58 protein-coding genes and 7 tRNA genes (1 of these 65 running past the window's edge) are annotated in these 56,723 nt (G+C 37.4%); 37 read left to right on the top strand and 28 right to left on the bottom strand.

What is annotated here, in order from left to right:
- The 4 genes in view from CYP43_RS00360 to CYP43_RS00345 are tightly spaced (at most 4 nt apart) and all read left to right on the top strand, a layout consistent with a single transcriptional unit that may run on beyond the window.
- Positions 1 to 877: the 3' portion of an acyltransferase family protein gene (locus CYP43_RS00360; protein ID WP_180998614.1), read on the top strand. The gene continues 59 nt to the left of window position 1, outside the view; 877 of the gene's 936 nt are visible here — the last part of the coding sequence; its start codon lies off the left edge, out of view; its stop codon occupies positions 875 to 877.
- A 4-nt stretch (positions 878 to 881) separates the two neighbouring features.
- Positions 882 to 1,895 (top strand): glycosyltransferase family 4 protein, encoded by a 1,014-nt coding sequence (locus tag CYP43_RS00355; RefSeq protein WP_219808126.1) that lies wholly within the window; start codon positions 882 to 884, stop codon positions 1,893 to 1,895.
- Positions 1,892 to 3,043 (top strand): glycosyltransferase family 4 protein, encoded by a 1,152-nt coding sequence (locus CYP43_RS00350; RefSeq protein WP_103582078.1) that lies wholly within the window; start codon positions 1,892 to 1,894, stop codon positions 3,041 to 3,043. The genes CYP43_RS00355 and CYP43_RS00350 overlap by 4 nt, the downstream gene beginning before the upstream one ends.
- Entirely contained in the window at positions 3,040 to 3,795 is a 756-nt protein-coding gene (locus tag CYP43_RS00345; RefSeq protein WP_103582077.1) for a glycosyltransferase family 2 protein, read from the top strand. Before CYP43_RS00350 ends, CYP43_RS00345 begins: the two co-directional genes overlap by 4 nt.
- A gap of 252 nt (positions 3,796 to 4,047) precedes the next feature.
- Here the strand turns inward: CYP43_RS00345 and CYP43_RS00340 are convergent, their stop codons facing one another.
- Positions 4,048 to 4,236: a hypothetical protein gene (locus tag CYP43_RS00340; RefSeq protein ID WP_141081840.1), complete on the bottom strand. Its 189-nt coding sequence runs from the start codon at positions 4,234 to 4,236 to the stop codon at positions 4,048 to 4,050.
- A gap of 227 nt (positions 4,237 to 4,463) precedes the next feature.
- Between CYP43_RS00340 and CYP43_RS00335 the strand changes: the two genes are divergently transcribed.
- A tRNA-Val gene (locus CYP43_RS00335) sits at positions 4,464 to 4,539 on the top strand.
- 74 nt (positions 4,540 to 4,613) lie between these two features.
- Here CYP43_RS00335 and CYP43_RS00330 read toward each other — a convergent pair.
- The 3 genes from CYP43_RS00330 to CYP43_RS00315 form a co-directional block, all read right to left on the bottom strand.
- A complete protein-coding gene (locus CYP43_RS00330) occupies positions 4,614 to 6,032 on the bottom strand; it encodes an alanine/glycine:cation symporter family protein (protein ID WP_103582076.1) in 1,419 nt (472 codons plus the stop codon).
- Positions 6,033 to 6,660: 628 nt separating this feature from the next.
- Positions 6,661 to 7,827: a replication-associated recombination protein A gene (locus CYP43_RS00320; RefSeq protein ID WP_258032120.1), complete on the bottom strand. Its 1,167-nt coding sequence runs from the start codon at positions 7,825 to 7,827 to the stop codon at positions 6,661 to 6,663.
- A 28-nt stretch (positions 7,828 to 7,855) separates the two neighbouring features.
- Positions 7,856 to 8,383, bottom strand: a complete 528-nt coding sequence (locus CYP43_RS00315) for a pyridoxamine 5'-phosphate oxidase family protein (protein WP_103582074.1) — start codon at positions 8,381 to 8,383, stop codon at positions 7,856 to 7,858.
- Between the two features lie 80 nt (positions 8,384 to 8,463).
- Here CYP43_RS00315 and CYP43_RS00310 point away from each other — a divergent pair, with 80 nt between their 5' ends.
- Entirely contained in the window at positions 8,464 to 8,757 is a 294-nt protein-coding gene (locus tag CYP43_RS00310; RefSeq protein ID WP_103582073.1) for a hypothetical protein, read from the top strand.
- 1 nt (position 8,758) lies between these two features.
- Here the strand turns inward: CYP43_RS00310 and ung are convergent, their stop codons facing one another.
- Positions 8,759 to 9,451 (bottom strand): uracil-DNA glycosylase, encoded by a 693-nt coding sequence (ung, locus tag CYP43_RS00305; RefSeq protein WP_103582072.1) that lies wholly within the window; start codon positions 9,449 to 9,451, stop codon positions 8,759 to 8,761.
- 63 nt (positions 9,452 to 9,514) lie between these two features.
- Between ung and CYP43_RS00300 the strand changes: the two genes are divergently transcribed.
- The 3 genes from CYP43_RS00300 to infC all read left to right on the top strand — a co-directional run bounded on the left by CYP43_RS00300 (position 9,515) and on the right by infC (position 12,766).
- Positions 9,515 to 10,081, top strand: coding sequence for a YbaK/EbsC family protein (locus tag CYP43_RS00300; protein ID WP_103582071.1), 567 nt, complete (start codon positions 9,515 to 9,517; stop codon positions 10,079 to 10,081).
- 349 nt (positions 10,082 to 10,430) lie between these two features.
- Positions 10,431 to 12,251, top strand: a complete 1,821-nt coding sequence (gene thrS, locus CYP43_RS00295) for a threonine--tRNA ligase (protein WP_103582070.1) — start codon at positions 10,431 to 10,433, stop codon at positions 12,249 to 12,251.
- A complete protein-coding gene (gene infC, locus CYP43_RS00290) occupies positions 12,248 to 12,766 on the top strand; it encodes a translation initiation factor IF-3 (RefSeq protein ID WP_054195973.1) in 519 nt (172 codons plus the stop codon). The genes thrS and infC overlap by 4 nt, the downstream gene beginning before the upstream one ends.
- Before the next feature lie 699 nt (positions 12,767 to 13,465).
- Here infC and CYP43_RS09605 read toward each other — a convergent pair.
- From CYP43_RS09605 to CYP43_RS00280, 3 genes are all read right to left on the bottom strand, one after another.
- Positions 13,466 to 13,594 (bottom strand): hypothetical protein, encoded by a 129-nt coding sequence (locus CYP43_RS09605; protein ID WP_258032100.1) that lies wholly within the window; start codon positions 13,592 to 13,594, stop codon positions 13,466 to 13,468.
- 459 nt (positions 13,595 to 14,053) lie between these two features.
- The gene (gene gdhA / locus CYP43_RS00285) at positions 14,054 to 15,412 is read right to left on the bottom strand and encodes an NADP-specific glutamate dehydrogenase (RefSeq protein WP_103582069.1); all 1,359 of its coding nucleotides are present in this window, start codon (positions 15,410 to 15,412) and stop codon (positions 14,054 to 14,056) included.
- Positions 15,413 to 15,609: 197 nt separating this feature from the next.
- Positions 15,610 to 16,194 carry an SMI1/KNR4 family protein gene (locus tag CYP43_RS00280; RefSeq protein WP_103582068.1) on the bottom strand — a complete coding sequence of 195 codons (585 nt, stop codon included), beginning with the start codon at positions 16,192 to 16,194 and terminating at the stop codon, positions 15,610 to 15,612.
- 270 nt (positions 16,195 to 16,464) lie between these two features.
- Between CYP43_RS00280 and CYP43_RS09600 the strand changes: the two genes are divergently transcribed.
- Entirely contained in the window at positions 16,465 to 16,761 is a 297-nt protein-coding gene (locus CYP43_RS09600) for a PQQ-binding-like beta-propeller repeat protein (protein WP_103582067.1), read from the top strand.
- A gap of 227 nt (positions 16,762 to 16,988) precedes the next feature.
- Here the strand turns inward: CYP43_RS09600 and CYP43_RS00270 are convergent, their stop codons facing one another.
- From CYP43_RS00270 to glmM, 6 genes are all read right to left on the bottom strand, one after another.
- A complete protein-coding gene (locus CYP43_RS00270) occupies positions 16,989 to 18,428 on the bottom strand; it encodes an acetyl-CoA carboxylase subunit A (RefSeq protein ID WP_087586724.1) in 1,440 nt (479 codons plus the stop codon).
- 117 nt (positions 18,429 to 18,545) lie between these two features.
- Entirely contained in the window at positions 18,546 to 19,091 is a 546-nt protein-coding gene (locus CYP43_RS00265) for a hypothetical protein (RefSeq protein ID WP_103582066.1), read from the bottom strand.
- Positions 19,092 to 19,100: 9 nt separating this feature from the next.
- Entirely contained in the window at positions 19,101 to 19,535 is a 435-nt protein-coding gene (locus tag CYP43_RS00260; protein WP_004317437.1) for a CopD family protein, read from the bottom strand.
- Positions 19,536 to 19,544: 9 nt separating this feature from the next.
- Positions 19,545 to 19,907, bottom strand: a complete 363-nt coding sequence (locus CYP43_RS00255; RefSeq protein WP_072594039.1) for an NINE protein — start codon at positions 19,905 to 19,907, stop codon at positions 19,545 to 19,547.
- Positions 19,897 to 20,349 (bottom strand): signal peptidase II, encoded by a 453-nt coding sequence (lspA, locus tag CYP43_RS00250; RefSeq protein WP_103582065.1) that lies wholly within the window; start codon positions 20,347 to 20,349, stop codon positions 19,897 to 19,899. The genes CYP43_RS00255 and lspA overlap by 11 nt, the downstream gene beginning before the upstream one ends.
- On the bottom strand, positions 20,342 to 21,682 hold the full coding sequence (glmM, locus tag CYP43_RS00245; protein WP_103582064.1) for a phosphoglucosamine mutase: 1,341 nt from the start codon (positions 21,680 to 21,682) through the stop codon (positions 20,342 to 20,344). Before glmM ends, lspA begins: the two co-directional genes overlap by 8 nt.
- Positions 21,683 to 21,840: 158 nt before the next feature.
- Here glmM and rpsT point away from each other — a divergent pair, with 158 nt between their 5' ends.
- The 3 genes from rpsT to CYP43_RS00230 all read left to right on the top strand — a co-directional run bounded on the left by rpsT (position 21,841) and on the right by CYP43_RS00230 (position 23,956).
- Positions 21,841 to 22,110, top strand: coding sequence for a 30S ribosomal protein S20 (gene rpsT, locus CYP43_RS00240; protein WP_103582063.1), 270 nt, complete (start codon positions 21,841 to 21,843; stop codon positions 22,108 to 22,110).
- A 13-nt stretch (positions 22,111 to 22,123) separates the two neighbouring features.
- On the top strand, positions 22,124 to 23,191 hold the full coding sequence (gene prfA / locus CYP43_RS00235) for a peptide chain release factor 1 (RefSeq protein ID WP_103582062.1): 1,068 nt from the start codon (positions 22,124 to 22,126) through the stop codon (positions 23,189 to 23,191).
- Positions 23,192 to 23,536: 345 nt separating this feature from the next.
- A complete protein-coding gene (locus CYP43_RS00230; RefSeq protein ID WP_103582061.1) occupies positions 23,537 to 23,956 on the top strand; it encodes a TOBE domain-containing protein in 420 nt (139 codons plus the stop codon).
- Between the two features lie 413 nt (positions 23,957 to 24,369).
- On the opposite strand, the gene CYP43_RS00220 is transcribed toward CYP43_RS00230, so the two are convergent.
- Positions 24,370 to 24,597: a replication/maintenance protein RepL gene (locus CYP43_RS00220; protein WP_103582060.1), complete on the bottom strand. Its 228-nt coding sequence runs from the start codon at positions 24,595 to 24,597 to the stop codon at positions 24,370 to 24,372.
- Between the two features lies 1 nt (position 24,598).
- The gene (locus CYP43_RS00215) at positions 24,599 to 24,964 is read right to left on the bottom strand and encodes a diacylglycerol kinase (RefSeq protein WP_103582059.1); all 366 of its coding nucleotides are present in this window, start codon (positions 24,962 to 24,964) and stop codon (positions 24,599 to 24,601) included.
- Positions 24,965 to 25,017: 53 nt separating this feature from the next.
- Here CYP43_RS00215 and CYP43_RS00210 point away from each other — a divergent pair, with 53 nt between their 5' ends.
- Positions 25,018 to 25,776 (top strand): exodeoxyribonuclease III, encoded by a 759-nt coding sequence (locus CYP43_RS00210; RefSeq protein ID WP_054195986.1) that lies wholly within the window; start codon positions 25,018 to 25,020, stop codon positions 25,774 to 25,776.
- 3 nt (positions 25,777 to 25,779) lie between these two features.
- Here the strand turns inward: CYP43_RS00210 and CYP43_RS00205 are convergent, their stop codons facing one another.
- Positions 25,780 to 28,200 carry a bifunctional diguanylate cyclase/phosphodiesterase gene (locus tag CYP43_RS00205; protein ID WP_103582058.1) on the bottom strand — a complete coding sequence of 807 codons (2,421 nt, stop codon included), beginning with the start codon at positions 28,198 to 28,200 and terminating at the stop codon, positions 25,780 to 25,782.
- A complete protein-coding gene (locus CYP43_RS00200) occupies positions 28,190 to 29,062 on the bottom strand; it encodes a cytochrome-c peroxidase (protein WP_072594031.1) in 873 nt (290 codons plus the stop codon). Before CYP43_RS00200 ends, CYP43_RS00205 begins: the two co-directional genes overlap by 11 nt.
- Positions 29,063 to 29,204: 142 nt before the next feature.
- Between CYP43_RS00200 and CYP43_RS00195 the strand changes: the two genes are divergently transcribed.
- Positions 29,205 to 29,636 carry a type II secretion system protein gene (locus CYP43_RS00195; protein WP_103582057.1) on the top strand — a complete coding sequence of 144 codons (432 nt, stop codon included), beginning with the start codon at positions 29,205 to 29,207 and terminating at the stop codon, positions 29,634 to 29,636.
- Between the two features lie 252 nt (positions 29,637 to 29,888).
- Entirely contained in the window at positions 29,889 to 31,220 is a 1,332-nt protein-coding gene (locus tag CYP43_RS00190) for an MATE family efflux transporter (protein ID WP_103582056.1), read from the top strand.
- Here the strand turns inward: CYP43_RS00190 and CYP43_RS00185 are convergent.
- Genes CYP43_RS00185 through CYP43_RS00170 form a run of 4 tightly spaced genes read right to left on the bottom strand, consistent with a single transcriptional unit; the run spans position 31,201 to position 35,244 of the window.
- On the bottom strand, positions 31,201 to 32,007 hold the full coding sequence (locus CYP43_RS00185) for a metal ABC transporter permease (protein WP_087585089.1): 807 nt from the start codon (positions 32,005 to 32,007) through the stop codon (positions 31,201 to 31,203). The genes CYP43_RS00190 and CYP43_RS00185 overlap by 20 nt on opposite strands.
- A gap of 1 nt (position 32,008) precedes the next feature.
- The gene (locus CYP43_RS00180; protein ID WP_021090339.1) at positions 32,009 to 32,794 is read right to left on the bottom strand and encodes a metal ABC transporter ATP-binding protein; all 786 of its coding nucleotides are present in this window, start codon (positions 32,792 to 32,794) and stop codon (positions 32,009 to 32,011) included.
- Positions 32,791 to 34,296, bottom strand: a complete 1,506-nt coding sequence (locus CYP43_RS00175) for a nickel/cobalt transporter (RefSeq protein ID WP_103582055.1) — start codon at positions 34,294 to 34,296, stop codon at positions 32,791 to 32,793. The genes CYP43_RS00180 and CYP43_RS00175 overlap by 4 nt, the downstream gene beginning before the upstream one ends.
- Positions 34,297 to 34,299: 3 nt before the next feature.
- The gene (locus CYP43_RS00170) at positions 34,300 to 35,244 is read right to left on the bottom strand and encodes a metal ABC transporter solute-binding protein, Zn/Mn family (RefSeq protein ID WP_103582054.1); all 945 of its coding nucleotides are present in this window, start codon (positions 35,242 to 35,244) and stop codon (positions 34,300 to 34,302) included.
- A 147-nt stretch (positions 35,245 to 35,391) separates the two neighbouring features.
- Here CYP43_RS00170 and CYP43_RS00165 point away from each other — a divergent pair, with 147 nt between their 5' ends.
- Positions 35,392 to 35,751, top strand: coding sequence for a Fur family transcriptional regulator (locus CYP43_RS00165; RefSeq protein ID WP_084109795.1), 360 nt, complete (start codon positions 35,392 to 35,394; stop codon positions 35,749 to 35,751).
- On the opposite strand, the gene CYP43_RS00160 is transcribed toward CYP43_RS00165, so the two are convergent.
- Positions 35,742 to 36,134, bottom strand: a complete 393-nt coding sequence (locus tag CYP43_RS00160) for an acyl-CoA thioesterase (protein ID WP_103582053.1) — start codon at positions 36,132 to 36,134, stop codon at positions 35,742 to 35,744. The genes CYP43_RS00165 and CYP43_RS00160 overlap by 10 nt on opposite strands.
- Positions 36,135 to 36,180: 46 nt before the next feature.
- Here CYP43_RS00160 and CYP43_RS00155 point away from each other — a divergent pair, with 46 nt between their 5' ends.
- Positions 36,181 to 36,906 (top strand): class I SAM-dependent methyltransferase, encoded by a 726-nt coding sequence (locus tag CYP43_RS00155; protein WP_103582052.1) that lies wholly within the window; start codon positions 36,181 to 36,183, stop codon positions 36,904 to 36,906.
- On the opposite strand, the gene CYP43_RS00150 is transcribed toward CYP43_RS00155, so the two are convergent.
- Positions 36,903 to 37,784, bottom strand: a complete 882-nt coding sequence (locus tag CYP43_RS00150; RefSeq protein WP_103582051.1) for a DMT family transporter — start codon at positions 37,782 to 37,784, stop codon at positions 36,903 to 36,905. The two genes, CYP43_RS00155 and CYP43_RS00150, sit on opposite strands and share 4 nt — an antisense overlap.
- Positions 37,781 to 38,530 carry a DUF4197 domain-containing protein gene (locus CYP43_RS00145; RefSeq protein WP_103582050.1) on the bottom strand — a complete coding sequence of 250 codons (750 nt, stop codon included), beginning with the start codon at positions 38,528 to 38,530 and terminating at the stop codon, positions 37,781 to 37,783. The genes CYP43_RS00150 and CYP43_RS00145 overlap by 4 nt, the downstream gene beginning before the upstream one ends.
- Before the next feature lie 108 nt (positions 38,531 to 38,638).
- Between CYP43_RS00145 and CYP43_RS00140 the strand changes: the two genes are divergently transcribed.
- Positions 38,639 to 39,199, top strand: a complete 561-nt coding sequence (locus CYP43_RS00140; protein WP_103582049.1) for a manganese efflux pump MntP family protein — start codon at positions 38,639 to 38,641, stop codon at positions 39,197 to 39,199.
- A gap of 82 nt (positions 39,200 to 39,281) precedes the next feature.
- On the opposite strand, the gene CYP43_RS00135 is transcribed toward CYP43_RS00140, so the two are convergent.
- A tRNA-Glu gene (locus CYP43_RS00135) sits at positions 39,282 to 39,356 on the bottom strand.
- Positions 39,357 to 39,424: 68 nt separating this feature from the next.
- On the opposite strand from CYP43_RS00135, the gene CYP43_RS00130 reads away from it, so the two are divergent.
- The 5 genes from CYP43_RS00130 to CYP43_RS00110 are packed head-to-tail and all read left to right on the top strand — an operon-like array spanning position 39,425 to position 45,388.
- Entirely contained in the window at positions 39,425 to 39,895 is a 471-nt protein-coding gene (locus CYP43_RS00130) for a hypothetical protein (RefSeq protein ID WP_103582048.1), read from the top strand.
- Positions 39,892 to 40,743, top strand: coding sequence for a deoxyribonuclease IV (gene nfo, locus CYP43_RS00125; protein WP_103582047.1), 852 nt, complete (start codon positions 39,892 to 39,894; stop codon positions 40,741 to 40,743). The genes CYP43_RS00130 and nfo overlap by 4 nt, the downstream gene beginning before the upstream one ends.
- Positions 40,740 to 41,966, top strand: a complete 1,227-nt coding sequence (locus CYP43_RS00120) for an OmpP1/FadL family transporter (protein WP_103582046.1) — start codon at positions 40,740 to 40,742, stop codon at positions 41,964 to 41,966. Before nfo ends, CYP43_RS00120 begins: the two co-directional genes overlap by 4 nt.
- A gap of 12 nt (positions 41,967 to 41,978) precedes the next feature.
- Positions 41,979 to 43,655 (top strand): fatty acid--CoA ligase, encoded by a 1,677-nt coding sequence (locus tag CYP43_RS00115; protein ID WP_103582045.1) that lies wholly within the window; start codon positions 41,979 to 41,981, stop codon positions 43,653 to 43,655.
- Positions 43,655 to 45,388 carry an AAA family ATPase gene (locus CYP43_RS00110; protein WP_103582044.1) on the top strand — a complete coding sequence of 578 codons (1,734 nt, stop codon included), beginning with the start codon at positions 43,655 to 43,657 and terminating at the stop codon, positions 45,386 to 45,388. Before CYP43_RS00115 ends, CYP43_RS00110 begins: the two co-directional genes overlap by 1 nt.
- A 582-nt stretch (positions 45,389 to 45,970) precedes the next feature.
- Here the strand turns inward: CYP43_RS00110 and fliI are convergent.
- Both fliI and folE read right to left on the bottom strand, forming a co-directional pair.
- Positions 45,971 to 47,263: a flagellar protein export ATPase FliI gene (gene fliI, locus CYP43_RS00105; RefSeq protein WP_413784189.1), complete on the bottom strand. Its 1,293-nt coding sequence runs from the start codon at positions 47,261 to 47,263 to the stop codon at positions 45,971 to 45,973.
- 11 nt (positions 47,264 to 47,274) lie between these two features.
- Positions 47,275 to 47,847 carry a GTP cyclohydrolase I FolE gene (gene folE / locus CYP43_RS00100; protein WP_087579435.1) on the bottom strand — a complete coding sequence of 191 codons (573 nt, stop codon included), beginning with the start codon at positions 47,845 to 47,847 and terminating at the stop codon, positions 47,275 to 47,277.
- Positions 47,848 to 47,984: 137 nt separating this feature from the next.
- Between folE and tig the strand changes: the two genes are divergently transcribed.
- The 13 genes from tig to CYP43_RS00035 all read left to right on the top strand — a co-directional run bounded on the left by tig (position 47,985) and on the right by CYP43_RS00035 (position 56,525).
- Positions 47,985 to 49,316 (top strand): trigger factor, encoded by a 1,332-nt coding sequence (gene tig, locus CYP43_RS00095; RefSeq protein ID WP_103582042.1) that lies wholly within the window; start codon positions 47,985 to 47,987, stop codon positions 49,314 to 49,316.
- Positions 49,316 to 49,906 (top strand): ATP-dependent Clp endopeptidase proteolytic subunit ClpP, encoded by a 591-nt coding sequence (gene clpP / locus CYP43_RS00090; RefSeq protein WP_054196008.1) that lies wholly within the window; start codon positions 49,316 to 49,318, stop codon positions 49,904 to 49,906. Before tig ends, clpP begins: the two co-directional genes overlap by 1 nt.
- Positions 49,907 to 49,914: 8 nt before the next feature.
- Positions 49,915 to 50,937 (top strand): GGDEF domain-containing protein, encoded by a 1,023-nt coding sequence (locus CYP43_RS00085; RefSeq protein WP_085657935.1) that lies wholly within the window; start codon positions 49,915 to 49,917, stop codon positions 50,935 to 50,937.
- A 14-nt stretch (positions 50,938 to 50,951) separates the two neighbouring features.
- Positions 50,952 to 51,470, top strand: a complete 519-nt coding sequence (gene def / locus CYP43_RS00080; RefSeq protein ID WP_103582041.1) for a peptide deformylase — start codon at positions 50,952 to 50,954, stop codon at positions 51,468 to 51,470.
- Entirely contained in the window at positions 51,467 to 52,972 is a 1,506-nt protein-coding gene (locus tag CYP43_RS00075) for a YifB family Mg chelatase-like AAA ATPase (protein ID WP_103582040.1), read from the top strand. Before def ends, CYP43_RS00075 begins: the two co-directional genes overlap by 4 nt.
- Before the next feature lies 1 nt (position 52,973).
- Positions 52,974 to 54,377, top strand: a complete 1,404-nt coding sequence (locus CYP43_RS00070) for an NAD(P)H-hydrate dehydratase (protein ID WP_103582039.1) — start codon at positions 52,974 to 52,976, stop codon at positions 54,375 to 54,377.
- Positions 54,359 to 54,946, top strand: a complete 588-nt coding sequence (gene purN, locus CYP43_RS00065) for a phosphoribosylglycinamide formyltransferase (RefSeq protein ID WP_103582038.1) — start codon at positions 54,359 to 54,361, stop codon at positions 54,944 to 54,946. Before CYP43_RS00070 ends, purN begins: the two co-directional genes overlap by 19 nt.
- Positions 54,939 to 55,661: a TerC family protein gene (locus CYP43_RS00060; RefSeq protein WP_103559938.1), complete on the top strand. Its 723-nt coding sequence runs from the start codon at positions 54,939 to 54,941 to the stop codon at positions 55,659 to 55,661. Before purN ends, CYP43_RS00060 begins: the two co-directional genes overlap by 8 nt.
- A 425-nt stretch (positions 55,662 to 56,086) precedes the next feature.
- Positions 56,087 to 56,164, top strand: a tRNA-Pro gene (locus CYP43_RS00055).
- 9 nt (positions 56,165 to 56,173) lie between these two features.
- Positions 56,174 to 56,250, top strand: a tRNA-His gene (locus CYP43_RS00050).
- A 6-nt stretch (positions 56,251 to 56,256) separates the two neighbouring features.
- Positions 56,257 to 56,333, top strand: a tRNA-Arg gene (locus CYP43_RS00045).
- Positions 56,334 to 56,348: 15 nt separating this feature from the next.
- Positions 56,349 to 56,425: transfer RNA gene (locus tag CYP43_RS00040), tRNA-Arg, on the top strand.
- 15 nt (positions 56,426 to 56,440) lie between these two features.
- Positions 56,441 to 56,525 (top strand) — tRNA-Leu (locus CYP43_RS00035).
- The last annotated feature ends 198 nt before the right edge of the window (positions 56,526 to 56,723 follow it).

Below are 56,723 nucleotides of genomic sequence, written 5' to 3'. Positions count from 1 at the left end.
ATTAGGTCATATAAATTTCCCACTAAATGGCTTCATATATACTTGGCATATGCCGCTGTTTTTTATGGTCTCTGGCTTTTTTATAAAATTTGAAACCCATTTTAAAGATTTTGTAGTTAAAAATTTTAAAAGATTAATGATCCCATACTTTATTTTTTCTATTGTTGGTCTTTTTATAGAGATACTAAAAAGATATCTGCTACATAGAGAGGCTCTAGATTATACACATGAGATCAAGGGAATTTTTATAGATATGGATTTCGCTGGACTTTGCAACACCTATGCTTTCGTGCTATGGTTTTTGCCAGCACTATTTTTTTCAAGAGTATTTTTATATTTGATAAAAAATAAAATACCTAGCTTGCTCTTACAATCACTTGTAGTTGTGTTTTTATTTATGGCTAGCTTTTATATCGATCTCCCATTTGGGATTGATAATGCCCTTAACTCATTTATGTTTGTCTATGTGGGGAATATTATTTTTGAAAAAAGATTGCCTAATATATTGGTTTTGCTGTCTTTTACAGTGCTTGTGGCGATCTATCTTTTTGGATTTAACTTAAATTTGGACATGGCAAGTAAGGTTTATTCTAACAAATTTTTAAATGTGATTTGGACTGTCTCTTTCGTCTATGGGCTTATTTTTTGCATAAAAAATATAAGATTAAATAGTAAATTTATCAAAATATGGGGCAGCAACACCATGCTACTTTTTATACTGCACCCATATACTAACAATATCGCTCACATAGTTGTTCAAAAGGCTTTACAATCTGATTACTGGTTGTTTAAATTTATTATTTCTATAGTGTTACTATCTCTTGTAATTTTTATTAAAGAGAAAAATAAAAATTGGTTGGTTTTTAAATATGTATGATTATTTGATAATTACACATATACCAGCTTTTTACAAAGTAAATTTATATAATGAACTGGCAAAAAGATTAAAGATATTTGTGATATTTATCTCATCGGATACTTCAGAAAAACGCTCAAATAATTTTTCTAGCGTAAATGATGTATTGTTTGATTATGAGGTTTTATATCAAGGAAATTTTCAAACAAGAAAAATTTTTAAAAATATACTGGCTATTCAAACCATACTCAGCAGAGTAAAATTTAAGAAGATTTTGGTTAGCGGATGGGATTTGCCAGAATTTTGGTATATAGCTTTTATGAGCAAAAAAGGCAAAAATTGCCTGGCTCTTGAGTCAACTATCTTTGAAAGTAGTTATAAGGGATTAAAGGGTTTTATAAAAAAGATCTTTTTGTCAAGGATTTCTACTGTTTTTGCCTCTGGTAGCTTGCATTATGATTTGCTAAAAGCATTAAAATTTCAAGGAGAAGTAAAAGTCACAAATGGTGTTGGCATTATAAACAAACCAGAATTTATAAAAACTCAAAAGAAATTTAGTGGTAGATTTTTATATATTGGCAGGATTGTGGATATCAAAAATTTAAAATTTATAGTAGAGATTTTTAATGCTATGCCAAATTTTACCCTCACTATTATCGGTGTTGGGGAGCAGCAGGAGTTTTTGCAGTCTATTTCAAATAAAAATATAATCTTTAGAGGAGCTGTAGAAAATAAATTTATGGGTGACGAATTTGCCAAAAACGATGTTTTCATTTTGCCTAGTTTGATCGAACCTTGGGGGTTGGTGGTAGAGGAGGCGTTGTATTTTGGACTACCGGTTTTGGTAAGCGATCGTTGCGGATCTTCTGAATTAATCAAAAATGGTATAAATGGCTTTGTGTTTGATCCTGCTAACAAAAATAGTCTTACGCAAATAATAAGAAATTTTGACGATACATTATTGCAAAATTTATGTAGCAATGCTGATAGCTATGATATTAATGCCAAAGATATACAGCAAATAAGCTCATACTTATGAAAATTCTAATAATCCACAATAAATACCAATCAAAGAATATTGGCGGTGAGGATATTGTTTATAAAAATGAGCTAAACGCCTTGCGCAAAAAGCTGGGATGTGAAAATGTTTTTTACTATGAAGTCTCAAATGATGATATAAATAAATTTAAGCTTTTTTTTGAGATATGGTTTTCAAAAAAATATTACAAAGAGGTTAGAGAAATAATAAAAAAAAATGGTATTGAAATTGTTCATGTTCACAACTTTTTTCCGCTTCTTACGCCTGCTGTTTTTAAGGCAGCTAAAGATAGTAAAACAAAAGTGATCCATACTCTACATAATTATAGATTGTGGTGCATATCTGGGATCTTATATAGAGATGGTTTTGGTATTTGTGAAATTTGCATGCATAAAAAATTTTCTTTGTCTGGCATTTTAAATAGATGTTATAGAAAGTCGCTTTTGCAAAGTTTTGTGGCACAGCTAGCTTTTTGGTTTTATAAATTATCTGGGGTTTTTAAAAACATTGATTACTTTTTTGTTTTAACAAATTTTCAAAAAGATAAGATTAAAAGTCTTGGAGTAGACGGGGACAAGCTTATTTTAAAGCCAAATAGCTTACAAATGAGCTTTAATACGGAGACACAAAAATATGGCTATGTATATGTAGGGCGGATAGAAGAGTCAAAGGGAATTTTGAGGCTTTTAGAAATTTGGGATCAGCTGGACGAAAAGTATATTTTAACCATTGTTGGTGGCGGAGATATTGAAGCGCAGCTTAGACAAAAATATAAAAAGCCAAACATAATATTTAAAGGAAAGTGCTCAAGGGAAGAGACTATGACTATCGTCTCACATTCAAAGTATTTGTTGCAGCCATCACTTTTGTACGAGACTTTTGGTTTAACTATTATCGAAGCTATGAGTATAGGAGTGCCTGTTATAGGATATGATATAGGAACTCGTCAAGATTTTATAGAAGACGGCATAAATGGATTTTTAAGTAGGCCTGATGAGCTAAAAAGCGTGATAGAAAGATCATATGACTTTGAGAGCTACGATAGACTTTCAACGGCTGCAAAAGAGAGTGTAAAGCAATATGAAAATGAGTATGTTATTGAAAAGCAGATTGAAATTTATAAAAATATTCTGGAGAACAAAAATTGAAAATATCAATCATAACGGTAGTATGGAACAATGCAAAAACTATAAGAGATGCTATAAATTCTGTTTTAAATCAAAGCTATAAAGATGTAGAGTATATCGTTGTAGACGGAGCTAGTACTGACGGTACTATTGAGATAGTTCAAAGCTATGGCGATAAGATCAAATTTATTAGCGAAAAGGACAATGGTCTATACGATGCTATGAATAAAGGCATTAGGATGGCTACTGGGGATATTGTGGGTATATTAAATAGTGATGATTTTTATGCCAGTGATAAAATTTTGCAAATAGTGGCTGATGAGTTTTTAAATAGCAATACCGATAGTGTATATGCAAATCTTGAATACGTAGATGCAAATAATCCAAAAAAAGTTGTAAGATATTGGAAGTCAAAAAAATATCAAGATGGTCTTTTTAGGTCTGGTTGGCACCCTGCACATCCTACTTTTTTTGTTAAAAGTGAAATTTATAAAAAATATGGAATGTTTGATCTTGGATTTAGAATTGCTGCTGACTATGAGCTTATGTTAAGATTTTTTGAAAAATGCAAGATCACAAGTAGTTATGTTGATGAGGTTTTTGTCAAAATGAGGATGGGTGGTGAAAGCAACAAAAGTATTAAAAATATTATAAAAGCAAATATTGAGTCATATAGAGCGTGGCAGGCCAATGGGCTTTATATAAATCCATTAATGTTTCTTCTAAAACCTTTTTCAAAGATAGTTCAGTTTATAAATAAATCATATGGGTAAAAGTATTTCTGCTCTAATGCTTGTCAAATATCGCTAGAATACCTTAAAACAAAAAGCTTATACAGATTTCTTAAATTTTAAAAACTAAAATTTATTATTTTATCTTTAGTATTTCTATAAATTTTGCCAATTTAGATTTATCTATATCTTTATAATAAAATTTGTATTAAAAAGCTTTACGTAAGAGATAAAATTAGGCAAGATTAAAGTACTTACCTGATTTACTGGAAAGTTTAAACTCCGCCCCGCTAACTATGTATTATTCCTATCAGCCTTTTGCTTTAAAAATTCATCTTCCTCTTTTGTAGGGTTATAATCATCTCTCAAAATTTTTTTCTTAGTATCAATCTTTTGCTCCAACATCTTATTTTCATAAATTTTTATATATTGGCTTCCAGTATTCAAGGTAATTTCCAAAGCTAGTGCTATGTCCTGCATCATAGTGGCAGCTTGCACATTTTAGCTCTTTATCGCTATCAAGGAGTTTTATGACGGTGTGTGAGTTTGTCGATATTGACCGCCGGGTAGTTTTCATCTTTACCGATAACTGCGAAGCAAGCGTTAGCTAATTCTAAATTTATCCATTGCATTTACTGCTTATAAATAAATTTAATTACTAAAGAATTAAGCTAAATAAAATAGAAAATAAAATATAATCCTAAATCTTTGGTCCCGTAGCTCAGTTGGTAGAGCACTACCTTGACATGGTAGTGGTCGATGGTTCGAGTCCATTCGGGGCCACCACTTCTAATAAAATATCCTAAACAAGAGATTTAAAAATTAATTATTAGTAAATTTTCTAAAGATGCTGTAAAGATTTATTTCAAATAATCTTTCACATCATACTCTTTACCAGCATCGTGATCTTTTAAAAGCTTTGCCACGATAGGGCTTAAAATGATGATAGCAATTAAATTTGGTACGACCATCAAGCCATTAAACATATCTGCTAGACTCCATACAAAATCAACCTTTTGCAAGCTTCCCAAAAATACAAAAACGACTACCAAAATTTGAAACGCCCTGACCGCCTTTGCGCCAAAAAGGTAGCGCACATTGATCTCAGCAAAGTAGTACCATCCAAGTATGGTCGTAAATGCGAAGAAAAATAGGCAGATCGCTACAAAGCTATAACCGCCAACCTTGCCAAAGATATGCGATGAGAAGGCCTCTTGTACTAAGGTTATGCCTGTAAAGACTGCCTTGCCATTTTCAAAGCTAATAACATTTGCAGTGAGCACTACAAAAACGGTTATATTTAAAACAATAAAAGTATCTACAAATACACTCATTATGCCAAGTACTGCTTGATCGACCGGGTGTTTGACATTAGCTGCGGCGTGTGCGTGCGGAGTTGAGCCCATGCCGGCTTCATTACTAAAAAGACCCCTTGCTATGCCGTATCTCATCGCAGCTGCTATGCTAGCTCCAGTAGCTCCACCCCACGCAGCTGAAGGATCAAATGCTGCTTTATAGATAAGTAAAACTGCATCTGGAATTTCGTGAAAATTTAAAGCGATAATGATCAGTCCAACACCTACATAAAGTAAGGCCATCAAAGGCACGATCTTTTCAGCTACTCTTGCGATCGCCCTTACGCCACCTATAAAGATGACCGCGCAGACGATTGCTAAAAAAGCTCCAGTTATCCACTGAGGTATACCAAAGGCACCTTTAAAGCCGTCTGAGATTGAGTTTGCTTGCACCATATTGCCGATAAAGCCAAGTGCGATAATGATAGCGATAGCGAAAAAGCCAGCTAAAATTTTTGCCCATTTTCCCTTTAATCCACGACTTATATAAAATGCTGGACCGCCTATCGTGTGCCCGCTATCGTCTTTTGTGCGGTAAATTTGAGCTAAGCAAATTTCAGCAAAATTTGTAGCCATACCTAAAAATGCAGCGCACCACATCCAAAATATCGCTCCAGGACCACCCATGATAAGAGCTGTTGTCGCACCTACTAGATTTCCAGTGCCAACTTGTGCGGCGATCGCAGTTGCAACTGCTTGAAACTGGCTCATACCGGCCTTGCCAGCAGCTTCGCCGTGAAGCGAGAAATTCCCAAAAAGTTCTCTTAGCCCCATTTTAAACTTAAAAATTTGAACAAACCTAAGCCTAATAGTAAAAAATAGTCCAGTGCCGCAAAGTAGGGCGATAAGGAAGTATGGACCCCAAAGAAATGAATTTATACTTTCAACACAATTATTTAAAATTTCAGCAAAATTTGTAGGCATTTTCTTGACTTTCATTGGTGTAGTTTAGAGAGCGAGTATATTTAAAAAAATATAAAATTAGAATAAATAAGAAAAATTTTTTAGCTTGGCTTAAAATTTCGTGCTAGTTTTCGGCTTACTCGCGGTGAACTTGCTTTTACTAGCAAGATTTTACGACCAATATTTTTACGCTCTAAGGCGTTTTTTGATTGATAATTTTTAAAATTATGTTTTTGCATGTTTTAGATGACTTTTTTGAGAAATTCGCAATCTTTATTGCGCGGATATAACTTAGTAAAACGTATTTGGCTATTGGTTTTGTTGAAAATTTTATCAAAGGCGTTTAAAAGGCTTTGGCGTTAAATTTTGCTTCATTGTTGTTTGCTCGATTTGCCATATTTTGTCCGCTGTTTGACTTGCTGGTAGCCAAACTTTGCGTCAAATTTTTCTTGCCGATCGCTGCCTAAAGTTGTTTAAAAATTTCTGGAAACTCGCTTACTCTGCCGTAAGCCGTCGTTAATCTACTCCAAGGCACGTCTTCTATCTTTAAATTTGTGATGTATGCTAAATTTTGCTCATTCATCTACATACCTTTAAAATTTACTCTTATGCTTGCCATAAATAAATCTGACAGAGTAAAGCCCAAAAATTAGTCCTTAGATTTTATTTTATCTAGCCATTCATTTAGCGTTTTTTCAAAGCCTATGCCCTTGCTTTTGTAAAAAACGAGCGGTTTTTCTAGATATTTTTGCTCGACCCAGCCGCCAAAATCATGCGGATAAAGGTAGTCTTTGCTCTCTTTTGTGTGGTTTTTTAGATATGGCGGGATCTTTAAAATTTCTTCTGTCTGCACGTATCTTAGGGCAGCATTTATCGCGTTGTAGCTCGAGTTTGACTTTGGCGAGCTGGCTAGATAGACGGCGCACTGAGCCAGTATGATCCTAGCTTCTGGAAAGCCTATCTCTTTTACCACGCTAAGCGTGCTGGCGGCTAAATTTAGTGCATTTGGGTTTGCATTGCCGATGTCTTCGCTGGCAAATATCGACATCCTTCTAGCGATAAAGTCTGCGCTTTCACCAGCATCGATGAGTCTTGCTAGGTAGTAGATGACGGCGTTTTCGTCGCTTCCCCGCAAGCTTTTTATAAAGGCACTTGCTAGCTCATAATGCGTGTTGTCCTCTTTTGCCCCCTCTTTTAGAGCGTTTTGGCGAAGTGTTTTTAAATTTTCTAGGCTTACATTTTCGTCAAGCGTGACGGCAAATTCGAGTAAATTTAGCATGGCTCTTGCGTCGCCACCACTACTTTTAAAGAGATACTCTTTGGCTTCATCATCTATGCTAAATAAAATTTGCTCCCTTATCTTGGCCAAAAGCTCTTCAAAGTCGCTGCTGCTAAGTGACCTAAACTCAAAGAGCATCGAGCGACTTCTGATGCCTGAGCTTAGGGTGAAAAAAGGATTTTCTGTGCTAGCGCCTATAACTAGGGCTTTGTAGTTTTCCATGGGGATCAAAAGCGCCTCTTGCTGGGTTTTGCTAAGGCGGTGGATCTCGTCTATGAAAAAGAGCGGCTTATTTAAGGCATTTTCGTAGTTTTTTAAAATTTTGCGAAAGTCATCTATCTTTAAATTTCCGCCGTCAAACTCGTAAAAGTCGTAGTTTGCTCCGCTTGCAACGGCTCTTGCAAAGCTCGTCTTACCACAACCTGCTGGACCATAAAAGATGGAGTGCGGGATCTTGCCGGTGGCTATAAATTTTAAAAAGGCCGCTTTAACTGCCTTTTGGCCACAAATTTCATCTAAATTTTTTGGTCTAAACATAAGTGCTAACGAGCTCAAATTTATCCTTTTACTTTGCAGTTTTTGGCAAAATTTTAGCCTTTGCACTAAGGCTTTCTATCTTTAGCTCATAAATTTTTATGATTTTTAGCCCATATTCCGCAGCCACATCGAATGTACTCATCGCGTAGGCGGTGTATTTTTGGCTAAGAATTTTTAAAATTTCATACTTTTTGGTCTCATCCTCGACCTCGTAGGCTCTTGTTTTTGCGATTGCACTTTTATATTCAGTTGTAAAGACCTTACCACCAAGTGCTTTGCCATCGTTCTTTATCTCTTCAAGCTCACTTTCGTTTAGATGTGGGACTTTGTTAAAACTAATGCAGACAAACTCCACTTTTCGTCCATCTTGAAGTAGTTTTGCTTTACAGCCAGCGGTAGCTCCGTGTATAAAAATGCTTTCACCAACTCTAACAGGCGAGATCGGTACGCTAAAAATTTCTCCCTCATCATCCACGCATGAAATTACCGCATATTCGCATTCATCTATGATTTTTAAGCCATCTTCACGGCTTAGCTCTCTATCTTTTCGTCTCATTTTTTATCCTTTTTTTGAAAGAGCATTTTAAAATTTAAGTGCTTAAAGGCTAGTATAACGCAAAAATTTCAAGGAAAAACATGAAAAAAATAGCCATTTTTGCCATTTTACTTAGCGTAAATTTAGTCCATGCAAACGATGTTTGCAATGAATATATCAAACAAAGTAGACTCTATCTTGACGAGCTCTATGCCAAAGAGAGCAAACGACTTGCAAATGATGAAAAGGCGTTAAGGCTTTTTGAGCTTAAATTTGATGAGTTTAAGCAAAGACAAAGCGGTCAAGAGGCGATGATAATGCAAAATAATGACGAGAAATTTTGCAAAAGCGAGCTTGAAAAGGTAAATAAACTTCTTAGTGAGCTTAAAAAATAGCTCAAATTTGAGCGTTTAAGTCCCACTCGATGGGCGTTTTGCCGTGGTTTGCTAGGTAGATATTTGCCTTTGAAAAGTGCCTGCAGCCAAAAAATGCCCCACGAGCTAGCGGACTTGGGTGGGCTGCTTCTAAGATGAGGTGCTTGCTAGCGTCTATAAGCGGTGCTTTTGCCTTGGCTGGGTTGCCCCAGAGCATAAAAACTACGTTTTGTAAATTTTGGCTAATCTTTCTTATAACTGCGTCTGTAAAGCCCTGCCAGCCAAAGCTAGCGTGAGAATTTGCAAGCCCAGCACTAACGCTAAGGGTAGAGTTTAGAAGCAGCACGCCTTGCTTTGCCCACTTTGTAAGATCGCCGCTATTTGGCTCTTTTATGCCAAGATCGGCGTAAATTTCTTTGTAAATATTCACAAGGCTTGGCGGCACTCTCACGCCACTAGGCACTGAAAAGCTTAGCCCCATGGCTTGATTTGCGCCGTGATATGGGTCTTGGCCTAGGATGACGACCTTTACGGTGTGAAACGGCGTTAGATTAAATGCGTTAAAAATGAGCCCGCTTGGTGGATAGACGACGCCAGCGCTCTTTGCTTTTAAGAAATTCTCTTTGATGCGTGCAAAATTTTCGCTCAAAAACTCATCTTTTAGCACCTCTTTCCAGCTTGGCTCGATCTTTACGTCATCTAAATTTATCTGCATTTTCCTGCCCTTTTTTGGTTTTAGCGGTATAATTTTAACTAAATTTATCCAAAGGAAAGAGCGGTGTCAGAGCAAATTTTTAATAAAATCCACGATCTTCTTAGCAAAAATGGGGCTAAATTTAGAGTGATAGAGCATGAGAGCGCGAGGACTTCAGAGGAGGTTGCGAAGATAAGAGGCACTAAAATGAGTCAGGGTGCAAAGGCGCTGGTCTGCTCTATAAAAGGTATTGATGAAGCGAAATTTAGAGAAATTTTTAAAGATGAAAATGTGCTAAATGATTATTTGCTAAGCGATGAAAAGCCAGCGATGAAGGCTGGTAAAGCTTATATCTTGGCTATTTTGCCAGCCGATATGCAAGCAAATCTTGATAGCTTGACACAAAAATTTGACGGCAAAAGGGCAAGCCTAGCTAGTCCAGATGAAGTTTTGGCATTGACAGATTGTGTTTTTGGTTCGGTGCCACCATTTAGCTTTCATAAAAATTTACACATTGTAGTTGATGAAAGGTTGCTACAAAGAAACGATGAGATCGCATTTAATGCTGGACTACTTGATAGATCGATCATTTTAAATACAAAAGATTATACGAAGATAGTACGACCAACGCTAATAAATTTTGCAGAATAAAAAAGTGCTAGGCTAACCACTTCCTAGCACTAAATTAGTCGGGAGAAAAATGAATTTAAGTAATGCAAAGACGAGAAATTGCTAAATTCATTTCAAGAACAAATATTATCAGGGATAATCTTAAAATATAATAAATTATATAAATAAAAAGCTTTAAATTCAGGGATTTACACATTTAAATATAAATATATATATTTTATAAATAAATTTATAGATTAAAGCTTGTGGATTTAAAAAGAATTTATAAAAATTTGCTTAGTAAATATTAAGTTTAGCTTAAAGCCCATTTAGATAAAATCCTTAATCGTTCTTTTATCGTAAAAAAGACAATTTGATATAAGGAAAAACAATGAGCGATATCATCGCATACAAACTAAATGGCGAAATAGTCGATACTCAAAGTATCGCAGGGCGTGAAAGTGGTGCCGAGCCTATCTATTTTGACAACTCAAAAGAAGCACTACACGTTATCAGACACTCCTGTGCACACCTCATGGCACAAGCTATCAAATCACTCTATCCAAAGGCGAAATTTTTTGTCGGACCAAACGTAGAAGATGGATTTTATTATGATTTTAGAGTTGATGATGAGGGCACGAAGCTAGGCGAAAGCGATCTAGCAGCGATCGAAGATAAGATGAAAGAGCTTGCTGAGAAGAAAATTGACATCGTCAAAACTTGCTCAACCAAAGCTAATATGAGTGAAAAATTTAAAGATGACGACCTAAAGCAAGAGGTCTTAAAAAGAATCCCAGACGGTGAAGTTAGCAGCTACTCACAAGGTGATTTTGAGGATCTTTGCCGCGGACCACACGTACCAAATACCAAATTTTTAAAATTTTTCAAGCTTACACGAGTGGCTGGAGCTTATCTTGGCGGCGATGAGAGTCGTGAGATGCTAACTAGAATTTACGGCACAGCATATGCTGACAAAGAGAGTTTAAAAGAGCACATCCGCATCATCGAAGAGGCCAAAAAGCGTGACCATAGAAAACTTGGTACCGAGATGAAGCTGTTTACTTTTGATGAAGAAGTGGGTGGCGGCTTGCCGATATGGCTACCAAATGGTGGACGCTTGCGCTCGAAGTTAGAGCAAATTTTATACAAAGCCCATCGCGACCGTGGCTACGAGCCAGTGCGTGGGCCAGAGCTTTTAAAGGCTGATGTGTGGAGAAGAAGCGGTCACTACGCAAACTATAAAGAAAATATGTACTTTACGACGATCGATGAGGCAGAATACGGCATCAAGCCGATGAACTGCGTTGGTCACATCAAAGTCTATCAAAGTGACATCCGCTCTTACCGTGACTTGCCGCTTAAATTTTTCGAGTATGGCGTCGTGCACCGCCATGAAAAAAGCGGCGTGCTTCACGGACTTTTCAGAGTTCGCGAATTTGCCCAGGATGACTCACATATCTTTTGTATGCCAAGCCAGATCAAAGAAAATATCCTAGAAATTTTAAAATTTGCTGGCACGATAATGGAAAATTTTGGCTTCCACTATGAGATGGAGATTTCAACCAAGCCAGCCAAAGCGATCGGTGGCGATGAAATTTGGGATACAGCTACAAAAGCGCTAAAAGAAGCTCTTGATGAAAATGGCTTTAAATACGGCATCGACGAGGGCGGCGGCGCATTTTATGGACCAAAGATCGACATTAAGATCACCGATGCGCTAAAGCGAAAATGGCAGTGTGGCACGATCCAGGTCGATTTTAACTTGCCTGAGCGCTTTGATCTAGGCTACATTGATGCAAACAACGAAAGACAACGCCCCGTAATGCTCCACAGAGCACTGCTTGGCAGTTTTGAGAGATTTATAGGAATTTTACTTGAGCATACTGCTGGTGAGCTACCATTTTTCGTAGCTCCAACGCAAGTCGTCATCGTGCCTATTAGCGACGCGCATTTAGACTATGCAAAAGAAATTTCACGCGAGCTAAGAAAGATCAACGTCGATAGTGAGATCGCAAGTAAAAATGAGAGTTTAAATAAGAGAATAAGAACGGCAGAAAAACAAAGGGTGCCTATGATAGTCGTGCTAGGTGACAACGAAGTAGTGAACAAGAGCGTTGCGCTACGCGACAGACAGGCTAGGACGCAGAGCGATATGAGCTTGGCGGAATTTATAAATTTAACGAAGGAGAAACTTAGTGAGGTACATTTTTGAGTAAGGAAAATGAAGTATTGCTCAATGAGGACATAAGGGCGAGAGAGGTAAGATGTGTAGGGGATGATGGCACAGCATACGGTGTCATCTCAAGAGAAGAGGCTTTAGAGATCTCAAATAAGCTTGGGCTTGATCTAGTACTTATAGCGCCAGACGCGAAGCCACCAGTTTGCAAGATAATGGACTATGGTAAATTCCGCTATCAGCAAGAGAAAAAGCAAAAAGAGGCCAAGAAAAAGCAAAAAACCATCGAGATAAAAGAGATAAAACTCTCTGTCAAGATCGCCCAAAACGATATAAACTATAAGGTTAAACACGCAAGCGAGTTTTTGCAAGACGGCAAACACGTTAAATTTCGTGTATTTTTAAAGGGTCGCGAGATGAGCACCCCAGAAGCTGGCGTAGCTATGCTTGAGAAGGTCTGGGAAATGATAAAAAATGAAGCTGATCGCGACAAAGAACCTATGATAGAAGGTCGTTATGTAAATATGCTTGTAACTCCAAAAAAGGGTTAAATTCTAACAAAGAGCAGGCTCTAGCTTGCTCTTTTTTGTATTAAATTTTTAATACAAAAACTCATAAATAACTATTTTCAAAAATCCTATCATTTTTGTATGTGTTAAATTTACGCAAAGGTGTTTGCAGGGTTGATATACCTTATGGTTAAATTTGATAGGTAAAATTTGGATGTGGCTTAAATTTAGTAAATTTTGATCTTTATTTGCTGGAATTTACCCGCTTTGTTATCGCTTGCATGGGTGTTGTGCTGAAAATAATCTAGGCAAATCGACTTTCTTGTGAGAGCTTACAAAATTTTAGTGCTTGCGTGAGTATTTTTAAGCTAAATTTTGCCTAATATCTAGCTAAATTTGGTAATGGGATATCGCTTTAATAATACTTTTTTACAAAAAGCTTTTACTACTCTTGGTTTTATGTGGCGACCAAATTTGACGATAAATTTGCTTGTTCGTGGATTAAATGTAGCAAATTTTAATTTTTGCACCATTACATGGGCACTTTGCTAAAATTCGACTAGGCAAGAGCTCGCCTGAAAGAGTAAATTTGATAACTTCTTTTGAGTTGTAAATTCATGGTACCTGTGCGAGTGTTATAAGCTAAATTTCGCCTAGTAGCTGTATAAATTTGCTAAGAAATTCGTTTGTTTGTAGCTTAAATTTATAAAAGAGAATTTAGGCTGGGTGAGCATAGATTTACTAAATTTTATAAGCCATTTCTTGGCAAAAATCAAATGCCCTATAATCTGCTTGGATAAAATTTAGTGTTTGCTCATTCTCTGCCAGGACTTCTTCATTTTGCCTTGCTATATCGATGCTAGCTAACACTATAAAAATTTCTCGCTCGCAACGCGCTTGCTACAAATTTCTTCATCTTTAAACAGCCATACATAAACATACCACTCGTGTAATCAAGCAAAAAGCATCCATGGCAAAAACTTTCAAATTTGTTGCACAAACCTCGCCACTCCACCATTTGCCACCACACCAGCTTTTTTGACAAATTTCTATTAAATGCTCTAAAAATAGTAATCTGCTCGCCACCTTAGTATCAATATTTTAAATTTAGGCGAGCTTCAAATCTACATCTATCACACCACCGCGAATTTGTCAAAACGAACGCTGTATAAAATACTTCAAACTAGCGTAAATTTGATAGTTTGTCAGTAAAATTTGCCATACAAAAGACAAACTCTCTTTTAGCTAAAAGCCCAAAATTATTTCATATTGATTTACGTCCAAATTTAACTTGGACGTAAATTTATAGAGCTAAGAGCAAAATTAGCCCTACACATACCCTTGATCTATCATCGCGTCGGCCACTTTTCTAAAGCCCGCGATATTTGAGCCAAGCACCAGATTTCCCTCGTCGCCAAACTCCTTGCTAGTCTCGTAGCTAAGCTCAAAGATGTGATTCATGATGCCGTGTAGTCTGTGATCTACCTTTTCAAAGCTCCACGCGGTCATGCCGGCGTTTTGCATCATCTCAAGGCCCGATGTGCCCACGCCGCCCGCGTTTGCCGCCTTTGCCGGAGCGAAGTAAAAATCCTTTTGCGCTAGCATGAAATTTATCGCATCAAGCGTGCTTGGCATATTTGCGCCCTCAGCCACGAAGCGGCAGCCATTTGCGTAAAGCACTTTTATATCAGCTAGGTGAAGCTCGTTTTGCGTCGCACATGGGAAGGCTCCGTCGCATGGAACGTCCCAGACGCCGTTTCTGCCCTCTTTGTACTCGCTTACGCTTACGTATTTTGCGTTCGGTCTAAATTTGACATATTCGCTAAGGCGAGCGCGTTTTACTTCTTTTAGCTCTTTAAGTACGGCTAGATCGATGCCCTCCGCGTCGTAAACGTATCCGTTTGAATCAGAAACCGTGATAGGTAGTGCACCTACTTGATAGAGCTTTTCTACCGTGTATATGGCGACGTTTCCGCTACCGCTTATGCTGCACTTTTTGCCCTCTAGCGTTAGGCCCGCTTTTTGTAGCATATTTTGCGTGAAATATACCAGCCCGTATCCGGTCGCCTCCGTGCGTGCTAGGCTGCCGCCCCAGTTTAGTCCCTTGCCAGTTAGGATGCCATCAAACCTGCCGGTTAGCTTCTTATACTGGCCAAACATATAGCCGATCTCTCTAGCGCCCACGCCGATGTCGCCTGCGGGCACGTCCACGGTGTTACCGATGTGGCGATATAGCTCACTCATAAATGCCTGACAAAAGCGCATTATCTCGCCCTCGCTCTTGCCCTTTGGATCAAAGGTGCTGCCGCCTTTTGCGCCGCCTATATTTACGCCCGTGAGCGAGTTTTTAAAAATTTGCTCAAATCCTAGAAATTTTAGCACGCCAAGATCTACGCTAGGATGCAGTCTGATGCCGCCTTTATAGGGGCCGACGGCTGAGTTAAACTGCACGCGGTAGCCGTTATTTACCTGCGGTCTGCCGTCGTCGCCCATGTACGTGACGCGAAAGATCACCGTACGCTCTGGTATCACGATGCGCTCTAGGATCGCGTGTTTTTGGTACTTGCTCTCTTTTTTTATAAGCGGCTCGAGGCTGTTTAAAACCTCGGTCGCAGCCTGGACAAAGACACCTTGACCTGGATTGGTCTTTTTTATCCACTCCATCGTTTTTTCGATGTACTCGCTCATTTTGGCTCCTATTCGTCAAATTTTTGTAGTTGAATATTAACTCTCCTAGAAAAAATTTTTATTTAAATTTATTTTTATATTTTTATTTTAGGCGATGAGCGTTACATATCGAAACTAAATTTATGAAATGTGATTTTTGTTTCGATCACTAGGATAAATTTATAAAAGAGGATTTGGCTAGAGTGAGTCTAAATTTACTAAATTTGCGCCATCTCTTGCCAGAAAGGACGTGCTGTGTCGTCTGCTTGGACAAAATTTAGGATATGCTGGGTTGATGGCAGTGTTTCTTCATTTAACCTTGCTATATCGATGCTAGCAAGTGCTATGAAAAATTTCTCAAAGTCGCTTGCGACGCACCTACCGCAAAGCTCCTCATCTCCAAAGAGCCATGCATAGACCGCGCCACTCGTGCAATCAAGCAAAAATATCCACGGATCACCCACGGCAAAGACTATTAAATTTAAAGGGCGAGTCTCGCCGTTCCACCATTTGCCACCAAACTCATCTACGCTATTTAGCCGTACTAGCTCACTCGCGTAGTCGCCTCTGGAGCCAAATTTGACATTGCAAATTTCAAAATTTCCAAGGTCAAATTTGCTTAAAAGCTTTGTAAATTTAGCTGGGAAATTTATGCCAAGAGCTTCTTGTGCGTTTTTAAGTGCTTGTGCGGTGGCTTTAACATCATTTTGAAGCAAGAGTCTCATGCCAGCCATACCCTCTTGCTCTAGTGGCAAGAAAATTTGATCTAACTTTTGAGTGATTTCATCTAGCTTTAAAAACATATCAGTCCTTTAATCTGCTAAATTTTGGCAAATTTTATCAAATTTATTTCAGCGCGCTTTTAAATTTGATCCATTTGTCGCCAAATTTAGACCATGATCTTCATAAATTTAAGAAGCTGGCAGAGATAACTAAGAAAACTAGCAGTCACTAAATGTGAGATGTTATAAAGGATTAATGATGAGGTAAATTGGCTTGGTAAAGCCGCGTAGCTCATAAAAGAGATTTATGACGATGCTAAAACATACGAACTTGAGCGCTTTTGCGTACGAATGAGCTCGCCACTTATAGTGGAGTGTAAAGAAATTTTAAGCGGCGCAGCATTCAAAAGTGCGGCAAAAGATGAAAATTTAAATGAGAGTGTGCAACCTAAAGAGCAGGGCGCAAGGATAGGCAAAACTATCTGGTGGCTAAAGCTTGGCACATATCTCTACACGCCAGTTTACCTGCGTGAGGGGGTGCTTTACTTTGGCACCGCTGACAAGAGCGGACATCTCTATGTCGTTGAGGCGAAAAGTGGCGAGGTGATATTTAAGTTTAAAACCAGTGACATGGAGCATTTTCCTTAAGTCGATGGTTAAATTCTACTCGCAAACAACAAAAATAAGCCAGCTTTGATAAGCGCTAAAAATAGCTCATTTTTAAAAGAGATAGAGTTTTAAATTTTGGTTTAGTTACAGATCAGATCATGCCAGTAGACCCTACGCTATGGTAAATGATAAAGCCAAGACGCATACAGTTTGCGTGGAAATTTAGCTTTGGCGAAATTTATCGCCAAAGCCGCAATGAGATAAATTCATCTCTTCTTTTTATATCTTTTTATCGCCTCTACGATGACCTCTTCTAGATCGTCGCTTGGCTCTTTATTCATATCGTCGTAGGTGTTTTCAAGGATGGTTTTTAGGTTTTTCTCAACGTAGCTAGTATCGAAAAATCCCCTTCTAAACTCCTTGCTTTTGCTGATCGTTAGCAAAAATGGGATGATCGTTCGTACGCCCTCGATGGTAAATTCTTCAAGTGCTCTTTCAAGCTTATTTACCGCTAGGTCGTAGTCGGTCGCCTTTACGATCAGCTTTGCGATAAGTGAGTCATAAAATGGCGGTATGGTGTAGTCTTTATAGACGTGGCTATCGACGCGCACAGATGGGCCAAGAGCTGGGTAGTAGCCCTCGATAGTGCCTGGTGCTGGGATGAAATTCTCCCAGACATTCTCGGCTGTGATCCTTGCCTCTATCGCGTAGCCGCGCGGCTTGATGTCGCTTTGCTCGATCTCTAAAATTTCACCAGCTGCGATCCTTATTTGCCTAACGACTAGGTCGTGGCCTGTGATCTCTTCGGTGATGCCGTGCTCCACTTGGATACGGGTATTCATCTCCATGAAGTAAAAGTTGTTGTAGTCATCTAGCAAAAACTCGATCGTTCCCACGTTTGAGTAGCCCACAGCCTTTGCAGCAGCTACTGCGGTTACACCCATGATCTTTCTTAAATTTTCGCTGATAGATGGGCAAGGTGCGATCTCGATGATCTTTTGGTGGCGCCTTTGGATAGAACAGTCACGCTCGCAAAGGTGGATGATGTTGCCGTAGTTATCGCCTAAAATTTGAAACTCGATGTGGCGAGGATTTACGACAAGCTTCTCCATAAAAACTTCATCGTTATTAAAGTAGGTCTTTGCCTCTCTAGTACACGACTCAAAGGCATCTTGCATATCTTCTTCTTGCCAAACTTCTCTGATGCCACGTCCGCCTCCGCCTCCACTTGCTTTTAAGATGACTGGGTAGCCGATGCGTCTAGCGTGCTCTTTTATGGCGTCCATGCTCTCGTCATTTAGTTTTTCTGTGCCTGGAACGATTGGTATGCCGTTTCTTTTCATTAGGTATCTTGCGATATTTTTATCACCCATTTTTCTGATCACTTCAGCCTTTGGACCGATAAAGATAAGTCCAGCGTCCTCGACCGCCTTTGCAAATTCGTAGTTTTCGCTTAGAAAGCCGTATCCTGGGTGTATCGCGTCAGCCCCGCACTCTTTAGCAAGCTTTACGATCGCTTTGGCGTCAAGATAGCCCTTAATCGGATCTTCGCCCACTTGATAGGCCTCATCAGCGATCCTCACATGTAAGCACTCGCTATCTGGTGCTGTGTAAATTCCTACGCTTTGGATGTGTAAATCCCTACAAGCTCTGACTATCCTAACTGCGATCTCACCACGATTCGCAATAAGAATTTTATGTATCATAGGCTATCCTTTTTGAGTTTTGCTTATCATATAACTATTCGTTTTATTTTTAGATAAATTTATTAAGTCTGGTTTTAAAATTTGAGTGCAAAGGCTAAATTTACACTCAAAATTTTTCTATCTATTGATGATTTGTGGAAAAGGTGTGGCTAGGGCTTTTTTGCTAAAATCTTGCGACTCGATCGTGAAATTTGTAGCAAATCTTTGAATGCCCTCTTTTTTATAAGCACGCCTTTGGATGGTGAAAAGGACTAAATTTCCGCCTTGTTTGGTGTAGCGATATATCGAGTGCTCGGCTGTTGGCACGCCATTTAGGTTTGAAAATATCGTGATATCAAGATAAATTTCATTTGCCAGTGAGCCCTTTTTATAAGCCACTTTTAGCCCTTTTGCTTTTAGCTCTTTTAGATCATTTATTTTTTGCTCAACTGCTTGCTCGACTGTAGCGTCAAATTTAAGCGTATTTAGCGAGAGCATGTAGCTAAAACTATCTAGCTTCTCGCCATGGAGCAAGTACTCCTGCGTGAATAAATTTGGCACAGGCTTGGCTGAGCCTGCTAGTGAGTAGAGTCTGTTGTCAAATTTTATCTGCATCGGCTCAAAGTACTGAGTAGCTGCGAGCAAGAGCGCTGGCAAAGCGATAAATGCTAAAAATTTCTTCATCAAATTCCTTTAAAATGGATTTACTATCATTACCCAGATGATGATGAGCATCGCGATAGTTGGCACTTCGTTGTAAGCCCTAAAGAAGATGCCACTTTTGTTACAGCGTTTCTCTTTGAGCTGCTTCATGTAGCGTCCAAGGTCTAGGTGATAGATGGCCATCAAGATGACAACTAAAATTTTGACGTGGATGTGACCAGTTTTTATAAGATCAGGCATCGCGATAAGTATCAAAATGCCAGTGACAAATGAGCCGATGAGTGCGACCCAGCCGATGTAGTGATACATCTTATACTCCATCACTTCGACCACTTTTACAAAGTCTGGCTTGTCCATATTTTCTACGTGATAAACGTAGAGCCTTGGCTGATAAAACAGCACTGCCATCCACGAGATGAAAAACAAATAGTGGAGGTATTTTAAGTAAAGATAATATTCTGCCATAACGTCTCCTTATCTAAAAAGTATCTCTTTTCTAGCTTCAAATTCAGCCTTGCTGATCGCACCACTCTCAAAAAGCTCGTAAAGCCTTTTTAAGTCGTCCTCTTTATCTTTTAGTTTTAGTCTCTCTTTTAGCTCGACTTTTTGTAAATTTTTCTCGACATAAGCGCCAACTAAAAATGCATCGATGATCCACCAAATGCCCCAAATAGCCAAAAATAAGTAGCCAATGAGGATGATTTGCAAAGAGTAACCGATAAAAAATAGTCCCATCATCAAAAAACCAGTGATAAATTTACCAAGGTAAATTCTATGCGCTCCAAGCCAGCCAGTAAGTAGCCAAAGCGCGTATGCGACGTAGATATTATTTCCCACTCTCTCTCCTTTTTCTAAAACTTTGCCAAAGTATCATCACTACGCAAAGATCGATCATCACATCAGCGAAGTTAAAGACCGCAAAGTTAAACCATTTGTGCCAAAAGACATAATCCACAACGCCGCCATGGATAAATCTATCTGTGATGTTTGAGCTCCCAGCTCCAAGCAAGCCTCCAAGCCAGATAGAGTGTGCAAACAGCAGTTTTTTTTCTACTAGTAGATAGACAAAAACGCCTAGGATAAGGGCTATCTGAATAAATTTTAGCCACTCATCTAAAAAGGCAAACATCGAAAATGCAACGCCCTTATTATATGTGAGAACTAGCGAAAAAAACTCGCCGTCCCACGAAAAACCATCTATAAATATCATCTTTATCGCTTGATCAACGATAAAAATGATAAAAAACGCAATGAAAAATTTAACTAAGCTTTTATGCATTTAAGGCTTTTATGAAAAATTTCTCAACTTCATCCATACGTTTTTCAACTAAAGTTTGATTTTTGCCCTCAAGCAAAAGTCTGATCAAATTCTCAGTGCCAGAGTATCTAAAGAGCGATCTTATACCCTCTTTTGCAAGGCTAGCCTCAAGCTCTTTTAGTCGCTCTATCTTATCAAGCGGCTTTTTTTCTGTGATCTTTAAATTTAGTAAAATTTGCGGATACGGCTTTAGCTCTCCAAAAATTTCACTAGCTTTTTTGCCTTTTTTAAGCATCATCGCAACGACTTGCATCGAGGTAACAAGGCCATCGCCAGTTTTGGCGTAGTCGTTAAATATCACGTGGCCGCTTTGCTCACCGCCAAAATTTATACCATTTTCTTTCATCATCTCAAGTACGTATTTATCGCCTACATTTGAGCGAAGTAGTTTGATCTTATGAGCTTTTAGATAGTCATCAAGTGCAGCGTTGCTCATCACCGTAGCCACGATGGCTCCGCCTTTTAGTGCCTTTTGATCGTGCAAAAATGCAGCCAACGAGCCAAGTATCGCGTCGCCATGTACAACTTCGCCGTTTTCGTCAACTACTACAAGCCTATCAGCATCGCCGTCAAATGCAAAGCCGATGTCAGCACGAAGCCTTTTTACCTCGCTTGCTAGATCTTCTGGGTGAAGTGCGCCGCAGTTTTGGTTGATATTGCTACCATTTGGTTCGTCATTTATGACGATGACATCGGCTCCAAGCTCGCTAAATACAGTTGGTGCGACCTTGTAAGCAGCTCCGTTTGCCACGTCTAAAACTACTCGTAAATTCTTTAAATTTAACTCTTTTGGGAATGAATTTTTGATCTGTACGATATATCTGCCGATAACGTCGTCAATTCTCTTGTTTGCTCCGATCTCCGTCATCGTCTTTTGAGCGTTTGCGATGAGCTCATCGTCGTAGAAAATTTTCTCTATCTCAGCTTCTATTTTTTCATCAAGTTTGTTGCCAAAGCTATCAAAAAATTTGATACCGTTATCGTAGTATGGGTTGTGTGAGGCGCTTATCATTATGCCAGCGTCGCAGCGCATATTTTCTGTTAAAAATGCGATCGCAGGTGTTGGCATAGGGCCTATTTGAAGGACGTTGTAGCCAACCGCAGTTAGACCTGCAACGATGGCGGTTTCTATCATATAGCCGCTTTTTCTAGTATCTTTTCCAACCAAAATCACATTTGTCGCTGAAGTCTTTCTAAAATAAATTCCAGCTGCCATTGCAAGACGCATAGATGTTTGAGCTGAAAGCTTCTCACCAGCTTTTCCACGAACTCCATCCGTTCCAAATAGTTTCATAAATTTATCCTTTTTATTATAAAAATTGTGCTATTCTATCAGAAATTATCAAATTTAAAATCTAAAATTTTACTTTCATTAAGGATGACTTAAATTAAGGTTAAATTTATTATATCTTTAATATAATCACCGACTAAAATTATTCAAAAAGGTATATTATGGCAAACCATAAATCTGCTGAAAAAAGAGCTAGACAAACTATAAAAAGAACAGAAAGAAATAGATTTTACCGCACAAGACTTAAAAATATAACAAAAGCAGTGCGTGTAGCTGTAGAAGCTAAAGATCTAAATGCTGCAAATGAAGCTTTAAAAGTTGCTAATAAAAGTATCCACAGCTTCGTAAGTAGAGGCTTTTTGAAGAAACAAACTGCTGCTCGCCGCGTTAGTCGTCTTGCACGATTAGTAAATACTCTAAAAGCTGCTTAATTTATAAAATTTAATGTTTGCTGATAAACTTCATCCATTTTTGGATCGCTATAATGAAATTTCTGCGCTTCTTAGCGATCCAAATATAGCAAACGATATCGAAAAGATGACAAAGCTCTCAAAAGAGCAATCATCTATCGAGCCAGTTGCATCTGCTGCAACAAAATATCTACAAATTTTAAATAACATTGATGAGAACAAAGCTTTACTAGATGACTCTGAGCTTGGAGAGTTAGCAAAAGAGGAACTTAAAAATTTGGAGATTTCAAGAGAAAAGCTTGAAGAAGAGATTAAAATTTTACTTCTTCCAAAAGACCCAAACGATGATAAAAATATATTTTTAGAAATTCGTGCAGGTACTGGTGGAGATGAGGCCGCGCTATTTGTTGGAGATCTTTTTAATGCTTACATCAGATATGCAGAGCTTCGTGGATATAAATTTGAGATCGTTAGCCAAAGCGAAGGCAATACTGGCGGCTTTAAAGAGATCATCGTGCTTATAAAAGGCAAAGGTGCTTACTCAAGACTAAAATTTGAAGGCGGCACGCATAGGGTTCAGCGTGTGCCAGAGACTGAGAGTCAGGGTAGGGTGCATACTTCAGCTGTGACTGTGGCTATTATGCCAGAGGTTGAAGATAGCGAGATTGAGATCAATCCAAATGATATAAGGGTTGATGTGATGAGAAGCTCAGGCCATGGCGGTCAGTCAGTAAATACAACCGATAGTGCCGTTAGGATCACACATATACCAACAGGCCTTGTTGTCACAAACCAAGATGGCAAGAGTCAGCACAAAAACAAAGAAGCTGCGATGAAGGTGCTAAAGGCTAGACTTTATGAGCTTCAAGAGCAAGAGAGGCTTGCAAAAGAGACTAGTGAGCGAAAGAGCCAAGTTGGCACCGGAGATCGTTCTGGTAGGATAAGGACATACAACTATCCGCAAAACCGCATAAGCGATCACCGTATAAATTTAACACTTTACCGCCTTGATGCGATTATGGCTGCGGGATTATTTGATGAGATCGTCGAGCCACTTATTACGCATTATCAAGCAGAAGCTATGCTAGAAGCCGGCATTTAAACTTTCAAATTTTTACTTCAAATTTTATAATTTATTTCTTTACCTAAAAATATTGCTTTAGCTTAAAATACTTTTAAATTTACCAAACTTTAAAGTCAAATTTACAAGAATTTTACGAAAATAGATATTTGAAAGTAGTATTTAGTAATATTTTTTCTCATTTTTTTCAAAATAATATAAATTAAATTTTTTAGATTTTATTTCTCAAATAGCGATTTCTGGGGCATTTAAAAGTATAAAATTTTTATTTTTGATATTATAATTTTGTATAAATAGTTTTTAAGTTTTGCTTAATAATTCTACCTTACAATTTCACCATAATTTAATTCAAAACAAGGAGACAAAATGTCAATAAGTGCAAGAAATCAACTAAATGTTGAGATCACAGAGGTAAGAACAGGTGCGGTAAATTCGCTAATATCTGCTAAGCTTGCAGGCGGTGAGGTGCTAAAAGCAACTGTTACGGTTGATAGTGAAAAAGGTCTTGATCTTAAAGTTGGCAAAAAAGCTATCTTTTTATTCAAAGCTTCAAGTGTTATTGTTTCAAAAGATGACAGCATCAAACTTAGCACTACAAACCAAATCAAAGGTACTGTAAGCGAGATAAAAGACGGAGCCGTAAATGCTGAAGTTATTATCGATGTAAATGGCAGCAAAATTTCAGCTATCATCACAAGAGAGTCAGTTAGCAGCCTAGCTTTAAAAGTGGGAGATAAAGTAACTGCGATCATTAAAGCAACTCAAATTATAGTTGGTGTTAAATAATTTACGGAGCAATTTTGCTCCGTTCTTCTAAACTAAATTCTATTTTTAAGCTAAAATCTAAAATATTCTAAAAATTATCAGCCAAGTTATAAATTTAAAGAAGTTGTAGTAAATATTTTTAAAGCTATTTACTTAAAAATTTTATAGGAAGATTTATATTATTTTTTTACTTTTATAGCCTATCCGCCATTTTAAGCAGAGCATGGCACGCCAAAGGTTCACCAAAACAATAGGCGGCCAAATATCAACACAAAAGCCCAAGTCATAAACTCTTAAACTGTAGCTGGTGAGATCATAGGTGGCGTTCATAGCGCTAGCCGTCTAGGGTCGTCGCGATAATTTACTGCTTGACTTTTTGCATAATCGCTGCTAAGACTATCGGCTAAAAAGAGGTAGCAGACATTTGCTTGCCACTATAAATTTTTAAATCTATAAACTCCATTTTTCACTCGCTCGAAAATTTTCTTCTCTTCAAGCAGCTTAAAGGTATTTATTACGGTTGGTTTGCTTACATCTAGCTTTTCACAAATTTCTAAAATTTTTACTACAATAAAGCCATTTTCATCACAGCTTTTAACTAGTAAATTTATAATTTCTACCTTTTTCTCGCCAATGATTGCTTTGTAAATTTCTTCATTCATGCTAGCTCCAAATTTTATATCCTATTGCCACGCACCAAAGCGCGCCACATAAGAAATTTGCGATCATCACAGCTGCACTTCCTGCGTCCTTTGCTGCTTTTGCTAGGGCGTGATAGTCTGGGCTTGCAAGATCAGTTACTCGCTCTAAGCCTGAGTTTAGGCACTCGCAAACTAGCACAAATGCCATGCTAAAGATCAAAAATAGATTAAAAACAAGGCCAAAATTCCAAAAAAATAGCGATAGTGTTGCTAATAAAAATATGCAAATTTCTATTCGAAAGCTCTTTTCATTTTTAAAAATTTCAGCCAAACCCTCTCTTGCATAGCCAAAATTTTTTAAAAATTTATACTCTGGCTGGTTTCTCATAATTTTCCTTTTTGTGATTTTTGGCATAATTATAATTAAAAAAAGGATGAAATTTGAAACTTATTAGCTGGAATGTAAATGGACTTAGAGCACTTGTAACAAAGGATGGTTTCGCGTGGCTTACGGAGCAAAAGCCTGATTTTTTAGCGCTTCAAGAGATTAAAGTCAAAGAAAGTGACGTGCCAAAGGAAATTTATAACCTTGGCTTTAAAGATATAAGCGTAAACTCGGGTGAGAGGGCTGGATACTCTGGTGTGATGAGCCTAGCAAATTTTGACATTTCTACACAAAAGGCAGCTTTTTTCGACGACACGGAGGGGCGTGTTTTGGAGCATAGATTTAATGATATCGTGCTTTTTAATATCTATTTTCCAAACGGACAAAAGGATGACGAGCGCCTAGCCTATAAAATGGACTTTTACGAGAAATTTTTAGCTTACTGCAAAGAACTTATAAAAAGCGGAAAAGAGGTGATATTTTGCGGTGATGTAAATACCGCTCACCGTGAGATCGACCTTAAAAATCCAAAGGCAAATGCCAAGACTTCAGGCTTTTTGCCTATTGAGCGAGCGTGGATCGACGAGGTACTAAAAAGTGGTTTTATAGATACTTTTAGAGCCATAAATGGCGACGTAGCGGATGCTTATTCGTGGTGGAGCTACCGCTTTAACGCAAGGGCAAAAAATGTCGGCTGGAGGATTGATTATTTTTTCATCTCACAAGGATTAAAAGATAGGCTAAAAGACGCATTTATCTTGCCAGAAATCACAGGTAGCGATCACTGCCCAGTTGGCATAGATATAGAAATTTAGCCACTATTCCATTCTGCGAGGCTTGCCTAGTAAGAAACCTTGTGCGTAAGGTATTCCAAAATTTTTGATTTGATTTAAAATTTCTTCTGAGCTTGCAAACTCGGCTACTATTTTGTAGCCTTGTTTTTTTGCAAAGCTTACGATGGTTTCTACTAGAACTCTAGCATTTTCATCAAATGGAAGCTTTTTGATTATTGAGCCATCTATCTTTATAGTGTCTATATCAAGCTCCAAAATTCGGTAATAGTTTGAATATCCTGAGCCAAAGTCATCAATCGAAATTTTACACCCATAGCCTTTGACGCGTTTTATGAAAGAATTTACCGCAACATAGTCGCTAAGCTCTTCGCTCTCTAACATTTCAAAACAAATTTTATTAGGATCTTTGCACTCGTTTAGCTTGCTCTCTATAAGCTCTCTCATACTAGCATCAGCAATATCGGTAATTGATAAATTTATCGAGAACATATAATCTGGATATCTTTTAGCAAGATCAAACGCAAGACTTATCACCTTTTTGGTTATTTGCGGATATAGTTGTGTTTTCATGGCAATATCTAAAAATTCGCCCGGATAGTGTATCTTGCCATTTTGATCGATTATACGAACCAAAACTTCATAATACTTTGCTTCGGTCTCATTTTCTTCTAAGTTAAAGATGCCTTGTGCTTCTACTATGACTCTATCGTTTTCTAACGCATCTTCGATTAGCTGAACTGCCAGCTGGTTTTTGTGATATTTCATCTCAATGGCGTCATTTTCTAGATAGTAGTAAATATTGCTACCATTTTCTATTGCGAGCTGATTTGCAAGGACTGATTGCATTAGGCGGTTAGTTTGTGGGGTATCGTTTGGCAATGAAACACCAAATACCATCTTTATGCCTGGTAAATTTTCAAATTTTTCATCAATAGCGACATTTATTCTATTTGAGCCAAAATATTCTCTTATGTATTCAATATCTCTTACGATATTATCGCCTTCATACCATATATAAAATGCGTCATCTTGAAATCTAAATAGCTTTGCTTTTATCTCAGAAGTATCTATACAAAGCTTTAGTGTATCAGCTACTGCTTTTAGCATTGCATCGATAATCTTAGTTTGATAAAAGAATCTTAAAATTTTAAAATTTTTAATGCTTAAGCAAATTAGCACTCCATCTTTTTGTGCGTCTAAAATTTCAGTTAAAGCAAAGTAGTTACCAAAGCCTGTTAGCTTATCGATTGAAGATTGTATCTTTATTTGTTCATTTTTTTGAGTTAACTCGTTTAATATCAGTGTCTCTTTAGTCCTATCAAGCTTTACGGCTATATAGCCCTCAAATTTATTTTTAAAGAAAAATGGCGAAAATTTTACCTTTTCATATAAAAAATCACCGCTTTTTGTTCTGCTTATAAGCTCATCGCTCTCCCAAGGTAGAGATTTTTGCAGAGCTTCTTTTATGGACTCATAAAAGCTTTGTGGATGCATATATGATTTTAATATTCTAGGATTTTTGCCTATTACTTCTTTTAGCTTGTAGCCAGTTTTTCCTTCAAAGGTTTTATTTACGTATGAAATTCTATTGTATTTATCGCAATAGACAACAGAGCTATGATCGTTTTCAACCGTAGATCTTAAGAGTTTTATTTGCCTTAAACGCTCTGAGGCTATTTTGATTTGATAGAGGCCAAATGCACAAAATATTATAAATGTAAGTAGACAAATTATCTGAGCTATTTTTGCGTTATTCACCTCATCAGAGTGAAATTCTAGGATTTTGTTTCTAAAATTTTCTATCAGATTATCAAGATGTAGCTCTTTTACACTATTTGAGATTGTACGTAAAGTTTTTGTAGCTTGAGTTGCATAAAGTATCTTGTCTAATACATTTTGAGCTTTTTGGTTATCTTTATACTCGTTTTTATACATTTTTATTTGCTTTGAAATATCATCTATTGCTTTAGGACTAAGCATCAAAGCACCTTTTATCGCATAAAATATAGGCTCAAGCTTATTTGGAAGTGCGAGATTTTGTATTTCATATTGACTTATTTGGATATAAGAATCTATAGATGAGTTTACATAAGCTGATCTTTGTAAAAAAAATACTTTTTTACTAAATACATCTCTTATGTTTTGTAGATCTTTTGTTATTTCATTTTGATGAAATAACAGCATCTCATCACTAAGCATTGAAAGGTTGCTCAAATTTGTATCAAAAGAATTTATGTCAGCATTGAGTTTGTCGTAGTTTGAGATATCATAAATATTATTTAAAGAAAAAGTTATCTCATTGTCTATAAATTTTAGATTTAAAATTCCATCATCAAATTTATGAGCTGCACCAATAGCTATATTTGCTTTATATATAAAAAATGCACTAATGAAAAATATAGCTGTTAAGACGCTAAGTATGGTTTTTATTCGTTTAGTACTCATTTAGTATCCTAGGCTTTTTACCATTTAATGTCAGAAAAAATGAGTATAAAGCATCAATTTCATCTTTGCTAAGAACGTATCCTAGCTGGTAGTTACCAATAAAGCTTATAGCCTCTTTTAGATCGTTTATCTCTCCATGAGATAAATATGGAGCAGTTTTTGTAATATTTCTTAGTGATGGCACTCTTCTTAATCTTTTGCTTGTATCTAAGGCAGAAATTTTTTCTCGGCCAATATCTTGTGTCAAATTTCCTCCCAAATTTCTACCATTATGACAAGCGGCACAGCCTATATTATTAAATATCTCAAATCCTTTCTTTGCGCTATCATCTATGGCATTGTTATCACCTGATATAAAACGATCAAATGGCGAATCAACACTTAAGACAGCCTTTTCAAACTCAGCTATTGCATCTGCAATATTATCAAAATTAATGCCGTCATTATAAATTTTTTTAAATAAAATTTTGTACTCAGAGATATTATTTACAGAATCTACTATCTTGTCATTATCCGAGTTTAGTTCTATTCTAGAAGTTATGGACTCTTTTACTTGATCTTTTAAATTGCTAATCTTTGCATCGCTATAAAATAGATAGTTTGCTGCAGCATTTAATATGGTTGGAGGATTTAAAGTGCCTTTTTCCATGCTATCTTGGTTGCTTCCGCTTAAATTCCAATACAAGTTGTGACAAGTTTGGCAAGAGTAGTTTTCATTTGGGCTTAGTCTTTTGTCAAAAAAGAGTTTTTTGCCAAGCAGAGCCTTTTCTTCATTATATTTTACTACCGTAAGAGGTTTGTAGGATTCATATTTACAAAATGAAATCGTGATGATAAATAGACAAAGTATAACGCCCTTCATAACGCCCCTAATTTTTAATTTTCTTTTTTATATCGGCAAATTTTTGATTTTTTATATAGTACATTATTTTATTGTTTTTTTGAAATTTATGATACAATTCGCTCGATTTAGAAAATATTTATATTTCAGGGAGGAGAAAGTCATGAAAAAGGGCTTTACGATGATTGAGTTGATCTTCGTGATCGTTATATTGGGCATATTAGCTGCGGTTGCTATACCAAAATTAGCTGCAACAAGGGATGATGCAGAGATAGCAAAAACTGCTACAAATATACAAACACTTATTGCTGATTTGGGTTCTTACTACACTTCACAAGGCAAATTTAATAATGATGTTAAAAAAATGTCAAATGTTAAAAATCCAGTCGATATAAAAAATGGTAAATGTCTAGAAGTGGGTGCTGGAAATGATACTAATGGTGAGATAAAGATGACGATTGGTGTAGATGGTCTTTGCAAACAAGTTTGGGAATTACCAGGTTTAGTAGATGTTAAAGCCTTAATCGAAAGTACTACCGACAACAAGACAGCCAATTCGCTTAAATTTGGCGGCATGGGCATAAAATATAAATAAAATTTTTAGCAAGGTTTTTTCCTTGCTTTTTATGATTTTTGACTTACTAAATTTTTAATACAGCAAAGACTAATAGAAATACAAATTTTTTACACAAATAATTTATATACATAAAAATAAGCTTTCTAAGATTTAATGCGTTGCCAAAAGATATCAAATCTTAACTTCTACTAAATAGACAATGGCTTTTTATTAAATTTAATTGATTTTATCCTCTACAAATTTTAAAGATAAAAAACGTAAAATCAAACCATGGATTTACTAAAAGACCCGTTAAACAAGCTCATCATCTCGCTTTCGCTTCCAGCTGGCACCGCAATGATGTTTAATACTCTTTATAACGTTACCGGCACATTTTTTGCAGCAAAAATTTCTACCCTTGCCGTAGCTGGTATGGCTATGAGCTTTTTACTTTATCTAAGTATTGTAGGTATTGGGCTTGGTTTTGGCTCAGCGCTAACTGCGCTAATAGGCAATAGTCTTGGAGCAGGAAAAGTAAAAATGGCTAAATTTTATGCGGCAAATGGAATTATCTTCGTGCTAGTATTTGCTATTTTTATGGGGTTTTGTGGCTATTTTTTAGCACCAAATTTACTCACTTTTTTAGGAGCCGATCATCACTATTTAAAAGAGGCGCTTGATTACGCAGGTGTTATCTTTCTTGCTGCACCGTTTTTCTTGATTATCAAATCTCTAAATGGCGTACTAGTGGCACTTGGAGATACAAAAAGTTACCGAGATTGGCTATTTTATGGTCTTTTTATCAACGCATTTTTTTGCTACCTTTTTGCATTCATTTTGGGCCTTGGTGTAAAAGGACTTGCTCTAGCAACAGCCAGTGTTCAGCTTTTGGGCATGATCTACCTTTTTGTAAAAGTTAAAAAAGCTAAGATGATCGAGCCAAGAAATTTAAGCTATTTTGTGCCAAATTTTAGCATTTGGGCAAAGATTACAAAGCAAGCTCTACCAGCTTGCTTAAACTATCTATCGATGTCGCTTGGCTCACTTGTACTTTTAAAATTTATAAGCTACTATGGTGTAAATGCCGTAGCAGGGTACGGTATAGCTTTAAGGATAGAGCAAATTTTGGTATTGCCGACCATTGGTATGGCCGCAGCAGTTTTAAGTATCGTTTCAAGAAACTATGGCGCTAAAAATTTTAAAAGAGCTAAACAATGCTATAAAATTTCGCTTCTTTTTTTGCTTATTTATTGTGTATTTGCTTGTGTTTTTATTAGATTTTTTGGTGAAGATATGATAAGAATTTTTGATGATACGCCAGTAGTTTTGGAGATAGCAGGGCTTTATCTTGGTATAAATTCTCTTGCTTACGTAGCTTATGGCACGATAAATGTCTCAGGCAGTACTCTTCAGGCCATAAAACGCCCAGTGGCTATCTTTTTGCTAAATGGATTTAGGCAATTTGTACTTCAAGGATCACTTTTTTACGTGGTAGTCTTCTATTTTGGTCTTGAGATAAAATTTATATGGCTGGCTCTATTTTTTAGTGTTTATCTCACAGCCATTTGTTTTGTCTTTTGGACGCTTTATCAGCTAAGAAGGGCTACTGGCGTAAGCTTTTAAATTTAAAACAAAAAGCAAAAAAGCAAAGTGAAGCAACTAAGATTATGCTAGCTCCGCCTGTTAGGTTAAAATAAAAGCTAATAAATAGACCGCTAAAACAAAAAACGACTGAAAAGATAGTAGAGATTAGCATCATCAGTCCCAGTCTTTTGGCAAAAATTTGTGCTAAATATGGCGGTATAGTAAGAAGAGCGATGACTAGAATCAGCCCAACAACACGAATCGTAGCCACCACGCAAAGTGCCATCATGCACACTAATAAATAGTGAAAAAATGTTGTATTTACGCCGCGCAACTTTGCAAACTCTGCATCAAAGCTAATAGCTACAAATTGACGATAAAAAAGGGCAATGAGTGCTAAAAATAAAATATCTAAAATACTCATAAATGTTATATCTTGCCCGCTTACTGCTAAAATAGAGCCAAAAAGATAGCTCATAAGATCGGCATTGTATCCCGGAGTTAAATCGATAAAAATGATACCAATAGCCATGCCAAATGCCCAAATAGCACCAATAACTGAGTCGATGTTGGTTTTATCTTTTAATGTGATAGTGGCGATTACGAGAGCTAAAAAGAGTGAGAATATGCTAGCTCCAAGAAGTGGTTCGAGCGAGAAGAAAAAGGCAAGTCCGATGCCGCCATACGCTCCGTGCGCGATGCCGCCAGCGATAAAAGTCATTTTATTTATAACAACGAGCGAGCCTATGAGCCCACAAATGATACTAACTAAAATGCCAGCAATAAAGGCATTTTGCATAAAATTTAACTCTAAAATTTCACTCATTTTATCTCTTTAGCTTAAAAACATTACTTTTAATTTTGCACTCACATTCGCCAAGTGCGATCTCGACGTCGCAAAAATGGCTATGAGATTTTGCTAAATGCTCTATAAATTCTCTTTTTGCGGTATCTTCATGAGTTTTATGAATATGTAAATTTTTACTCACATAGGCGATTTTTGTAGCATAATTTAGCACGATATTTAGATCATGACTTACCAAAACTACACCAACACCGCTTGTGTTTATATTTTTTAAAATTTCATAAATTTCAGCCTGACCCTTTGTATCGATACTGGCTGTTGGCTCGTCTAAAACGAGAACTTTTGCATTTGCACAAAGCGCTCTTGCGATATATACACGCTGCCTTTGACCACCGCTTAGCTCACCGATCCTAGCGCTTGCAAATTCTTTCATACCAACCTTCTCAAGGGCAGCAAGAGCCATTTGTTTCTCAGCTTGCGAGTAAAAACCAAAAATTTTTTTATCGATTAGCCCCATTAAAACTACTTCTAAAACCATCATCGGAAAGCTTTGATTTGAGAGAAAATTTTGAGGCACATAACCTATAAATTTACTGACTTCACTTGGCTCTTTTCCAAAGAGTTTTATCTCGCCACTTTGAGGCTTAAGTAGTCCTAAAATAAGCTTTAAAAGTGTGCTTTTGCCACCACCATTTGGACCGATAATAGCTAAAAACTCATCGCTACTATAATCTAAATTGATACCTTCTAAAACCACTTGCTTATCGTAGCTAAAGTTTAAATTTCTAATTTTTATAATTTCTTTCAAAACAGACTCTTTTGCGTAAATGTCGTAGTAAAAATAAAAAGTCCAAGCCAAAGCATAACGCTAAGAGCTATAAATTCGGCATAGATTTTAAACTTTTTTAACTTAATGTTTGTGCTCTCATTTATCTTGGCTCCAAAAACAGCCGCTAAAAATATCACTGCGCTCATGCCAAGCGCCATAAATAGGCCACTTATAACGCCTGCAAAGTAGCTGCCTAGCTCATTTGCTAGCACAAAGACAAGTATCGTGCCAGGACAAGGAATAAGTGCCGCAGCAGCCGCAACCAGCCATTCTTCTTTGTTTTTTGGTTTTTTTGTAGTACAGATATTACAGCCACAGTCGCTAGTAAATTTTGTATTTTTACTCAAATTTTGGCTTAAACTTGAGCTAAAAATATAAAATTTATTTAACTCTTTTTTGCTTGAAAGATAAATTTTGACCTTTTTATAAAGCATAAAAATCGCTACAAAAAAGATAATAACGCCAGAAAATGCTGTCGTAACACTTGCTGTATCTTTTGTCAGATCGTTACTAATCTCACGCAATATCATAAAACTAGCAAGCACAAAAATAAACGCACCCACAACATGTAAAAATCCGATCTTTAAAGAGAAGAAAAAGGCTTTGGCGTAGCTTCCACCAGTTGCGGCGAAATATGAGCTTGTAAGCACCTTGCCATGTCCAGCAGATGCAGCGTGTAAAAAGCCATAACCAAATGATATTAGCGCTAAAAATAGCAGAGTTAGCGGACTTTTTTGATCAAAATTTCTTAGAATTTGCTTTAATCTATCAAGCATGCTTAGACTTGTTTTTGAAACAAGATCAAACTTAGCTTCATCGATCTTATCGATCTGGCTTAAATTTTCATCTTCAAAATTTACCGAGTTTGGCTCTTTTAGAAGCTCTTTTAATGCAGGCTTTTCGTTATGAGCTTTGGCTGCAGCTTTACTTGAAAATGTAAAAAATATTAAATTTGCATTTGGATTTGGTATCGTCCAAAACTGATCTGATACCAAAAATGCGTTGTTTTGTGTAAATTTAAAATTAAAATATCCCTCTTTATCGTCCATTTCAACAGACACCACAAAGCCATCTTTGATAAGCAAATTTATCTTAAAACTAACATCAAATTTTAATCTGCCCTCATCAAAATAGAGTTTATACTTTTTTAAATTTAGCTCAAGCTTTGTAGCATTTTCATCCTTATAAAAGTACTCAATATTCGTTAAATAGTGCCTTGGCACAAGATAATCAAGTAAATTTAAGCGGATCTTTTTGATCTCGCTTTCATCTATCTTTTCATCCTGATTTAGGTCAAAATTTTGCCTCATAAGCTCTGAGAAATTTTGCGAAAATGTCCATGAAAAAGCAATTGTAGAGATATTGTTTTCGTTTGAGTCAAATTTTACGCTCACGTGAGCGGTCGGGCTATAAAGCGAGCAAAGAGCACACCCGAAGGCATTTATAGCAAATAAGCAAATGACAATCAGGCGTGCTAACATCTTTTATAGACTCTTAGCAAAAATTTCTGCTGTTTTTTTCATCTCATCTAGCCAATTTTCTGGGAGCTGATCAATGCTTATAACCTTTGAGCCAGTTTCTTTTGCTACTAAATTTGCAGCCTTTGTTGGAAACTGTGGAGCCACGAAAATGACCTTTACACCGTGCTCTTTAGCTTCTTCTATGAGCTCTTTTAGCTCGGCTGGTTTTGGCTCTTTGCCCTCTATCTCGATAGCAATTTGCTCTAAATTATAGCGTTTTGCAAAATATCCCCAAGATGGGTGATATACAATAAATTCGCGAGTTTTCACATCTTTTAGAGTATTTTTGATAAAGCCATCAAGCTCGTCAAGGCTAGCTTTAAATTTAGCTAAATTTTCCTCATAGAGCTTTGCATTTTGCGGGAATTTCTCTATTAGCGCCTTAGCTATATTATCAGCTTGAGTTTTTACTAAAACCGGATCAAGCCAAATGTGTGGATCAAGGCCGTCATGATGATGGTGATGATGCTCGCCAGCTTCGTGGTCATGGTCATGGTGCTCGTGATGCTCATGTTTATGCTCGCCCTCATGCTTATGCTCGTGATGTTCATGGTGTTCATGGTGTTCATGGTGTTCGTGTTCATCGTTCATAGCGATCTTTTCGATACCTTCTTGTGTTTTTACAATGTGTAAATTTTTAAAAGATTTTGAAAAACGCTCTAGCCAAGTATCTTCAAACTCAATGCCTATAGCAAAGTAAAGCTCGCTCTTTTCAAGCTCCTTCATCTGTTTTGGCTTTGGCTCATAAGTGTGCGGATCAGCACCTTTGCCAACCATTGTATTTACGCTTAGTGTATCACCAGCGATTTGCTCAACAAAAAATTTTGTAGGCAATATACTAGTCGTAACAACTGGCTTTGCAAAAAGTGACAAAGCGCAAACTGCTAAAAAAACAAAAATCTTTCTCACCATCTCTCCTTTGTTTGAAAAAATATTGCGGAAGTTTAGCAGATTGCAACTTGGTTGCAACTTAAAGAACGAAAGCCTAAATATAGTACTTTTTAAATGAAATTTAAAACTTTTAGCGTTAATATACAAAAAATAAAAAGGGCAAGGATGAATGCAAGAAATTTCTTAGAAGAGCATAGTATCAAAGCAACTACTTTTCGCATAAAGCTCGTTGAAATTTTGCAAAATGCCAAAACTCCATTAAGTTATGATGAAATTTTAGAAAGCCTTAATGCAAATAAAACCACTTTTTATAGAAGCATAGAAATTTTTGAAAAAAAGGGCCTTGTCATAAAAACTGAAAATAATCATAAAAGCTACTACGAACTAGCAAATGAGGCAAAAGCGTACTTTATCTGCGATGTTTGTCATAAAGTCACAAACATCGATATGCCACATCTAAACGTCGCTAAAAATATAAAAAGCGCCGTGATAAAAGGAGTTTGTGATGAGTGTGATCACGAGTAAAGAGCGATTATCTCAGCCGGAATGGCTTTTGGACGATTTGTTTTTAGATCAACATAAACAAACTCGGTCTTGCCAGTTGCTATTAACTCGTCATCTTTTTTAAACTCAAAATATCTACACGAAGTCGCCTTGCCTTCAGCTTGTGTGTAAGTATGAATTTCTATCTCATCCATCAATTTTACGCTTTTTATATATTTGGCTTCATTTTTTCTAATGAGCCAGATCTCACCTCTTTTATACTGCGCCTCAACCGTGTCGCCAACCGCTGCAGAGTGGGCAAATGCGGCCTCTTGCATAAGCGTGAAATAATAGACATTATTCATATGTCCGTGCATATCAATGGCTTGTGGTGGGATTGTTACTTTGTATATAAAATCTTTCATTTCTAGCCTTTTTTGCTAGAATTATAACCAAAAATAAGGAGCTAAAATGCAAAATTTATGGGATAAAAAGGCGTCAAATTATCAAAGGTTTGATGGCAAAGTAAGTGCTATTCAGCAACAAATTTTTGCTAAAGCCTTAGCTTGGGGAGTTGATTTTAGCGGTAAAGAAATTCTTGATATAGGCTGTGGTACCGGTGTTTGGACGATATTTTTGTCAAAAACTGCAAAAGATATAACTGGCATTGATAGCTCAAAAAATATGATAGAAATTTTAAATGAAGATGCCAAAAGATTTGGCGTGACAAATTTAACCAGCGAGGTTTGCTCTTGGAGAGAATTTAAGCCTACAAAGTACTTTAATATCGCTATTTGCACGATGAGCCCGGCCATTGCGAGCGATGAGGACTTTGTGAAATTTCAAAACTGCGCCAAGCAAAAGCTCTATCTTGGCTGGGACAAGCCTAGAAGCTCTGATTTACTTGAGCCATTTTTTGAAAAATTTGGCCGCGTGCTCTCTCAAAAAAACGTAGTAGATAGGCTTGAAGCGTGGCTAAACGAGCAAGGCATCGCTTATAAGAGTCAAATTTTAAACGAAACTAGGATCGCTAGACGAAGCATGCAAGAAGCAGCTGAGAATATCTGCTGGCACCTTGAGATAAACGGAGCTAAAAGCTACGATGAAAAGGTGGTTTTAGCGATGTTAAAAGAGAGATTTGATGGCGAGTTTATAGATGAAAAGATAGAGTCGCAGATGAAGCTTTTTGTATTTTAAGCTAGTTTTGATCTAGAGAAAATTTTTTTACCAAATTCGCTAAAAATAACTCCAAAGATTATTAAGATCGCGCCAAAAATTTGTATGAGAGTTAGCTTTTCACCAGCGAAAAAATAGCCGATAAATCCAGCAGAAACTGGCTCAAGACAGAAAAATAAAGCTGCTTTGCTGGCTGTTGTATATCTTTGAGCGATAGTTTGTACAAAGTAGCAAAAAATGGTGCCAATAAATGCAGTGATAAAAATTGCTATAAAAAATTCCCTATCGTAATTTGGCACCACACCACCTTCAATAAACGCAAAGACAAATGAGAGTAAAGAGACGGTGAGAAATACCACAAACACAAGCAAATAAAGCTCGCATTTTCTTACAAAGTGGCCATTTAAGCTTGTGTAAAGTGCGTAAAATATGGCACAAAGTAGGGCAAGTACCTCACCAGCTCCTAAAGCAAGAGTGGCTCCGCTTAAAAGCCAAAGCCCAAAAATGGCAATAAGCGCACCAAAAATAGCAAAAATGGTTATTTTATTTTTAAAAATAAGTGCTGTCATAAAAGGCACTATCACGCACTCAAGCCCAGTGATAAAGGCGACGCTAGAGCTAAATGTAAGCTTTAGGGCATAAGTCTGCGTTGTAAATGACAAAAACAACACCGCACCAAGGATAACGCCGTAGAAGACGCTCTTTTTATCAAATTTCTTAGTAAATTTAAGCGCGACAAAGCCCATAAAGATAGCCGAGAGAAAAAACCGACAAAAAAGCATGACAAAGACGCCATTTGTCTTTAGTGCGTTTGCCATGGGTAAAAACGTAGCACCCCAAACGATGGAAACTACGATAAGAGCGATGTCGGCTCTGTTTTGAGCGGTCAAATTTCTCATTTAAAGATCGAGTCTAGCACCTTTTTGCCGCTATCTAGGTTAAAGCCGCTTCTTAGCCCCTTTTCTTTCTCGCTCATCACGTTAAATAGCCCATCTAGCGTCTTTCTCGTGATATATGCGTTTAGGTCTTCGCCATCATCTGGCACATATTCGCTTGCGCCTAAATTTTTAGCTAGGTTTTTTACTGATTTTATCGTTTCGTTGTTTTTTACTGAGTTGCCGATGAAAGAATTTAGCCCATTATAGGCAGTCGCAAAGCTATTATCGCTCATCATTTTCTCAATTATCGGCGTAAATGCCGCCTTTAGCTTTTGGCTGGAGCTTTCCTGCAGATACTTCGTAACGCTGTCGTTGCCGCCGTTAAAGAGCTTTTTGACGTCTGCCTCGCTCATATTTTTTATGCTCTCGCTAAAAATTTCAGCAGCCTTTGGCACGGCCGTAGTTGCGGCGTTATTTATCGACTTGCTAAGGTCTTGCGCCCACTTCTCGCCGCCCACTTTTTTGGCTAAATTCGACGCCATCTCAAGACTTTTTGGAAGTGGAATTTTAGCTGTGGCGTTGTTTATAAAGCCCTCTTTTGAAAGCTCGCTAACAGCAGCATTTAGCGCCTCGCTAACCAAGCTTTTGTAGTCACCGCTTGATGCGTGAGTGGCTATTTTGACGCCTTTATTTATCATATCATCCATGCTTGCGGCTTGTAAATTTAAAGCAAGCGCACCACAAAGTATCATAAGAGATCTTTTCATCTTTTCTCCTTTTTTAAATTTAATGCAAAATCATACAAAAAATATCTAAACACTTAAAATAAATTTAATCTTTTTAGATTACAATTCGTGCCTTTTTAAAGGGGTTTTATGGAGCTTTTACTTCTCAGCTTTGCTCTTAGCATGGATAGTGCGGCACTAAATATGGCAAATGGTGCAAGGTATAAAAATTTGGTTCTTAGCAAAATTTTATTTATCGCATTTATGCTTGGCTTTTTTCAGTTTCTTATGCCGCTTGTTGGCTATTTCCTTGGTATTAGCTTTGCTAAATTTATAAGCTCTATTGATCATTTCATCGCATTTTTTATACTCTGTTTTCTTGGCTTTAAAATGCTAAAAGAGGCCTGTAGTAGCGAAGTTGGTGAGTTATTGGGCATAGATCTTAAGATCATTTTTATAGGCGCATTTGCTACGAGCATCGACGCGCTTGCCATTGGTGTCACGCTTAGCTTTGAGGTGGTTAATATATTTAAAAGCGCACTCATCATCGGTGTAGTCTGCTTTGTGTTAAGCTTAGCCGCCTTTTACATTGGTAAATTTATGGGTGAAATTTTAGAGAAAAAGGCTTTGTTTTTAGGCGGAGCAATACTAATTTTTCTTGGTTTTAAAATTTTAATAACACATTTAATTGAAAGCGGCACAGTCCAGTAAAATTTAAAATAATAATTAAAAATAATATTTAAGATTAACTATATTTTAAAGCTTATATGGATAAGATTTTGATTTTTAGAAGTGGTGACCCATACGAGACTCGAACTCGTGTTACCGCCGTGAAAGGGCGATGTCCTAACCGCTAGACGAATGGGCCACATGTCGGTTATGAAGTTGGGATTATATTTCTTTTATACTTAATTTTAGATTAATAAGGAAAAATTTTTGAAAAATTTTTTATTTACTTTGTTGTCTGTTTTTATTTTTACAGGCTGCGTGGCTACTAAAACGCCTCAAAATTCACAAGCTTTTCAAGTTACTTTATTTTCTCCAATGATAAAGATAAATGATGTTGGATTTTTCCATAGATATAAAAATGAGCTAAATTTGCAAATTTATAGCTCTGGCGTAAACACCGCAAACATAAGCATAAGAGATAAAATTTGCATAAATAGCGCTTGCTTTAACAAGACTGAGTTTAATGAGAAATTTTTTCTAGCCCCGCACTACGAGAGCCTTTTTGAAGAAATTTTGCAAAGAGAAAAGATTTATGATGGCAAAGGTTTGATAAATACGGAGTGTGGTTTTAGTCAAGATCTAAGTTCATATTTTATAAAATATGAGGTTTGTGACAACTACGTCAAATTTATAGATAGCAAAAATAAAATAAGAGTAATAATAAAAGAGCTAAAATGAGATATATAGGAGCTCACGTAAGCGCGGCTGGAGGCGTGTTCAACGCTCCATTAAATGCTGCAAAAATAGGAGCAAATGCTTTTGCACTTTTTACAAAAAATCAACGTCAATGGAGCGCTAAAGAGCTAAGTAGTAGCGAGATAGAGCAGTTTAAGGCGAATCTAAAAGCCTCTGGGATAAGTGCTAAGCATGTTTTGCCACACAGTAGTTACTTGATAAATTTAGGCCATCCAGATGAGGAGGCAAGAGCAAAGTCGCTTGAAGCTTTTGTGGATGAGATAGATCGCGCCAGTAAGCTTGGGCTTGGGCTTTTAAATTTTCATCCAGGCTCACATCTAAAACAAATAAGCGAAAAAGAGTGCTTAGACAATATCGCAAACTGCATGAACGTGGCACTTAAGCGCACAAGTAGCGTAAAGCTAGTCATCGAAAATACAGCTGCACAAGGCTCAAATTTAGGCTTTAGTTTTAAGCAGATTGCTTATTTAATAGAGCGAGTAGACGATGAGAGCAGAGTTGGTGTTTGCTTTGATACCTGTCACGCATTTGCTGCTGGATATGATCTAAGAAGTAAAGAGGCCTACGCTAAAACTATGGGGGAATTTGATGCGATCATTGGCTATAAATTTTTATCCGGCATGCATTTAAATGATGCAAAATTTGGACTTGGCTCGAAAAAAGATAGGCACGAGAGCCTTGGCAAGGGTGAGCTTGGATTTAGTGCCTTTAAAAATATAATAAATGATGATAAAATAGGCGAAATTCCTTTAATATTAGAGACGATTGACGAGAGTATTTGGGAAGACGAGATAAAAATTTTAAGAAATTTCGAAAAGGAAAAACTATGAAAAAAGTGCTATTAAGCATTATTATGGCATCTACTTTGCTAAATGCTGGAGGTTATAAAGTTCCTGAGCAAAGTGCTGATTCTTTAGGTCTTGCTGCTAGTAACGTAGCCTTTAGTTTTGGGGCTGATGCGGCGTATTTTAACCCTGCAAATATGATGTTTTTAGATGGACGCCATCACATAGAAAGTACCCTTGGCTGGTTTCATATAAATAAGCTTGAGTTTAAAAGTGATAGTGGCAAAAGCTACAGGTCGGAAAAATTTGACTCACTAGCTGGTACATTTAGTTTTGTAACGCCAGAAATTTATGAAAACTGGAAATTTGGTTTAGCTCTTGCCGTTCCTGCTGCTGTTGGTGTATCGTGGGAGGATCCAGCTACCGCATTTACCGCTAAAAGGTTTAAGCTACAAGTTGTTGAGCTAAATCCAACCGTGGCTTACCGCATAAATGATCAACTTGCCGTTGCTCTTGGCGCTAGAGGTGTTTACACAAAAGGTAAGATAGCAAGTGACTTTGGACGAATAGGCTACAGAGAGATAAAAGGCGATGGTATGGGCTATGGCTATAATGTCGCGCTTACTTATAGACCTATTGAAGATTTAAGCTTTGCTGTTACTTACCGCTCAAATGTAAATTTAGAACTTAAAGGCCATACAGATGCTGATTTTTATAACCTACCTATAAGCTACCATGGCAAAACAAAAGTTGAGATCCCACTTCCTGCACAGCTTGTGCTTGCAACTGGATATAAATTTAGCGATTTTACTCTTTTGCTAGCTTTTGAGAGGACGTATTGGTCTAAATTTAAAGGCTATGACTTTGAATACATGGATAAAGGTCCAGCTCACTCGCATCCAGCTTTTGCAAGATTTATGGACGATCCAGTCATAAAAAATGCAAAAGATACAAATACGTATAGATTAGGTCTTGCCTATGATGTCAATGAAAAATTTAGACTAATGGCTGGTTTTACCTATGATGAAGACATTACAAGTAGCAAGCATACTGGATTAGAGCTTCCAAATACTACGTCTAAGGTATATTCTTTTGGAGTAAATTATAAATTTACACCAAATCTTGAAATGGCACTTGGATATGTTTATCAGCACCGTGATAAGAAGCGTGCGACAGGTATTACCAATAGTATTGCCACAAAAATGTCAGGGGAATTTGATACTGGTACGATCCAAATCCTTGGTACGACTTTTAAATATACATTTTAGTTAGGGTCAATAATGCGATACTCTTATAATAATTTTTATGAAATTTTAACCAAAGTAGCAAAGGAAAATCCAAATCAAGTAGTTCTTTTTGAAGAAAAAGAGAAACTAAAATATCGCGAATTAAAGCAAAATGTCGATAAAGTGGCAGCTTATTTGCAGCTTGCTGGAGTAAAATTTGGTGATAAAGTAGCTATGGCGGTTACAAACTCGAAAGAATTTATCATCTCATACCTTGCGACAACCGCAATAGGCGGTATTGCAGTGCCTATGAATACTTTTTTAAAAGCAAATGAGTTTGAATATATCATAAATGATTGCGGTGCAAAGGTGCTTTTTGCGTCTAGCTCGCTTGCAAAAGAGTTAATCGCCTTAAATGATCTTGAAATTTTAAGAAAGATAATCTGGATCGGAGCAATACCAAAGAAACTTCAAAGTGCCTCAAAGGATGAATATATAGACACTGACGAAGAGTATGGCGAGAGCGCGTATCTCACCTCAACGCCTCAAATTTCAAAAGAGGATATGAGTAAGGGCTATGAAAATAATGGTCTTGTTAAAAACATAAATTTTACAGAAACTCTAAATCACAAATATGCTCTTAGTATCACAAAGTATCCGGTAATAGATGATTTAATGCATATAATTTACACTTCGGGCACTACCGGCAAGCCAAAAGGTGCGATGATAAGCTATAAAAATATCTTTTCAAATTTAATTGGAGCTCATGATCGTTTTATTGTTAAAACGAGCGATAGGTTTATTGTATTTTTGCCTATGTTTCATAGTTTTACGCTAACTGCAATGGTGTTGCTTCCGATATTTGCGAGTGCATCGATGGTACTTGTAAAGTCAGTATTTCCGTTTTCAAATGTACTAAAACAAACTTTGCTAAAGCGTGTAACTGTATTCTTAGGAATCCCAGCCATCTATACAGCTATCGGCAAGGCAAAAATTCCTTGGTATTTTAGATGGTTTAACCGCATTAGATTATTTGTAAGTGGTGCAGCTCCGCTTGCAAAGCAGACGATAGATGACTTTAGAGTGAAATTTCCACGCGCAACACTTGTTGAGGGATATGGTCTTAGCGAATGCTCGCCAGTCGTAGCTGCAAATTTATATGATAAACAAAAGCTTTTAAGTGTAGGGCCTGTACTTGATGTCTATGAGGTAAAGATCGTAAATGATGAGATGATGGAGCTTCCAGTTGGCCAGATCGGTGAGATCATCATAAAGGGTGATTGCGTCATGCAAGGCTACTATGGTATGCCAAGCATCACTGATGAGACCATAATAAACGGCTGGTTAAAGACCGGAGATCTTGGCAAAGTCGATGAAGAGGGCTTTATATATATCGTTGATCGTAAAAAAGACCTCATCATATCAAAGGGCATTAACATCTATCCGCGCGAGATCGAAGAGGTTATTTACAAACTTGAAGCAGTTGAAGCAACAGCGGTAATTGGCGTAAAAGACGTACATGCCGATGAAGAGGTCGTCGCTTTCATACAAGTAAAAGAGGGCATGGATCTTGATGAAAAAACAGTAAGAGAGCATTTGAAGAAAAATTTAGCAAATTTCAAGATACCAAAGAGTATCTATTTTGCCGAAGAGTTGCCTAGAAATGCTACTGGCAAGGTGCTAAAACGTGTATTAAAAGAGCAAATAGAGCAGATGAAGGATAAATTTTAGTGAAATACTTGCTTGATTTTTTAAACCAAGATCTTAAAAAAAGCAAAATTTACGAGCTGATAAAGTGCGGCGATGAAGAGGGAGAAATTTTAAAATATCTAAGTAAAGCTTATGTGCAAGGAACAGCTAATATGAGCGTTTTTGAGCTACTTGGAGCAGTCTTTGGCACACAAAATGATAAGCAGCTTTTGTATCTAAAATTTATAAAAAATTTGCTTGATAGCGGTTGGATTGTACAAAATTATAGTCTTTTTAAAATACCTGAGAGCACGCAAAGAGCTTCAGCTCAAGGGCTACTTTCGTTGCTTCATTCTGAAATTTCTCTATCAGCCACATTTTTAAAAATTCTTGAAGATGGCAACGCTGATATAAATTTACCAGAGCTTACGCCATATGAGGATCATTTGGAGTATTTAAAAGATCAGTTTTTAAAGGTGGAGCTTTACTCAAAGGCTGCTATTTTTGGCGATGGCTCAAGTGATGCCAAAAAGCGAATAAATGAACAAATTTCTGAACTTACAAAGCGAATTAACGAGCGCGTCAAACTAAGCAAGATCAGCCTAAAGATAGAGCAAATTTTTAAAGAAAACTCGCTCGATGAAAAAGAGCAGATTATATTTTTAGCCCTTTTAAAAGAGGAATATGCGGGAGATTTTGAAAATGGCCGCGATCTAAACACGCTAGTTGGGCTAATAAGCAAAGACGAGCTTGAACGCATCAAAAATCGTACACTTTTAGAGGACGGCTCAAGGCTTATTGAAGGTGCGCTGATTGATTATGATGAGATTTTAAACGCTTATGGAAATGTGAGCAAAAGCTTTTTTATAAATGAAGATATTTTGCAAAGCATAATGCACCCAAAAAATGACAAAAATAGCAAGAAAATCAAGATCGAAAGCCTAGTAAAAGAACAAGAAATTTTTGAGCTAATAGAGCCAGTAACTAGCCTAGAAGACGTCGTGCTAAACGAAAAGACGAAGCAGCTTTTAAGCACGATACTAAAGCAAGTCGATAAAAAAGTGCTCGCTAGACTTAGCAGCTGGGGCATAAAAACTAGAAAAAATATAGACGCCAAGATCATCTTTTACGGCGAGCCTGGCACTGGTAAGACAATGAGCGCGGTTGGGCTTGCAAAGAGCCTAAAGAAGCAAATTCTAAGCTTTGACTGCTCAAAAATTTTAAGCAAATATGTCGGCGAGAGCGAGCAAAATGTAAGGAAAATTTTTGATACTTACAAAGAAATTTGCAAAAAAAGTGGCAGCGAGCCAGTGCTCTTGCTAAACGAGGCCGATCAGTTTTTAAGCACGAGAGTGGAGAGCTCGAGCGGGGCTGAAAAGATGCATAATCAAATGCAAAATATCTTTTTAGAGCAGATCGAGCGCTTTGAGGGCGTGCTGATCGCTACGACAAATTTCTTACAAAGCCTTGATGTTGCGTTTTCTAGAAGGTTTGACTACAAGATCGAGTTTAAAAAGCCTGATTTTAACGGCAGACTTGCTATTTGGCGTAAAATTTTGCCTGAGAACGCGAGCTTTGAAGATGGCTTTAGTGTTGAAAGGCTGGCTGAGTTTAACCTAAGTGGCGCACAGATCGTCCTTGCACTAAAAAATACTGCTTTGAAAGTGGCGATAAAAGATGATGGGATTTTTACCTTTGAGGACTTCAAAACCACGATAGAGCGCGAGCTAAACTCAAGTTTTGGCGAAGATAAGAAGATGGGATTTGGCTCTTAATCTCTTTCAAAATTTACTATCTCATGTAGTATATGTTTCGCGCCACGAGGCGAAGTCTAAAGTGCTATGGATTACCAATCTAAATGTAAAATTTTGCTTTCATAGTTAAATTTACGCCATGATTGCTACCAAAATTTACAGCAAAACAGATATCAGCGCATAATCACTTAGTATAAATTTAACTTGCTCACTTGTCTCAAATTCACTACTGCAGAGTTTGCAAATAAGTAATTTTTGTCAAAAAATCCCAAATTTTAGAATTTGCACACTTTGTGATCGCTGTTTGGGATGCGTATTGTGCTTAGAAATAGTTTTTAATACTTTGTCGTTTTGTATAACACAAAAACCGTTCTCACTAAGTTTAAAATAAAAAGCCTCATAATTTTCAATTTCTCTTTCACGATGTTTGTAGTAGCACTTTTTGAAATCAAAAAAGAGAAAATAGAAATTTATAGGTCCTTGAGCGCAATTTTTACATCCGAAGCAAAGAAGTAATGAGCGATCACTTTGCAATGAGTATAGAAATTTTGATTATATTTTTAGTATCCAAATTTTATAGAAAGGTTTATAAATTTTAGAAATCTACTGATTGATCTTATCAAGCAGCTCTTCGACCTCTTCGAGCGCAAAGGTCTCTTCTGAGCTTTGTTTCAAGAAATTTTCCATAAATTCTTTCTTTGAGATCGCAAGATCAAGCTCCTTGTCGCTACCCTTTTGATAAGCACCGATACGAAGCAAGACTTCGTTTTCTTTTAAAAGCGAGTAAAGACGCTTAAATTTCATCGCATTTAGCTTGTGCTCTTTGCTGATCACATCGCCCATGACACGCGAGGCCGAGTTTTGGATATTGATGGGTGGGTAAATTCCAAAGTCTGTTAGCTCCCGGCTTAGTACGATGTGTCCGTCTAGGATAGAGCGGCTTTGGTCAGCTATCGGATCGCTCATGTCATCGCCTTCGACGAGCACTGTGAAAAATGCCGTGATGCTGCCCTTGCCCTCCTCTTTACCAGCACGCTCCATTAGCTGAGGCAAGAGTGTGAGCGAACTTGGCGGATAGCCTTTTGAGGTCGGTGGCTCGCCAAGCGCAAGGCCGATCTCACGCTGTGCCATCGCAAAACGTGTCACGCTATCCATGATGAAAAGCACATCATTACCTTGCTGTTTGAAGTATTCAGCCACGCTCATCGCACAAAATGCGCCGTACTTTCGCATGAGCGAGCTGTCATCACTAGTCGCTACGATGATCACGGTGCCCTCCAGGTCGCCGCCTAGGTTTTTTTCGATAAATTCAGGCACCTCGCGACCACGTTCGCCTATTAGCGCTACTACTTTTATCGGAGCAAGTGTGTTTTTTACGATCATGCCCATGAGGGTTGATTTACCCACGCCAGATCCTGCAAAAATTCCTAGCTTTTGCCCTTTGCCACAAGTGAGTAGCCCATCTATCGTCTTTATACCAACACTAAAAGGCTCGTTTATAAGACCCCTTTTCATGGCGTCAATTGGTGCTCTCATGATTGGCATATACTCAGTCGTATCGATCGCGCCTTTACCGTCTATTGGCTTCATAAATGGATCAACCACGCGACCAAGCAAATTTGGCCCCACTGGTATATTCATACCTTGATCGCTTTCATAGACAAAGTCGCCTATCCTAAAGCCCTCAACAAAGCCAAATGGGCTGATATAAGCGCCATCTGTCTTTATCTGTGTGACCATGCCAAGGCCGTTTTTACTCTTGTCTTTTGCAACTATACGCACGATGTCGCCGATGCTTGGACGAAGTCCAGTGATCTCGATAGTCGTAGCTGTAATTTTAGTTATGATGCCAAAGGTGTTTGAGAGTTTCACACCCTCTTTAAGCTTTAAATTTATATGCTCTAAGCTCAAAAATGCGTTTCCCTAGGCGAATTTATAAGTGAGAAAAATTCTCGTCTTGTGTCTGCGTTTTTGATAAAGCAGCCCCTAAGAGCCGAGGTCGTAGTGGTTGAGTTTATCTTCTGCACACCTCTCATCTCAACGCACATATGTCTAGCCTCGACGACGACTCCAACGCCTTTTGGAGCGATTACGTCCTCAAGTGCCTTTGCGATCTGCTCAGTCATCTGCTCTTGGATTTGAAGGCGTCTTGCGTAGATATTTACCATGCGTGGAATTTTACTAAGGCCAACGACCTTGCCATTTGGAATGTATGCTACATGTACGCGGCCAATAATAGGCAACAAATGGTGCTCGCAAAGACTGTAAAACTCAATATTTCGCATGAGAACCATTTCATTATTTGAGCTAGTAAATAGCGCGTCACCAAGGACTTCTTTTGGGTCTTGCTCGTACCCACTGGTAAGGAATTTAAAAGCTTTATAAACGCGCTCAGGAGTTTTTAAAAGTCCCTCTCTGTTTGGATCCTCACCGATAATAGTTAGCATATTTTTAACCGAATTTTCAAAACTCTCTTGCATAAATTTTCTCCATAATTTTATTGCTAGATTCTACGTTAAAACGCCTTTTATATCTATAAAAATTTACAAATTTACAATGAAATAAGGAAAATTCTGCTATATTTTGGGCTAAAAATTTGTATTCATAAAGGAATTAGATGGAAATCAAAACAAAAGCTCTAGATAGCGTAAATACTCTAGCAATCACGACTATAAGTGCAGATGCTATAAAGTCTAGCGTAGAAAAGCTAGCAAAAAAAGCAGCAAAAACTATGAAAGTAGATGGCTTTAGGCAAGGTCACGTTCCAGTTGCTGTCGTGCTAAAACGCTACGAGAAAGAGCTAACAAACGATGCTGAACAAGATGTCTTAAGAGATGTTGTTGATGAGGCTATAAAACAAGCAGGCAAGAAAAACGATGATCTTATTGGCGAGCCTATCGTTTCAAAATTTGACAGAAAAGATGGCAAGATTGATGTTGAGCTAACAGTTTCATTTAAGCCAAGCGTTGATGTGAGCGGCTATGAGAGCTTGATACCTGAGTTTTCAAACCCACGTGTTTTGAAAAAAGACATCGATGAGAAAAAAACTGAACTTTTAAAAATGATAGCTCCACTTGAAAAAATTGATGGCAAAAGAGGTCTAAAGGTTGGTGACTTTGCTAAATTTGACTTTGAAGGCTTTGTTGATGGTGTTGCATTTGATGGTGGCAAGGCTGAAAACTATGTGCTTGAGATAGGCTCAAATCAATTTATCCCAGGCTTTGAAGATGGCATGGTAGGCATAAAAGCTGGTGGCGAAAAAGATATCGAGGTTAAATTCCCAGAAAACTACGGAGCTGCACATTTAGCTGGTAAAGACGCTATCTTTAAAATAAAACTTCATGAAATTCAAGAGAGAAAAATTCCTGAAAAACTAGATGAAGAGATGTTAAAAACTCTACTTCCAAATGAAGAAAAACCAACTGAAGAGTTACTTGATGAGCGTATAAAAGAGCAAATCCGCCAAGAGAAAATTTATAAACTTATAAATGATGAGCTTAAGCCAAAATTTGCTGAAGCTGCGGTCGAGAAATTTAAATTTGACGTACCAAAAAATATCGTTGAGCAAGAGATCGATATGCAGTTTAGAAACGCATGGAGCTCATTTACTCCAGATGATATGAAAAAATTTAGAGAGGACAAAGATGCTCTTTCTAAAAAACGTGACGAGTTTAGAAAAGACGCTGAAAATAGCGTTCGCTTAACTTTCATCATCGATGAACTAGCTCGCGTAAGAGGCGTGAAAGTGAGCGATCAAGAGGTTGTTCAAGCGATCTATTTTGAGGCGTATAGAAGCGGACAAGATCCAAAAGCACACCTTGAGATGTACCGCAACCAAGGCATGCTTCCAGCTATAAAGATGTCAATGATTGAAGAGAAGCTATTTAGCGAGCTCTTTAATAAAGAAAAAGACGAGAAAAAAGCAAGCAAAAAAGAGAAGGCTGAGTAATGAGCTATTACGTTCCTGTCGTAGTTGAAAGAACTAGCAGAGGTGAGCGAAGCTATGATATATATTCCCGTCTTTTAAAAGATAGGATCGTTATGCTAAGTGGCGAGATAGAAGACGGCATGGCTGCTTCTATCGTCGCTCAGCTTCTATTTTTAGAGGCTGAGGATCCAGATAAAGATATCTATCTATATATAAACTCACCAGGTGGTGTGATAACAAGTGGCTTTAGTATCTATGACACGATGAACTACATAAAGCCAGATGTTTGCACGATCTGTATCGGCCAAGCTGCTAGTATGGGTGCATTTTTATTAAGCTGTGGCGCGCCAGGTAAAAGATATGCGTTGCCAAATTCTCGCATCATGATACACCAACCACTTGGCGGTGCTAGAGGACAAGCGACTGATATCGAGATACAAGCTCGTGAAATTTTGCGTATGAAAGAGATTTTAAATGGAATTTTAGCCAAAAATACAGGCCAAAAGCTAAGTAAGATCGTAAAAGATACTGAACGTGACTTCTTTATGAGTTCGGCCGAAGCCAAAGAGTACGGACTTGTTGATAAAATTTTGGAGAAAAGTTTTAAATAAGGCCCAAAGTGATAAAGATAGATAATGCACCAGACCCTAAGAAAAAAGCGGTTGAGGTAAAACATATTCTAGAAAAAGAAAAGGTAGATATCTACAAATTTTCAGAAAATGTTTTGCATGAATTAAGCGACGATAATGTTCCATCTACGCCAAACAATTACTCTATTTATTTTGAGAAAATGCTTGATGGGCAGCCTGATGAATTTAGAAAAGAGATCGGTGATATGATAGTCATAAATTCCGAGATATCAGTACCATCAGGCAGTAATATCTCTATTGAAAAAGAGATAAAGCAAGGATTTATCCAAATAAAAAGCATGCTTCAAGCCGTGGTGCTAATCTATAAAAATTTAGGCATCATGAGAGGCCTAGTGCAAAAGCGCATGGATGCACTCAAAAATAATACAAATATCCTAGCTCTTCAAAATGTTTTAAGCGCATTTAATCATGACCTAATAAAATTAAACAGCCTTATGGATAAGCATCTTGATGTCATTAAAGTAAGCTATGACGAAGTAGCTAAAATGCTTAAATCTATTGAAGAGCAGTCGATTTATGATACGACATATGACGTCTATAATAAAAAATTTCTAGTAGCCACAGTGCAAAGTGAAGTAGAAGCCGTTAAGAGATATGGCTATAACGCATCGTTTTTACTAGTAAGAGCAAAAGACAGATTTACAAATCGTGTAAAAAATTTAAAAGAGCGAAACAATATGTATAAAGCTATATCGCAGCTTCTTTTAAGAACTTCTAGAAGAAGCGATATAGTAGCTCATTACGGTGATGGCTGTTTTGCTATGGTTATGAAATATACTGATGAAAATGGCACTAAACAAGCTGGTAGCAGAATTTTAAATATGCTTTCATCTATACCTTGGAAGATAGATGGTGAAGAGTGCAAGCTTGATATCCAAGTAGTTTCAAGCATGATAACAAAAACAAGAAGTGCTGAAGAATTAATCTCTTACTCGTTAGATCAACTAATACTAACACAAGATGATGAGCAGCCTATATTTTTGGGTGAATAAGTAGGAGTTTGGGCTTGATCTTAGAGGTTTTATCTTATCCAAATAAAAAACTTTATGAAGTCTCAAAAGATGTTAAAAATTTTGATGAGGAACTTCACAAACTACTTGATGATATGTATGATACGATGATTGCAAAAGAGGGCATCGGTCTTGCAGCTATTCAGATAGGTGTCGCAAAAAGAATTTTTATTATAAATCTAGCCAATGACGAGGGCGTGCAAGATAAAGAAAATTTAATCGAAATCATAAACCCAAAATTTGAACTACGTGAGGGTGAGTGTGTCTATCAAGAGGGCTGCCTTAGTGTGCCAGGATATTATGAAGATGTAAAAAGAAATAAGGTTGTGGCTATCAAATATCAAGACCGCTTTGGCAAAGAGCAAAGCTTAAAGGCTGATGGGCTTTTAGCTATCGCTATCCAGCATGAAAATGATCATTTAGATGGACATCTTTTTATAGAAAAAATCGGCTTTAATAAACGCAAAAAATTTGACAAGGAATACAAAAAGCAAAAAAAAGAAAAAGTTTCATGAAGTCTTTAAGATGTGCTACTTACGGAGATGGGCTAAAGATAATTGACGTTGAGTCTATCTTCTCTCGCGGGCTTCCTGGTTTTAGCATCGTTGGGCTTGCAAGCACAAGCATAAAAGAGAGCACAGAACGCGTAAAAGCAGCACTTCTAGCACTTGATTTTTCCTTTCCAGCACAAAAGATAACCATAAATTTATCCCCTTCAGATCTGCCAAAAAGTGGCTCACATTTTGACCTGGCTATCGCTCTTCTTATAGCTCTTCAAAAGGCAAAAAGCTTAGAGAAAATTTTTGTATTTGGTGAGCTTGGACTTGATGGAAGTGTAAAAAGCACGGCAAATTTATTTTCTATCTTACTTTTTTTAAGCACGCAGGTAAAAAACGCAAAAGTCTTAGTGTCAAAAGAGATAGCACAAAAAGCTTCAATGATCCCAAATTTAGAGATTTATGCGGTTAGTACTCTAGAAGAGGCGATTAGGTTTTTTAATGACGCAGAATTTGCAAAAAGTATACGTTTTAACGCTACTCATGAACTATTTTCAAATGTGATAGAAATTTCTGGCAAAAGATATGTTCCAAATTTAAACTTCGACCTTGATTTTAAGGACGTTTTGGGTCAGGATCGCGCCAAAAGAGCCTGCGTTATTGCAGCTGTTGGCATGCACAATATTTTATTTGAAGGCAGTCCAGGTAGCGGCAAAAGCATGTGCGCAAAACGCCTAGTTTATATCATGGCGCCACAAAGCTTAGAAGAGGTGCTAAAGTCTGCCGCTTACCGCTCTTTAAATCTTCAAGATAGTGAATTTACAAGCACTAGAGCTTTTCGCTCACCACATCATACCTCGACAAAAAGTTCAATATTTGGTGGTGGCTCAAATGTCGCAAAGATCGGTGAAATCGCACTTGCAAATGGCGGAGTACTTTTTTTTGACGAGTTTCCTCACTTTTCTAAACAAGTGATAGAGAGCCTTAGAGAGCCACTAGAGGACAATCAAATTCATATCGCAAGGGTAAATTCTAAAGTGACTTATGAGACTAAATTTATCTTCGTAGCCGCTCAAAATCCATGTCCTTGTGGAAATTTATTCTCTCGCAATCTAAATTGCAAATGCAGCGAAAATGAGATAAAAAACTACAAATCAAGAATTTCAGCTCCAGTGCTCGACCGCATTGATTTAAAAGTTGCTATGGACGAGAGTTCGCCAAATGACAGGTCGAGTTTGAGTTCACAGCAGATGAGTGATATGGTTTTAAAAGCCTTTATCTTTCAAAAAAAGCGCGATCAAGATGAGCTAAATGGCAAACTAAATAACGCACAAGTAGAAAAATTTTGTCTATTAGATAATGAAGCAAGAGAAATTTTACAAAAGGCGGCCTCGAGGTACAATCTTTCTCAAAGAGGTATAAAAAGAACACTTAGAGTGGCTAGAAGCATCGCTGACCTTGATGAGAGCGAGCAAATTTTAAAGCCCCATATCTTAGAGGCGCTTAGTTTTAGGGCATAGAATGAAAAATTTATATTTAGACACGAGAGTTTTAGACGAGAGAGCGAGCGAGAAATTTGACCTCAGTGAAGAAATTTTAATGGAAAACGCCGCCACCGGCATAGCAAATTTTATCCGTAAGAAATTTAAAAAAGGCGTGAGAGTACTTGGCGTTTGTGGTAGCGGAAACAACGGCGCTGACGTGCTTTGTGCCTTAAGGATGCTAGAGGGCGAGTTTGAGTGTGAATTTATTCTAGCTAGTAAAAATTTAAAGCCACTAGCCGCCAAACAGCTTAAGCGAGCTAAATTTGCTGGAGTGCGTGAGAGTAAAGATGTAGAAAATAGCTTAAATGGTGCAAAATGCATCATAGACGGGCTTTTTGGCTCTGGCTTAAATAGAAATTTAGACAAAAATCACATAGAGCTTATCTCAAAGATAAACAAAAGCTCTGCCTACACTATCGCTTGTGATATACCAAGTGGACTAAGTAGTGACGGCAAGATGCTAGGTACTTGCGTAAAGGCGGACATCACGATAACAATGGGAGCTAGAAAGCTTGGGCTTTATAGTGACGCAGCAAAAGACTTTGTTGGCAAGGTAAAGCTCGCTACTCTTGGCATAAGCTCTCAAAACTATGAGTGCGAGAGCAACTATCACCTACTTCAAAAAAGCGACCTTGTGCTTCCAAATAGAAAAAATCAGTGCGTAAATAAGGGCGACTTTGGCCATGCTTTTATCATATCTGGCGAGCATGTTGGAGCTAGCATGCTTTGCGCAAAGGCGGCATTTGCCTTTGGGGCCGGGCTAGTTAGCGTGATAGGCGAGCAGGGCTTAAATTTACCAACGCATATCATGCAAGCTAGCAAGATAAGCGATAAAATGAACGCTGGAGCCGTTGGCATGGGGCTTGGCAAAAAGGGCATAGAAGAGCTTGATACGCAAATTTTAAAGAGCAAAAAGCTTGTTCTTGACGCTGATATTTTTTACAGCGCAAAAGTGCTTGATCTGCTAAATGAAAACTGTGTTTTGACGCCTCACCCAAAGGAATTTTGCTCACTTTTAAAGCTTTGTAATATAGCAGATATCGACGTAAAAACATTACAAGAAAATAGATTTGCTTATGCTAAGGCTTGGAGCGAGAAATTTAAGGCCGTGCTAGTACTTAAAGGCGCAAATACGATAATCGCCAAAGACGGGCAAATTTATATCATGCCTTATGGTAAAAATACGCTTGCAAAAGGTGGCAGTGGTGACGTGCTAAGCGGACTTGTACTTGCTCTTTTAGCTCAAGGCTACGAGTCACTGGATGCTGCTATCTCGGCTACACTAGCTCATGCGCTTAGCCTTAAAAATTTCAAAAAAAACAGCTACGCGCTCGAGCCAACAGACATTATAAAAGGAGTAAAATGCTTACGAAAAAAATAGCCGTACTTTTTAGCGGTAGTGGCTCAAATTTAGAAGCGATACTTAAAAAAGTTCATAATCAAATTTTTAATGGCATAAAAATCGAAGTTTGCCTTTGTATCTGCAACAAGCCAGGCGTATATGGTATAGAGCGTGCTAAGAAATTTGGGCTTGATACGACGATAATAGAGAGTGCCAAATTTGCAAATAGAGAAGAATTTGACGCTGCAGTTGTGGAGCAAATTTTAAAAAGCGGCGCTGAACTAACGGTGCTTGCTGGGTTTATGAGGATATTAACTCCTGTTTTTACATCAAAGATAAAAGCCATAAATTTACATCCTTCCATATTGCCACTTTTTAAGGGCGCTCATGCGATAAAAGAGAGCTTTGAGAGCGAGATGATGCTCGGCGGAGTTAGCGTGCACTACGTGAACGAGGAGCTTGACGGAGGTAAACTCATCGCACAAAGAACGTTTGAAAGAGAAGATAGTATGAGCTTAGAGGATTGGGAGAGCAAAATCCATGCGATAGAGCATGAAATTTTGCCTGATAGCATAATAAAAATTTTAACAAAGGAAGCAAATGTTTGAATGGTTTAGTTCGCCAGAAGCGTGGATATCACTACTTACATTAACTGGCTTAGAGATAGTTTTAGGCATAGATAACATTATATTTATCGCTATTTTGGTAGGTAAACTACCTCAAGAGCAGCGTGGCAGTGGTAGGATTGTTGGCTTAGGGCTAGCTATGGTGACTAGAATTTTACTTTTACTCTCATTGTTTTGGATCATGAAGCTTACGAAGCCACTCTTTACTATCGCGGAATTTAGCATAAGCGGCCGAGATTTGGTGCTTATACTGGGCGGTCTATTTTTACTTGTAAAATCAACCCTTGAAATACATTCTAGTGTTTCTGGCGAAAGCGAAGAGCATAAAAATAGCAAAAAATCACATGCAAATTTCTTGGTTATCGTAAGCGAGATAGCTGTTTTGGATATTGTTTTTTCTCTTGATAGTGTTATCACGGCTGTTGGAATGGCTGAGCATATAGAGATAATGATCATAGCTGTTATTTTAGCAGTTGGTGTAATGATGATAGCGTCAAAAGGTATTTCTAATTTTGTAGATAATAACCCAACTATAAAAATTTTAGCACTTGCATTTTTAGTGCTTGTAGGCATGACGCTTGTTGCTGAAGGATTAGGATTTCATATTCCAAAGGGATATATATATTTTGCGATGGCATTTTCATTGGCAGTGGAAAGTATAAATATCTATGCTAAAAAGAAAATGTTAGCTAAATAATATTTTTACGCCGATGAAAAGCTAATGATATGATAGATAAAATGTTAATCAAAAAATTTTAGCCCGAAAAGATAAATATGTTTAAATTTGAAGGTAAAATTTTGATAAGCATAAAATGCATAATAGATAATAGGTCGATATTTATTCTGTTGTAATGTCATTGTAAAATATTCGTGTTAAGCTACTTAAAATCCGTGAAATAAAGGTTAAAATTTGTAGTAGATAGCAAAATAGAGAAGCATAGAAAGCTAGCTGGTTTAAAAGATTATGTATTTAGTAAAGTGCTAATTAATATTTTTGATTGAATTATTTTTATATATAATTTCTATTAATTTAAGTGTTTTTTAATTGACTTTATAAAAAAAACAAGTTAAAATGCGACTTTTTAATGAGGTAGTGGCATAAACTTACAAACACGACTCAGGCGGGGTGTAGCGCAGTCTGGTTAGCGCATCTGGTTTGGGACCAGAGGGCCGAAGGTTCGAATCCTTTCACCCCGACCATGTTAAATGGTGAGTGTAGCTCAGTCGGTTAGAGCATCAGATTGTGGTCCTGAGGGTCGTGGGTTCGATTCCCATCACTCACCCCATTTTGGGCGCTCGTAGCTCAATTGGATAGAGCGACAGACTTCGGATCTGTAGGTTATGGGTTCGACTCCTATCGGGCGCGCCACTTAAAATACTTTATGCGCTCATAGCTCAGCTGGATAGAGCAACGGCCTTCTAAGCCGTAGGCCTCAGGTTCGAATCCTGATGGGCGTACCACTTTACTATTGTTGTGCGGATGTGGTGAAATTGGCAGACACGCCAGACTTAGGATCTGGTGCCCCACGGCGTGAAGGTTCAAGTCCTTTCATCCGCACCATTCTTTTTTATAATTTGAAATAATCTTATATAATCAGCATTTATTGTAGAAAATATTAGATATTTTTCTTGTTTCTTGACATGTAATAATGTTTTTTGTATAATCTCAATTCTTTTTTAAGCAAATGTCTTGCTAGCTCAGTCGGTAGAGCATCTCACTTTTAATGAGGGGGCCGTTGGTTCGAATCCAACGCAGGAC

This window comes from Campylobacter concisus (assembly GCF_002913045.1).
GTDB classification, from domain to species: domain Bacteria; phylum Campylobacterota; class Campylobacteria; order Campylobacterales; family Campylobacteraceae; genus Campylobacter_A; species Campylobacter_A concisus_AP.
Note: the sequence above shows the minus strand (reverse complement) of the source record. Positions and strands in the feature narration are given on the sequence as shown.

Bases quoted from the DNA above. Each gene is read 5' to 3' on its own strand.
- CYP43_RS00350 (WP_103582078.1), top strand. From the start codon at position 1,892: ATGAAAATTCTAATAATCCACAATAAATACCAATCAAAGAATATTGGC.
- CYP43_RS00340 (WP_141081840.1), bottom strand. From the start codon at position 4,236: ATGATGCAGGACATAGCACTAGCTTTGGAAATTACCTTGAATACTGGA.
- CYP43_RS00330 (WP_103582076.1), bottom strand. From the start codon at position 6,032: ATGCCTACAAATTTTGCTGAAATTTTAAATAATTGTGTTGAAAGTATA.
- CYP43_RS00320 (WP_258032120.1), bottom strand. From the start codon at position 7,827: ATGTTTAGACCAAAAAATTTAGATGAAATTTGTGGCCAAAAGGCAGTT.
- CYP43_RS00315 (WP_103582074.1), bottom strand. From the start codon at position 8,383: ATGAGACGAAAAGATAGAGAGCTAAGCCGTGAAGATGGCTTAAAAATC.
- CYP43_RS00310 (WP_103582073.1), top strand. From the start codon at position 8,464: ATGAAAAAAATAGCCATTTTTGCCATTTTACTTAGCGTAAATTTAGTC.
- ung (WP_103582072.1), bottom strand. From the start codon at position 9,451: ATGCAGATAAATTTAGATGACGTAAAGATCGAGCCAAGCTGGAAAGAG.
- thrS (WP_103582070.1), top strand. From the start codon at position 10,431: ATGAGCGATATCATCGCATACAAACTAAATGGCGAAATAGTCGATACT.
- gdhA (WP_103582069.1), bottom strand. From the start codon at position 15,412: ATGAGCGAGTACATCGAAAAAACGATGGAGTGGATAAAAAAGACCAAT.
- CYP43_RS00280 (WP_103582068.1), bottom strand. From the start codon at position 16,194: ATGTTTTTAAAGCTAGATGAAATCACTCAAAAGTTAGATCAAATTTTC.
- CYP43_RS09600 (WP_103582067.1), top strand. From the start codon at position 16,465: ATGAGCTCGCCACTTATAGTGGAGTGTAAAGAAATTTTAAGCGGCGCA.
- CYP43_RS00270 (WP_087586724.1), bottom strand. From the start codon at position 18,428: ATGATACATAAAATTCTTATTGCGAATCGTGGTGAGATCGCAGTTAGG.
- CYP43_RS00265 (WP_103582066.1), bottom strand. From the start codon at position 19,091: ATGAAGAAATTTTTAGCATTTATCGCTTTGCCAGCGCTCTTGCTCGCA.
- CYP43_RS00260 (WP_004317437.1), bottom strand. From the start codon at position 19,535: ATGGCAGAATATTATCTTTACTTAAAATACCTCCACTATTTGTTTTTC.
- lspA (WP_103582065.1), bottom strand. From the start codon at position 20,349: ATGCATAAAAGCTTAGTTAAATTTTTCATTGCGTTTTTTATCATTTTT.
- glmM (WP_103582064.1), bottom strand. From the start codon at position 21,682: ATGAAACTATTTGGAACGGATGGAGTTCGTGGAAAAGCTGGTGAGAAG.
- rpsT (WP_103582063.1), top strand. From the start codon at position 21,841: ATGGCAAACCATAAATCTGCTGAAAAAAGAGCTAGACAAACTATAAAA.
- prfA (WP_103582062.1), top strand. From the start codon at position 22,124: ATGTTTGCTGATAAACTTCATCCATTTTTGGATCGCTATAATGAAATT.
- CYP43_RS00230 (WP_103582061.1), top strand. From the start codon at position 23,537: ATGTCAATAAGTGCAAGAAATCAACTAAATGTTGAGATCACAGAGGTA.
- CYP43_RS00220 (WP_103582060.1), bottom strand. From the start codon at position 24,597: ATGAATGAAGAAATTTACAAAGCAATCATTGGCGAGAAAAAGGTAGAA.
- CYP43_RS00215 (WP_103582059.1), bottom strand. From the start codon at position 24,964: ATGAGAAACCAGCCAGAGTATAAATTTTTAAAAAATTTTGGCTATGCA.
- CYP43_RS00205 (WP_103582058.1), bottom strand. From the start codon at position 28,200: ATGAGTACTAAACGAATAAAAACCATACTTAGCGTCTTAACAGCTATA.
- CYP43_RS00200 (WP_072594031.1), bottom strand. From the start codon at position 29,062: ATGAAGGGCGTTATACTTTGTCTATTTATCATCACGATTTCATTTTGT.
- CYP43_RS00195 (WP_103582057.1), top strand. From the start codon at position 29,205: ATGAAAAAGGGCTTTACGATGATTGAGTTGATCTTCGTGATCGTTATA.
- CYP43_RS00190 (WP_103582056.1), top strand. From the start codon at position 29,889: ATGGATTTACTAAAAGACCCGTTAAACAAGCTCATCATCTCGCTTTCG.
- CYP43_RS00185 (WP_087585089.1), bottom strand. From the start codon at position 32,007: ATGAGTGAAATTTTAGAGTTAAATTTTATGCAAAATGCCTTTATTGCT.
- CYP43_RS00175 (WP_103582055.1), bottom strand. From the start codon at position 34,296: ATGTTAGCACGCCTGATTGTCATTTGCTTATTTGCTATAAATGCCTTC.
- CYP43_RS00165 (WP_084109795.1), top strand. From the start codon at position 35,392: ATGAATGCAAGAAATTTCTTAGAAGAGCATAGTATCAAAGCAACTACT.
- CYP43_RS00160 (WP_103582053.1), bottom strand. From the start codon at position 36,134: ATGAAAGATTTTATATACAAAGTAACAATCCCACCACAAGCCATTGAT.
- CYP43_RS00155 (WP_103582052.1), top strand. From the start codon at position 36,181: ATGCAAAATTTATGGGATAAAAAGGCGTCAAATTATCAAAGGTTTGAT.
- CYP43_RS00150 (WP_103582051.1), bottom strand. From the start codon at position 37,784: ATGAGAAATTTGACCGCTCAAAACAGAGCCGACATCGCTCTTATCGTA.
- CYP43_RS00145 (WP_103582050.1), bottom strand. From the start codon at position 38,530: ATGAAAAGATCTCTTATGATACTTTGTGGTGCGCTTGCTTTAAATTTA.
- CYP43_RS00140 (WP_103582049.1), top strand. From the start codon at position 38,639: ATGGAGCTTTTACTTCTCAGCTTTGCTCTTAGCATGGATAGTGCGGCA.
- nfo (WP_103582047.1), top strand. From the start codon at position 39,892: ATGAGATATATAGGAGCTCACGTAAGCGCGGCTGGAGGCGTGTTCAAC.
- CYP43_RS00120 (WP_103582046.1), top strand. From the start codon at position 40,740: ATGAAAAAAGTGCTATTAAGCATTATTATGGCATCTACTTTGCTAAAT.
- CYP43_RS00115 (WP_103582045.1), top strand. From the start codon at position 41,979: ATGCGATACTCTTATAATAATTTTTATGAAATTTTAACCAAAGTAGCA.
- folE (WP_087579435.1), bottom strand. From the start codon at position 47,847: ATGCAAGAGAGTTTTGAAAATTCGGTTAAAAATATGCTAACTATTATC.
- tig (WP_103582042.1), top strand. From the start codon at position 47,985: ATGGAAATCAAAACAAAAGCTCTAGATAGCGTAAATACTCTAGCAATC.
- clpP (WP_054196008.1), top strand. From the start codon at position 49,316: ATGAGCTATTACGTTCCTGTCGTAGTTGAAAGAACTAGCAGAGGTGAG.
- CYP43_RS00075 (WP_103582040.1), top strand. From the start codon at position 51,467: ATGAAGTCTTTAAGATGTGCTACTTACGGAGATGGGCTAAAGATAATT.
- CYP43_RS00070 (WP_103582039.1), top strand. From the start codon at position 52,974: ATGAAAAATTTATATTTAGACACGAGAGTTTTAGACGAGAGAGCGAGC.
- purN (WP_103582038.1), top strand. From the start codon at position 54,359: ATGCTTACGAAAAAAATAGCCGTACTTTTTAGCGGTAGTGGCTCAAAT.
- CYP43_RS00060 (WP_103559938.1), top strand. From the start codon at position 54,939: ATGTTTGAATGGTTTAGTTCGCCAGAAGCGTGGATATCACTACTTACA.